The organism is Humibacter sp., from assembly GCF_051954055.1.
GTDB lineage: Bacteria > Actinomycetota > Actinomycetes > Actinomycetales > Microbacteriaceae > Humibacter.
Genome location: NZ_JBQCIE010000105.1, coordinates 1 through 57,671, shown reverse-complemented (window position 1 = coordinate 57,671; position 57,671 = coordinate 1). Strand labels below are relative to the sequence as shown.

The 57,671-nt window shown below is 65.3% G+C and carries 48 protein-coding genes (1 of these 48 running past the window's edge); 16 read left to right on the top strand and 32 right to left on the bottom strand.

Annotated elements, in window-relative coordinates; genetic code table 11:
• Together ACTHNC_RS13290 and ACTHNC_RS13285 are read right to left on the bottom strand one after the other, a co-directional pair.
• Positions 1 to 1,095, bottom strand: the 5' portion of a protein-coding gene (locus tag ACTHNC_RS13290; RefSeq protein ID WP_440295085.1) for a glycosyltransferase family 4 protein. 102 nt of this gene lie to the left of the window's left edge; only the first 1,095 of its 1,197 coding nucleotides appear in the window; it begins with the start codon at positions 1,093 to 1,095; its stop codon lies off the left edge, out of view.
• Positions 1,096 to 1,112: 17 nt separating this feature from the next.
• Positions 1,113 to 2,165 carry a glycosyltransferase family 4 protein gene (locus ACTHNC_RS13285; RefSeq protein WP_440295084.1) on the bottom strand — a complete coding sequence of 351 codons (1,053 nt, stop codon included), beginning with the start codon at positions 2,163 to 2,165 and terminating at the stop codon, positions 1,113 to 1,115.
• 98 nt (positions 2,166 to 2,263) lie between these two features.
• Here ACTHNC_RS13285 and ACTHNC_RS13280 point away from each other — a divergent pair, with 98 nt between their 5' ends.
• The 6 genes from ACTHNC_RS13280 to ACTHNC_RS13255 all read left to right on the top strand — a co-directional run bounded on the left by ACTHNC_RS13280 (position 2,264) and on the right by ACTHNC_RS13255 (position 12,483).
• Complete coding sequence (locus ACTHNC_RS13280; protein ID WP_440295083.1) at positions 2,264 to 3,487, top strand: ABC transporter ATP-binding protein; 1,224 nt, start codon at positions 2,264 to 2,266, stop codon at positions 3,485 to 3,487.
• Positions 3,488 to 3,491: 4 nt separating this feature from the next.
• A complete protein-coding gene (locus ACTHNC_RS13275; RefSeq protein ID WP_440295082.1) occupies positions 3,492 to 4,310 on the top strand; it encodes an ABC transporter permease in 819 nt (272 codons plus the stop codon).
• Positions 4,311 to 4,444: 134 nt separating this feature from the next.
• A complete protein-coding gene (locus ACTHNC_RS13270; protein WP_440295081.1) occupies positions 4,445 to 7,006 on the top strand; it encodes an AMP-binding protein in 2,562 nt (853 codons plus the stop codon).
• Positions 6,889 to 8,109, top strand: a complete 1,221-nt coding sequence (locus ACTHNC_RS13265) for a glycosyltransferase family 4 protein (RefSeq protein WP_440295080.1) — start codon at positions 6,889 to 6,891, stop codon at positions 8,107 to 8,109. Before ACTHNC_RS13270 ends, ACTHNC_RS13265 begins: the two co-directional genes overlap by 118 nt.
• A gap of 1 nt (position 8,110) precedes the next feature.
• Positions 8,111 to 9,088 carry a glycosyltransferase family 2 protein gene (locus tag ACTHNC_RS13260; protein WP_440295079.1) on the top strand — a complete coding sequence of 326 codons (978 nt, stop codon included), beginning with the start codon at positions 8,111 to 8,113 and terminating at the stop codon, positions 9,086 to 9,088.
• A gap of 116 nt (positions 9,089 to 9,204) precedes the next feature.
• Entirely contained in the window at positions 9,205 to 12,483 is a 3,279-nt protein-coding gene (locus ACTHNC_RS13255) for a galactose-binding domain-containing protein (RefSeq protein ID WP_440295078.1), read from the top strand.
• Here the strand turns inward: ACTHNC_RS13255 and ACTHNC_RS13250 are convergent.
• The gene (locus tag ACTHNC_RS13250) at positions 12,429 to 13,595 is read right to left on the bottom strand and encodes a glycosyltransferase family 4 protein (RefSeq protein ID WP_440295077.1); all 1,167 of its coding nucleotides are present in this window, start codon (positions 13,593 to 13,595) and stop codon (positions 12,429 to 12,431) included. The genes ACTHNC_RS13255 and ACTHNC_RS13250 overlap by 55 nt on opposite strands.
• An 88-nt stretch (positions 13,596 to 13,683) precedes the next feature.
• Here ACTHNC_RS13250 and ACTHNC_RS13245 point away from each other — a divergent pair, with 88 nt between their 5' ends.
• Both ACTHNC_RS13245 and rfbC read left to right on the top strand, forming a co-directional pair.
• A complete protein-coding gene (locus ACTHNC_RS13245) occupies positions 13,684 to 14,880 on the top strand; it encodes a glycosyltransferase (protein ID WP_440295076.1) in 1,197 nt (398 codons plus the stop codon).
• 43 nt (positions 14,881 to 14,923) lie between these two features.
• On the top strand, positions 14,924 to 15,475 hold the full coding sequence (gene rfbC / locus ACTHNC_RS13240) for a dTDP-4-dehydrorhamnose 3,5-epimerase (RefSeq protein ID WP_440295075.1): 552 nt from the start codon (positions 14,924 to 14,926) through the stop codon (positions 15,473 to 15,475).
• Positions 15,476 to 15,503: 28 nt separating this feature from the next.
• Here rfbC and ACTHNC_RS13235 read toward each other — a convergent pair whose 3' ends face one another.
• Complete coding sequence (locus ACTHNC_RS13235) at positions 15,504 to 16,661, bottom strand: hypothetical protein (RefSeq protein ID WP_440295074.1); 1,158 nt, start codon at positions 16,659 to 16,661, stop codon at positions 15,504 to 15,506.
• Complete coding sequence (rfbG, locus tag ACTHNC_RS13230) at positions 16,658 to 17,722, bottom strand: CDP-glucose 4,6-dehydratase (protein ID WP_440295073.1); 1,065 nt, start codon at positions 17,720 to 17,722, stop codon at positions 16,658 to 16,660. Before rfbG ends, ACTHNC_RS13235 begins: the two co-directional genes overlap by 4 nt.
• Before the next feature lie 53 nt (positions 17,723 to 17,775).
• Between rfbG and ACTHNC_RS13225 the strand changes: the two genes are divergently transcribed.
• The 6 genes from ACTHNC_RS13225 to ACTHNC_RS13200 all read left to right on the top strand — a co-directional run bounded on the left by ACTHNC_RS13225 (position 17,776) and on the right by ACTHNC_RS13200 (position 24,294).
• Positions 17,776 to 19,137, top strand: a complete 1,362-nt coding sequence (locus tag ACTHNC_RS13225) for a glutamate-1-semialdehyde 2,1-aminomutase (RefSeq protein ID WP_440295072.1) — start codon at positions 17,776 to 17,778, stop codon at positions 19,135 to 19,137.
• 1 nt (position 19,138) lies between these two features.
• Entirely contained in the window at positions 19,139 to 19,924 is a 786-nt protein-coding gene (locus tag ACTHNC_RS13220) for a glucose-1-phosphate cytidylyltransferase (protein ID WP_440295071.1), read from the top strand.
• A gap of 49 nt (positions 19,925 to 19,973) precedes the next feature.
• Complete coding sequence (locus ACTHNC_RS13215; RefSeq protein ID WP_440295098.1) at positions 19,974 to 21,155, top strand: polysaccharide pyruvyl transferase family protein; 1,182 nt, start codon at positions 19,974 to 19,976, stop codon at positions 21,153 to 21,155.
• The gene (locus ACTHNC_RS13210) at positions 21,152 to 21,826 is read left to right on the top strand and encodes a PIG-L deacetylase family protein (RefSeq protein ID WP_440295070.1); all 675 of its coding nucleotides are present in this window, start codon (positions 21,152 to 21,154) and stop codon (positions 21,824 to 21,826) included. The genes ACTHNC_RS13215 and ACTHNC_RS13210 overlap by 4 nt, the downstream gene beginning before the upstream one ends.
• A gap of 2 nt (positions 21,827 to 21,828) precedes the next feature.
• On the top strand, positions 21,829 to 22,794 hold the full coding sequence (locus tag ACTHNC_RS13205) for a glycosyltransferase family 2 protein (protein WP_440295069.1): 966 nt from the start codon (positions 21,829 to 21,831) through the stop codon (positions 22,792 to 22,794).
• Between the two features lie 159 nt (positions 22,795 to 22,953).
• Positions 22,954 to 24,294 carry a hypothetical protein gene (locus ACTHNC_RS13200; protein WP_440295068.1) on the top strand — a complete coding sequence of 447 codons (1,341 nt, stop codon included), beginning with the start codon at positions 22,954 to 22,956 and terminating at the stop codon, positions 24,292 to 24,294.
• 7 nt (positions 24,295 to 24,301) lie between these two features.
• On the opposite strand, the gene ACTHNC_RS13195 is transcribed toward ACTHNC_RS13200, so the two are convergent.
• The 13 genes from ACTHNC_RS13195 to ACTHNC_RS13135 form a co-directional block, all read right to left on the bottom strand.
• Positions 24,302 to 25,249 (bottom strand): alpha/beta hydrolase family esterase, encoded by a 948-nt coding sequence (locus ACTHNC_RS13195; RefSeq protein ID WP_440295067.1) that lies wholly within the window; start codon positions 25,247 to 25,249, stop codon positions 24,302 to 24,304.
• Positions 25,239 to 26,510, bottom strand: coding sequence for an ATP-grasp domain-containing protein (locus tag ACTHNC_RS13190; RefSeq protein WP_440295066.1), 1,272 nt, complete (start codon positions 26,508 to 26,510; stop codon positions 25,239 to 25,241). The genes ACTHNC_RS13195 and ACTHNC_RS13190 overlap by 11 nt, the downstream gene beginning before the upstream one ends.
• Position 26,511: 1 nt before the next feature.
• On the bottom strand, positions 26,512 to 27,729 hold the full coding sequence (locus ACTHNC_RS13185) for an acyl-CoA dehydrogenase family protein (RefSeq protein ID WP_440295065.1): 1,218 nt from the start codon (positions 27,727 to 27,729) through the stop codon (positions 26,512 to 26,514).
• 100 nt (positions 27,730 to 27,829) lie between these two features.
• Entirely contained in the window at positions 27,830 to 29,527 is a 1,698-nt protein-coding gene (locus ACTHNC_RS13180; protein ID WP_440295064.1) for a hypothetical protein, read from the bottom strand.
• Between the two features lie 49 nt (positions 29,528 to 29,576).
• On the bottom strand, positions 29,577 to 30,503 hold the full coding sequence (locus tag ACTHNC_RS13175) for an amino acid--[acyl-carrier-protein] ligase (RefSeq protein WP_440295063.1): 927 nt from the start codon (positions 30,501 to 30,503) through the stop codon (positions 29,577 to 29,579).
• A complete protein-coding gene (locus ACTHNC_RS13170; protein WP_440295062.1) occupies positions 30,503 to 30,748 on the bottom strand; it encodes an acyl carrier protein in 246 nt (81 codons plus the stop codon). The genes ACTHNC_RS13175 and ACTHNC_RS13170 overlap by 1 nt, the downstream gene beginning before the upstream one ends.
• Positions 30,749 to 30,854: 106 nt before the next feature.
• Positions 30,855 to 31,214, bottom strand: coding sequence for a holo-ACP synthase (locus ACTHNC_RS13165; protein ID WP_440295061.1), 360 nt, complete (start codon positions 31,212 to 31,214; stop codon positions 30,855 to 30,857).
• 11 nt (positions 31,215 to 31,225) lie between these two features.
• Positions 31,226 to 31,972 carry a ferredoxin--NADP reductase gene (locus ACTHNC_RS13160; RefSeq protein WP_440295060.1) on the bottom strand — a complete coding sequence of 249 codons (747 nt, stop codon included), beginning with the start codon at positions 31,970 to 31,972 and terminating at the stop codon, positions 31,226 to 31,228.
• A gap of 90 nt (positions 31,973 to 32,062) precedes the next feature.
• A complete protein-coding gene (locus ACTHNC_RS13155; protein ID WP_440295059.1) occupies positions 32,063 to 32,872 on the bottom strand; it encodes a phosphatase PAP2 family protein in 810 nt (269 codons plus the stop codon).
• 126 nt (positions 32,873 to 32,998) lie between these two features.
• Positions 32,999 to 34,504 (bottom strand): sugar transferase, encoded by a 1,506-nt coding sequence (locus ACTHNC_RS13150; RefSeq protein ID WP_440295058.1) that lies wholly within the window; start codon positions 34,502 to 34,504, stop codon positions 32,999 to 33,001.
• Positions 34,505 to 35,298: 794 nt separating this feature from the next.
• Positions 35,299 to 37,113 (bottom strand): DUF4012 domain-containing protein, encoded by a 1,815-nt coding sequence (locus ACTHNC_RS13145; RefSeq protein ID WP_440295057.1) that lies wholly within the window; start codon positions 37,111 to 37,113, stop codon positions 35,299 to 35,301.
• Positions 37,114 to 37,211: 98 nt separating this feature from the next.
• Positions 37,212 to 38,810 carry an ArnT family glycosyltransferase gene (locus ACTHNC_RS13140; protein WP_440295056.1) on the bottom strand — a complete coding sequence of 533 codons (1,599 nt, stop codon included), beginning with the start codon at positions 38,808 to 38,810 and terminating at the stop codon, positions 37,212 to 37,214.
• Positions 38,807 to 39,592, bottom strand: a complete 786-nt coding sequence (locus ACTHNC_RS13135; protein WP_440295055.1) for a glycosyltransferase family 2 protein — start codon at positions 39,590 to 39,592, stop codon at positions 38,807 to 38,809. Before ACTHNC_RS13135 ends, ACTHNC_RS13140 begins: the two co-directional genes overlap by 4 nt.
• A gap of 69 nt (positions 39,593 to 39,661) precedes the next feature.
• Here ACTHNC_RS13135 and ACTHNC_RS13130 point away from each other — a divergent pair, with 69 nt between their 5' ends.
• The gene (locus ACTHNC_RS13130) at positions 39,662 to 40,123 is read left to right on the top strand and encodes a GtrA family protein (protein ID WP_440295054.1); all 462 of its coding nucleotides are present in this window, start codon (positions 39,662 to 39,664) and stop codon (positions 40,121 to 40,123) included.
• A 66-nt stretch (positions 40,124 to 40,189) separates the two neighbouring features.
• On the opposite strand, the gene ACTHNC_RS13125 is transcribed toward ACTHNC_RS13130, so the two are convergent.
• Positions 40,190 to 42,004, bottom strand: coding sequence for a DUF4012 domain-containing protein (locus ACTHNC_RS13125; RefSeq protein ID WP_440295053.1), 1,815 nt, complete (start codon positions 42,002 to 42,004; stop codon positions 40,190 to 40,192).
• Positions 42,005 to 42,164: 160 nt separating this feature from the next.
• Here ACTHNC_RS13125 and ACTHNC_RS13120 point away from each other — a divergent pair, with 160 nt between their 5' ends.
• Positions 42,165 to 43,433 carry a nucleotide sugar dehydrogenase gene (locus ACTHNC_RS13120; RefSeq protein WP_440295052.1) on the top strand — a complete coding sequence of 423 codons (1,269 nt, stop codon included), beginning with the start codon at positions 42,165 to 42,167 and terminating at the stop codon, positions 43,431 to 43,433.
• Positions 43,434 to 43,445: 12 nt separating this feature from the next.
• Here ACTHNC_RS13120 and ACTHNC_RS13115 read toward each other — a convergent pair whose 3' ends face one another.
• The 13 genes from ACTHNC_RS13115 to ACTHNC_RS13055 form a co-directional block, all read right to left on the bottom strand.
• Positions 43,446 to 43,811 (bottom strand): acyltransferase, encoded by a 366-nt coding sequence (locus ACTHNC_RS13115; protein WP_440295051.1) that lies wholly within the window; start codon positions 43,809 to 43,811, stop codon positions 43,446 to 43,448.
• A 253-nt stretch (positions 43,812 to 44,064) separates the two neighbouring features.
• Positions 44,065 to 45,312 (bottom strand): flippase, encoded by a 1,248-nt coding sequence (locus ACTHNC_RS13110; protein WP_440295050.1) that lies wholly within the window; start codon positions 45,310 to 45,312, stop codon positions 44,065 to 44,067.
• On the bottom strand, positions 45,312 to 46,583 hold the full coding sequence (gene wzy, locus ACTHNC_RS13105) for an O-antigen polysaccharide polymerase Wzy (RefSeq protein ID WP_440295049.1): 1,272 nt from the start codon (positions 46,581 to 46,583) through the stop codon (positions 45,312 to 45,314). Before wzy ends, ACTHNC_RS13110 begins: the two co-directional genes overlap by 1 nt.
• A gap of 110 nt (positions 46,584 to 46,693) precedes the next feature.
• Positions 46,694 to 47,797, bottom strand: a complete 1,104-nt coding sequence (locus tag ACTHNC_RS13100) for a glycosyltransferase (protein WP_440295048.1) — start codon at positions 47,795 to 47,797, stop codon at positions 46,694 to 46,696.
• Positions 47,798 to 47,805: 8 nt separating this feature from the next.
• Positions 47,806 to 48,768, bottom strand: a complete 963-nt coding sequence (locus ACTHNC_RS13095) for an NAD-dependent epimerase/dehydratase family protein (RefSeq protein ID WP_440295047.1) — start codon at positions 48,766 to 48,768, stop codon at positions 47,806 to 47,808.
• Between the two features lie 82 nt (positions 48,769 to 48,850).
• Positions 48,851 to 51,220 (bottom strand): glycosyltransferase, encoded by a 2,370-nt coding sequence (locus ACTHNC_RS13090; RefSeq protein WP_440295046.1) that lies wholly within the window; start codon positions 51,218 to 51,220, stop codon positions 48,851 to 48,853.
• The gene (locus ACTHNC_RS13085) at positions 51,217 to 51,864 is read right to left on the bottom strand and encodes an acetyltransferase (protein WP_440295045.1); all 648 of its coding nucleotides are present in this window, start codon (positions 51,862 to 51,864) and stop codon (positions 51,217 to 51,219) included. Before ACTHNC_RS13085 ends, ACTHNC_RS13090 begins: the two co-directional genes overlap by 4 nt.
• A complete protein-coding gene (locus ACTHNC_RS13080) occupies positions 51,861 to 52,502 on the bottom strand; it encodes a sugar transferase (protein ID WP_440295044.1) in 642 nt (213 codons plus the stop codon). The genes ACTHNC_RS13085 and ACTHNC_RS13080 overlap by 4 nt, the downstream gene beginning before the upstream one ends.
• Positions 52,499 to 53,635 (bottom strand): DegT/DnrJ/EryC1/StrS family aminotransferase, encoded by a 1,137-nt coding sequence (locus tag ACTHNC_RS13075; RefSeq protein ID WP_440295043.1) that lies wholly within the window; start codon positions 53,633 to 53,635, stop codon positions 52,499 to 52,501. Before ACTHNC_RS13075 ends, ACTHNC_RS13080 begins: the two co-directional genes overlap by 4 nt.
• The gene (locus ACTHNC_RS13070) at positions 53,632 to 55,401 is read right to left on the bottom strand and encodes a polysaccharide biosynthesis protein (protein WP_440295042.1); all 1,770 of its coding nucleotides are present in this window, start codon (positions 55,399 to 55,401) and stop codon (positions 53,632 to 53,634) included. The genes ACTHNC_RS13075 and ACTHNC_RS13070 overlap by 4 nt, the downstream gene beginning before the upstream one ends.
• 139 nt (positions 55,402 to 55,540) lie before the next feature.
• On the bottom strand, positions 55,541 to 56,110 hold the full coding sequence (locus tag ACTHNC_RS13065) for a hypothetical protein (RefSeq protein WP_440295041.1): 570 nt from the start codon (positions 56,108 to 56,110) through the stop codon (positions 55,541 to 55,543).
• A gap of 405 nt (positions 56,111 to 56,515) precedes the next feature.
• Positions 56,516 to 57,091, bottom strand: coding sequence for an arsenate reductase/protein-tyrosine-phosphatase family protein (locus ACTHNC_RS13060; RefSeq protein WP_440295097.1), 576 nt, complete (start codon positions 57,089 to 57,091; stop codon positions 56,516 to 56,518).
• A 20-nt stretch (positions 57,092 to 57,111) separates the two neighbouring features.
• The coding region (locus ACTHNC_RS13055) for a CpsD/CapB family tyrosine-protein kinase (RefSeq protein ID WP_440295040.1) at positions 57,112 to 57,671 on the bottom strand (560 nt) is incomplete at its 5' end.

The window sequence follows — 57,671 nt, the reverse complement described above, 5'->3', positions numbered from 1 at the left end:
GTACCGGTCACGCAACCCAGGGTCAGAGGCGAGCACTGCAATGGCGTCCGCCAACTCCTCGGGCCGCGCCGGATCGAAGAGCACGCCGGCGTCGCCGAGCAGTTCCGGGATCCCTCCGCTGCGCGCCGCCACGATCGGAAGCCCAGCCGCCATCCCCTCCCCTACGGTCAATGGACAGGGATCCGGCCAGCGCGACGGGATGACCAGGATGTCGGCACGCTGAACCAGCGCAGGGAGACGGCTCCGTTCGACGAAAGGCTCGAACCTGACGGTCCCACGGGCGCGATCGGCGAGCAGGCGAAGCCGTTGTTCGTACTCTGAGAGAACCGCGGCGGGGTCGAAGCCGTGGCTTCCGACGACGACGAACTCGAGATCGCTTCTGTCGATGAGAGCGGCCGCCTCGAGCAGGATGTCTGCGCCCTTCTCGGGAATGGCCCGCCCGAGGAACATGACGCGGAGCGGCCCGGGTGACCTGATCGGAGCTGGAACGAACTGCTCGGCGTCTACACCGTTGACGACGGTGCGCACTCGTTCGTGCAGCGAACGCGGAAGGTGCTCGCGCAGTTGCGCCGCGAGCGAATCGCTCACGCTCACGATGCGGCCAACATCGCCGAGAACGCGCGAAGCCTCCGCTCGGGAATAGCTGCGCAGCACGTCGTTGTGCGCGTAGAGCACCGTGTCGTGCTGCTGGTCTCGCAGAAGCCACGGCACGACGGGAGCGTTGTGCGCGAGCACGACGCCCGGCGGCCGGTCGCGCAAGCTCTCGGTCGCCGGCCGGAAGTAGGCGACAGCACTGCGACGCGGCATGCCCAGTCGCGCGAGCGCGGCATCGGCGAGGCGAGCTCGCGAGCCCGGCGCGCGCTGCCCCACGTATCCGACCGGGATCGCGGACTCGTACCGGGGGACATAGGTATCGTCCTGCACGACGACGTGCTGCGGATAGCGACCGGCGTCGCCCCCGGCTCGAGCACCGGTCGCCAGTCCGTGCACGACCGTGGGGATGGCGGAACCGGTACGGGGCGAGAAATGATCGCCCGGCGTGATCAGGTGATAAATCGGCGTCACGCGCGCATGCTCGTCGCCTTCTGCCGTCATGCCGACATCGTAGGGGTTCAGCGGGCGGCGTCGTTCCAGATCGCCGCGTGCTCGGCCGCGCATCGCTCCCACGTGAACTCGGATGCTCGGGCGCGCCCTCTCGCTAGGAACTCGCTGCGGTCGATATCGCCGTCGAGCACCGCGGCGAGGCCTTCGGCGATTCCCGCGCCAGTCGGGGCCGCCAGAACGGCCGCGCCACCCGCGACCTCGGGGAGCGAGCTCGTCTCGGCAGCGACGACCACCGTGCCTGCGGCCATAGCCTCGAGAACCGGCAGGCCGAACCCCTCGTGCAACGACGGCACGACCACGGCCTCCGCGCCAGCGATCAGCCCAGGCAGGAGTCTCCCGTCGACGCGACCGAGCAGCGCGGCGCGGGGAAGCCGACTGAAGAGCTCGGTTCGGCGAGGGTGGGCTGGACCGGACAGCGCGAGCGTTACGTCGGGATGCGCAGGGCCGAGCAGTCGCCAGGCTTCGGCGAGCGCGTCGAGGTTCTTGCGACGACTGGCACCGCCGGCATGCAGAACGTATCTCCCGGAGATCCCCATCCGCTCGAGCGTCGCACGGTCAAGCGGTTCGGGGTTGTGGAAGCGGGCATCGACGCCGAGGTGCACGACGCGGGTGTTGTCGAGGCCGAACATCTCGGCAGCGTCGACGGCAGTCGCCTCGGAGACGCACACGACGGCAGCAGCGGCGCGCAGCTCGTCGGGAGCGCTGGCGATCGGCGTGCCCTCGTCGGGGAATCGCCAGGCGACCACGTCGTGCAGCGTGACCACCTCGTGCGGGGCAGGCGGGAGCATCAGGCTCATGCGATGCACCAGGGAACGTCTGGGATAAAGCAGCCGGCCGATGGTACGACGGATGCCAAGGCCGCTGCGCTCGAGCATCCCCACCGGGACGCGGCGATCGCCGGCCAGATCCGACCGCAACGAACGGGTTACGACCCTTTCGATCGACCATTCGGCCGGACCGGCGGCCAATGCGGACGCCGCACGGGAGACGACCTCGCGTTCGTACACCTGCGCACCCATCGGCTCCGCCGTCGCCACCGTCGCAATCGCGAGCAGGTTCATGCGCCTCCTTCGCCGTCGGGCGACACGAGGCGTCAGTCTAACGCGGCCGTGCCACGCCGAGAGCGGATCGGGTCAGTCGCGTGGATAGGCTGATCCCCGTGGGGCACAGCGACTTCGCCGTCAAGGCGGAAAACATAGGCAAGACGTATCGGCTGGGGGTACGCAACGCCAGCCACTCGACGCTGGCAGAGGCCGTGCTGGCGCGTCTGCGTCCGCAGCAGACATCGAACGACTACAAACGATTCGATGCTCTCGACGATGTCAACTTCGAGATCCCCCAGGGCGAGGCCCTCGGCATCGTCGGCCGGAATGGTGCAGGCAAGTCCACCCTTCTCAAGATCCTCACGAGAGTGACAGCGCCGTCCCGAGGGCGGATCGAGTTCCGCGGCCGGATGGGCAGCCTTCTCGAGGTCGGCACGGGGTTCCACCCCGAGCTCACCGGGCGCGAGAACATCTTCCTGAATGGTGCCCTGCTCGGCATGACCCGCGCCGAGATCCTTCGCCAGTTCGACGCGATCGTCGAGTTCTCGGGCATGGAGCGCTTCCTCGACACGCCTGTGAAGCGATACTCCTCCGGCATGTACGTCCGGCTCGCCTTCTCCGTCGCGGCCCACCTCGAGACGGAGATCCTGGCGATCGACGAGGTGCTCGCCGTCGGCGACGCGGATTTCCAGCGACGGTCCCTCGACAAGATGCGCCAGGCCGCGAAAGAGGGTCGAACGGTTCTCTACGTGAGCCACATGCTCCAGACGGTCAAGACACTGTGCACCTCCGCGATCCTTCTCGAAAGAGGTCGGCTCACGCACCACGGTTCGGTCGACTCGACCCTGCAGGCTTACACGGCCAGCTTCGATCGCTATGCGCAGCACCAGGCGGACCCGGCGAATCGCCAGGGATCCGGGGGCGTCCGATTCGATCGGGTCTGGATGGATGACGATCACGTCGCCTCCGGTGGCACCATCGCGGTGCATTTCGACGTGCCCGCGACGACGTCGGCGCTGGCTGTGAGCGACTATTGGGTCTCGGCGCACATCGTCGACGACCAGGGAACCGTGATCGTGCAGTGCGACTCCCGATTGAACGGCAAGACGATGAGCGCCGATCGGCGTCACACCGGCCGACTCGAGATCAAGAACCTCTGGCTCAAGCCCGGCACATACTCTGTAGACATTTTCGCATGCCAGGCAGAGAACATGCTCGACGTCTGGGACGGGGCATGGAGGTTCGAAGTGATGCCCGATCTGGGTTACGAATCAAGCGCGACGACCGACGCGATCTCAGCCGGCGTGGTGCTGTCCGACTTCCAGTACGAGATGGATTGACGCGATGAAGACGATGGTCATCGAGCCGCCTCGACGGTTCAATCTCCCGCGCTGGTCCGACCTGTGGCAGGCGAGGGAGGTCGTGTTCCGCTTGGCGCACCGTGACATCATCGTGCGCTACCGACAGACGGTCCTCGGGGTCGCGTGGGTCATCATCCAGCCGGTGCTGTCCGCCGGGGTCTTCTCACTGGTGTTCGGAACGGTCGCGAAGCTCTCCAGCGACGGGCTCCCGTACTTCCTGTTCTCGCTGGCGGGCATGCTGCCATGGAACCTCTTCAACGGAGCCCTCACGAGATCCTCCGCGTCCCTGCTGTCCAACCAGGCGCTGGTCTCCAAGGTGTTCTTCCCTCGAATACTCGTGCCACTCTCCTCGGTCGCCAGCGTGCTGCTCGACTTCGCGATCGGCCTCGGAGTCGGCATCATCCTGCTCTTCGTCTACCACGTGAATCCCGGGCTGCCCGTTCTGCTCATCCCGGTGTGGGTGGTCCTCATCGCTCTCCTGGGAGAGGGAATCGGCATGATCGCGGCGGCCATGATGGTCAAGTACCGGGACGTCGGCTACATCCTTCCGTGGCTCCTGCAGATCCTGCTCTACGCGAGCCCCGTAGCGTACGCACTGTCCTCGGTTCCCGACCGGCTCCGCTGGATCTTCGACATCAACCCCATCACCTGGTTTCTCGAGGCGTTCCGCTGGTCTTTGGTCGGCACGACCCCTCCTGCTGCCTGGCAGGTCGTCGGATTGGTGGTCGTCTCGGTCGCCGTCTTCTTCGCCGGCGTGCTGTACTTCCAAAGCCACGAGCGGGAGTTCGCCGACATCATCTGATCATCCCGGTGCTCGTAGGCAGGTCACAGGAACCTCGAATCGGCCTATCCTAAGAATCCTCAGGTTTCGGATGGAATCGCACCGGACACAGCACGCTCATGACGAGCGCTGGGCGACACCGCAAGGGGGACGGCATGAAGCCTATGAGCGAGGACTTCGAGGTCGGAACGGATGTCGCCGCGCGCCCCGTCCACTTCATGGACTTGGTCGCAGAGACCATAAGGCTGCACGGCGGCGACATCGCGGTCGCCGACCCGGTAGCCCGACTCACGTATCGAGAGATCGACCGCTGGTCCGACGCCATCGCGGCCGAGCTCGATGCTGCCGTGGGCAGCGGCACCGATCCGGTCATGGTGCTCTCCGGCCACGACACAACCGCGGTAGCCGCATTCCTCGCCGTCGCGAAGTGTGGCAGACCTGTCGTGATGCTCGACGGCACGACTCCCGCCGGCCGGATGCAGGGCATCGCGGGGGTGGCGCAGCCTTCCGCGACGCTGTACGCGGCCGACCGCGAGGCGCAGATCGAGCTCGTCGGGGCCGACACGGGCATCCGGATTCCGATAGCTGGAAAACCGGAGGCCGACGTTCCGCCTTTCGTTTCCGCACCACTCGCCGACGAAGCTCCGTTGTCGATCGTCTTCACCTCGGGGTCGACCGGTAGACCCAAGGGGGTCATCATCGGCTCAGTCGCCTTCGCGGCGGCGATGGCTGCTGGAGGGATCGCCGGCGGCAACGACGAACGGGTGCTGTGCCCGGTGCCGCTTGGATTCGTGTTCGGGCTCGGGCTGCTCGCCCGTACCCTGACGGTCGGCAGCGAGCTCCACCTCCACGATCCGCGAGTGCTCGGCGTCGAGACCCTCGCGGCGCGCATCGATGATGACAGGATCACAGAGATCGGTGCGACTCCGTTCATCGTGCGGAGTCTCGCGCAGTCGGTAAAGCAGGGCCACGTCTTTGAGTCCGTTCGGCGCGTGCTCCTCGGGGGCGAAGCGGTGCTCACGCGCGATGTGGCCTTGGTGCGCGGCTTCACATGCGATGACTGCATCATCGCGAACTCACTCGGCTCCTCGGAGGCGTGGGGAGTTGCGAGCCTCGTCATGAACCGCGATTTCGTGCTCCCCCAGCAGACCTTCCTGCCGGTCGGGGTGCCCGCCGAGGGGCGCGAGGTCGTTCTCGTCGGAGAAGATGGCCGGGTCGTCACGGAAGCGATGCAGTCGGGCGTCATCCATCTCGCCGCTCAGCACATGTCCGGCGGGTACTGGCGGGATGCCGCCTCCACGGCCGCTCGCTTCACGACGCTCGAAGACGGCCGCCGGTCATACAACACCGGCGATCTCGGTCGCTGGAATGCCGAAGGCCAACTCGAATACCTCGGACGCGCGGACAACATGGTGAAAGTGCGCGGGTATCTCGTCGAGCCGGCCGAAGTGGAGTCGCACATCCGCGCTACAGGCGAGGTGGACGACGTAGTCGTGGTCGGACGGCCATCTGTCAGGGGGGACGGCACGACGGCCCTCGTGGCGTATGTGGTTCCGACCCTCAACGCGTGGGTCTCCGGGGCTGAGATCCGTCGACGCCTCGCCACCGAACTCCCGAGTTACATGGTGCCCGGCCAGGTGCTCGAGCTGACCGCGCTCCCACGCAATCCCAACGGCAAGATCGACCGTCTACGTCTGCCGGACCCACCTCCACCCGCGGCCCCGGCGAGCGTGCGCAAGTACGAATACGAGGAGGCGATCGCCGACGTCGCGGCCGCCACTCTCGGCCTCGAGGCGATCGGGGTCGACGACGACCTTTTCGAGCTCGGTCTCGACTCGCTCGCCGTGGAGGAGATGGTCGCCATCCTCGAAGACCAGCTGGACCTGCAGATCTCTTCGGCGACCATCATGCAGAATCCGACCGCCGCCCAGCTCGCACGTCTGCCGCACGGCAACGCAGAGCACCTGGTCGACGGTGTCATGACGATGCTCGCACCGGGCGAGGGATGCCCGATCTTCGCCATCAGCGGAGCCGGCGGACTCGCATTGCAACTTCGGGAACTCGCGCAACAGCTGCACCTCGGAAGACCTGTGTACGGCATCCAGGCCCACGGGCTGGAGGGAAGCGCGTTCCCCGACCGAACGGTCGGGCAGATGGCGCGGCGCTATCTGCGCACCATGCGGAGAGTTCAGCCGTCCGGCCCGTACTCGATCATGGGACACTCTCTCGGTTCGATCGTCGCCTTCGAGGTCGCGCGCCGACTCGTCGCCGACGGCGAGGCCGTGGCCTTCCTCGGCCTTCTCGACCCGCCGGATGCGTCCACGATCGAACGCTCGGCCATCCTCTCCTCGTTGCTGACGTCGAACGCGGCCGGCAGCGAACATCGTTCGGCGGTCGGACGGCTCCGGGGCGAGCTGTCTCAGCGCTACCCGTTCGCCACTCGCTCGTTCTGGCGCCGCGTGCAATCCGACGGCCGCTTCCACCCCTGGTTCGAGGCCGGCGCGTCGGCCGCGCGACGCTATCGTCTGCGGCATCCGCTCGCCCTGCAGAACGCCTACGTCTACTTGGCGGAGGGAACGCCGGCGACTGCGGCTGAGCGATGGTTCAGCACGCCGGCTACGATCGTCCCCGTGCCCGGCGATCACCTGTCCATGCTCAGGCGGCCGTATGTGACGGAGCTGGCGGCGAAGGTCTCCGACCACGTCGGGACGCGGTGACCCGGGTGCGGATCCTGTGGGTCAGCGCGGAGACGCCGTCACGTGACGGTCAAGGCGGGCAACGAAGGCAGTTCCATCAGATCAATTCGCTGGTGGCCCGTGGCCACGACGTCACCGTGCTGGTGCCCACCGCTGGGCAGAGCGATGCGAGCATACGCACGATCGTCCCGGTGATCCGGCCGCGGTTGGGGCTGTTCGGGCGCATGTCACGGCACCTGGTGCGACGCATGCGGAGAACGATCGGCTCAGCGGAGTGGGATGCCATCGTCGTATCTCACCACGAGTCCTTCTGGTTGCTTCCCGACCATGTGAGCGCGCCCGTGCTGCTCGACATCCACAACGTCATGAGCCACTGGCACCACGCAGCAGGCAGGGCTGCGCTCGCGGAACAGGCGCGAGGCATGGAGGTTCACGCGATCCGCGCAGCCGACGGTGTGATGACGTGCTCGGCGGTCGAGACGCGCCGCCTCATCGCCGCGCACCCGGAGGCATCGGGCAAGGCGTTCACCGCTCCGCTGGGGGTCGATCCCGCGGAATGGCCGGACGCCGGCTTCCCCAGAGACCAGGCGTTCGTCGCATTGTTCGGCAGCTGGTCCTGGCATCCGAACCGCCTAGGACTCGAGTGGTACGTGCGGGGGGTGTGGCCTCACGTCGTCGACCGGGTACCGGAAGCGGTCACCCTGGTGGCTGGCAGCGGCGTCGACGACACCTCCTGGTGGCCATCGGGCATCCGATTCGTCGGCAGGGTCCCCTACCTCTACGACTTCACCTCTGCGGCATCGGTCGTCGCCGTGCCCGTGAAGGACGGCGTCGGCGCTTCCGTCAAGTTCGCAGAGGCTCTCGCGACCGGCGCTGCCGTCGTCGCGACGGCCGACGGCGCCAGCGCGTTCGAAGCACCCCCGGCGTTCGTCTCCGACGACGAACGCGAATGGGCGGAATGGATCGTCGAGCGACTTCGGCGGAGGTCCATCGAGCCGGCACCATCGCCGGCTCGCGCAATCGCGCTGACGCAGATGACCTGGGATGCCGCAGCGGGACCCATCGACGACTGGCTGCGCTCTCATGCACGACGGCGCGCGACCGTCGGACCGATATCGTCATGATGTGGTGACGACCCCTCTCCCCGCGGGGGAGCGAGCTCCCGAACCGGCCGTTACCGTCGTGGTGTGCACGACGGGCGATCCCGGCCGGATGCCTTTGCTGTCACAACGCTTGTCGGACGTGCTCGACGACGGGGACGACGTCGAGGTGCTACTGATCGACAATTCGGCGCAAGGCGGGCTGAGCGTCCCGGACGCACGCATTCGGGTGGAACGCTGCGATGTTCCTGGGCTCTCCCGCGCCCGCGCCCTGGCCTGCGAGTTGGCCAGCGGGGAGGTACTCGTCTTCACCGACGACGATGTGGAGTTCGGTCCTGCCTGGCCGATGACGATGGCGAGGCCACTGCTGGATGGCGTATGGGATGCGGCGGCGGCTCCCGTGCGGCTCGGACCGGAGTTCGACGACCTCGAATCGACCCTCGCCAGGCAGTGGCTCGCCGAGGCGAATCTCGAGGAGCCCGTGCGCCTCGTCGGCGCAGGCATGGCCTTCCACCGCAGCGTGCTCCACCTCGGCAGGTGGGACGAGCGACTCGGCGCGGGCCGCGCTGACTTCGCCTTCGGCGAAGAGACGCTCTTCGAGCTCATGCTCAAAGAGCGCGGCGCCGCGGTAGGCCTCGTGCGCGAGGCGGGAGTGGTGCATCATCCCGACCCTTCCCGCGCCACGAACGACCACTTCTTGCGGATCGCCTGGCAGAAGGGGCTGTCGGATGCCTACATCGGATATCACTGGTGGGGCGAGTCGCTGGCACGGCCGCGATTACGCGAGTGGCGACGGCGGGCGAGGCTGCGTCTGTACCGACTGCGCCGCCGCCCACGCGATGTGCTGGACGAACACGAGCTCAGGCTCGCCGAGTCGGTTGGTGTGGCCGCGGGCTACGCGATGCTGCAACGAGAGCCGCGAACCTACCTGCCGCGCCTCGGCTTCACCCGCACGGGTTCTGCGGACACCGGTACTCGCGGCAACGCCGAAGGTGTGTACTGAGACATCAACCTTAGAACTGGGAGATCCTCAGTTCTACGCGCATACTGAGAACGTGCCGCCACGCCTGACGGCCGGTGCGAGCGATCAGCACCCGACTGGCGGCCGCGAGGATACCGATGCGCGCGCGACACTGGTGGGGCATGCTGGCCGCAGCTACAGCGGTCGCACTTGTCGTGGGCGGCGGCTGGGTGGCACTGGGATCGTTGTCGGCCGGCCGGTCGGCCGGCGATCCCGCCGGAGCATCAGACGCATCCGACGCCACGGTCTCCACCGCCAGCGCGTCGTCGACCACGCCCGTCTGCGGGTTCGCCGGAACCCTGGTCGACAAGATCACAGCCAATCGACCGGCAGGCACGAATCCGCCCGCGCTCGACTCGTGGAGGATCAGCGGCGACGGCACGCTCGGATCGTTGGCCGTCGCCGACGGGTCCGTCGTGGTGGATCGAGACTTGAAGAACGGCTCCTCGGAGTTCTTGCGGTACTCCCTCACGGGAAAGCCCGAAGGCACGATCACGGTGCCTATCAAGCACGAGGGCCGCTGGGCGCTCGCCGACGACGGCTCGCTGTTCCTCGTCGACTCGTACCACGGTTCAACTCGACGCATCGTGCATCTGGCTGCGGACGGATCGCGCCTCGGCTCGTTCGATGTGCCGAAGAGCAGGGAGACCACCGGGCATCCGCTCGATCTCCAATACCTCGTGTGGGTGCCGCAATACAAGGGATCGGGAGCGCTGCTGATCGGCGAGGGAACCCACACGGTGCATGTCATGCGTGCGTCAGGGGCGAATCTCGGGGTACTGTCCCACGTTCCCGACGTGATCGGCAACAGCCTGGGCGGAGGTCTCATCGCCGGGTACAGCACGACAACCGGTTCCGCCCCATTGACGACGCTCGAGGCGATCGATCTTACGAGCGGCGCGACGCGATTGCACGCCGTCTATCCCGCTTCCGGCGGCGACGGCAGCGACGCAGGGGACGGCGCCGTTCCCACGACTCCCTCACCGTACCGGCTGAGCTCGGTCGTGCCCGGGCCGGCGGGCACGGGATACCTGCTGAGCACCGCGTACGGCGTGCAGTGGATCGACGATTTGGGCGTGCGCAAGGGCGTCTGGCTCTCGGGACAGGACGGCTTCTCGCCCGCAGATCCCGCCGCCATGGTCGAGTCCGGCGGCAGGTACTGGATGCTCGTGAAGACGGGCGACGACGCCGTCGAGAGCGTCGCGACGCTCAGCTCGGCGCAGATGGCCTCACGCATTGCGTCTCCCCTGCTCCCCACCGCCGACGTCGAGCCGGACGTCGCCCAGCTCGGATTGGGCATAGGAGCGGTGACACGCGTCGCGTTCAACCACTTCGATGCCGGTCGGGCGCCCGCTGTCTACCTACGAACGGAGAAGGGATGGGGAGACCTCCCAGGCGCGCGGCGACCGGGAATCGAAGTGCGGTACACGGTCACCGGCGATCCGACTCTCGCCGATCCGATCTCCTCGGCGGAGAAGACCGTCGCCATCCCCTGGGGTGGCGGCCAATCGGCGTTGCAGCTGCCGACTGCACGTCCCGGCCCGTATGAGGTGAGTCTCGCCATCGTCGAAACGGCGTCGAACACCGTGCTGTCCGGTTCGTGCCTGCACTACTCGGTGGGGGCGGCGGATGCCGACCTTCGGCTGTCTCAGCTCCCGCCGGGGGACGACTGGGGCGGCCCTGCGCCGCTGCGCGGCGTTCAGCTGGCCGCGACTCTCGGCATCTACAGCGACCGGGTGCAGCTCGACTTCGGCAGCCTCATCCCTGATGCGAAGGCCACCCCGAGTCCGGCCGCCATCCAGTGGTGGGCGCTCCCCGGTGCGAACCTCTCCGACAATCCGAACACCGATCCCTTCCAGAATCTTCGCGAGGCGGGAGCGTACGCCGAACGGCATGGCGTGAGACTGATCGTGCAGGTCGGCGATGGCGGAGATGCCGAGAAGGCCGCCGTCGCCTCAGGGACGTGGGCCGGGTGGGTGCGGCTCATCGTCGAGGAGTTCAAACGCGAGGCTCCAAGTATCACCTCGTGGGAGGCCTACAACGAGCCGAACAGCTTCTACGATTCCGCCGACGAGTACTGGAAGACGGTGGAGATACCGTTCGCCGATGCCGCGCACGCTGCCGATCCGAAGGCGTACGTCATCGCCGGCAACACTCTCGGATTCGAGAACGACTGGTGGAAGAAGGCCTCAGCCGACGGGGTCTGCTCACACGTGAACGCCGTCGGGGTGCATCCGTACACGGGCTGGAACAGATCGTGGGAGGAGGAGGGATTCGCCGCTGCGGGTGCCGGATACGACGCGTTCCGCAAAGCACTCGGTCCTGCGTGCGCCTCATTGCCGATCTGGGACACCGAGTCGGGGTGGACGTCCGACAGTGCCAGCGCGTACTGGGCACAGGGTTCGAACGTGACACGCAAGCTCCTCTGGTACAAGCAGGACAAGATCGCCGGCTGGACCTACTTCTACAGCGAGGGCGGCTGGGGCGAGAACGACTCCAGCTGGTCGCTCATCCAGTACCGGTCGTACGTGAAACCGGGTGGCCTCGCTTTCGCTACGGTTTCGCGGCTGCTCCAGGGACGAGGAGTGCCGGTCACCGTGGCCACCGGCATCCCGTTTGCACAGGTCATGCGCGTGCCGGGCGACGACACCATGCTCGTGGCCTGGACCGACGAGGCCCGTCTGAGCGCGACGCTGACGACGGATGCCTCCACTGTGCGCGTCACGGACGAGTACGGCTCGACGGCGGGTGTCACGCTCTCCAGCGGCTCCGCAGACGTCACGCTCACCTCGGCGCCGCAGTTCTTCAGGGCTGCAGCGGGCAGCACGCTGGGCCTCAGGGCGACCGAGGCCTACGGTCCGGACCTGCTGAAGGGCCGAAGCGCGACAGCGTCGTCGACGTTCAAGGGCGCGAAGACCCAGACGATCACCTCGGGAACAGCCGACCCCTACCGGCCATGGCGGTCGGGAGCGATCGACGGAAAGATCGATCCTGACCCCACCGTCACGATCGGCTTGAAGTCTCCGACGACCATCGATCGCATCGCCGTCGCGACCGGCAACATCGCCTGTTGCGAGGCGGGCCTGCGTGGCTACACGGTCTCGGTGCAGAAGCCGGACGGGTCCTGGCAGATCGTGGCCAGCCCGACAGAGCAATTCTGGTACCGCACGGTGGTCTTCAAATTCGATCCGATCAAGGCCAAGGCCGTGCGCGTGCGCGCCGAGTGGACGACGATCCGCGACGTGAAGATGCTCGACATGAACTACACCGGATTCGCTGGAGGGCTGCCGCCGCCTTTCATGGGACTGCAGACGCAGACCGACTACGTCATGTCCGTCTCGGCCGTCTCCGCCTGGGCGCCGGCGAGCTCCCGGTAAACGCCCTCGTAGGCGTCCACAGTGCGGTCCCAGCTGAACGACCGGACCCGGCGAGCTCCCGCCTCACCCAGCGCCGCCGCCCGCGCAGGGTCGGCGATCAAGTCGCGAAGGGCGGCCGCCAACGAATCGGGGTCTAAGGGATCCACCAGCAGACCGTCCTCGCCGTCGGTCACGAATTCCGGCGGACCGCCGTGCGTTGTGGCGATGAGGGCGGAACCGGCCCTCCACACCTCCAGCGCCGCGATGCCGAACGACTCGAACCGGCTCGGCATGACCCCGACTGCGGACCCCTGCCGTACAGCAGCGACCGCCGCTCGATCCAGCCAGCCCGTCAGAACGACGCGATCCCCCAGGCCAAGACGCTCGGCCTGCCGACGAAGCTCGCCGAGCTCAGAACCCCCGCCGCCGATGACGAGCCGCACATCGTCCGGGAGTCGGGCGCGAGCGAAGGCCTCGATGAGAAGATCGAAGCCCTTCATGCGCTGCAGGCGCCCGACCGCGGAGATGTAGCGACCTCCGACGCCGTCGGGCAGGTCGCCGACCGGTTCGTCGAGGTCGATCCCGTTGAAGACCACGACGCCGCGCCCTTGGGCCAGACCGAACCGAGCGACCAGGTCGTCCAGAGCTGCCTCAGAGCATCCGGTCACGGCCGCCGCCGCCGTCAGACCCTTGCGCAGGCTGTCGACCGCGAAGCGGGAGTGCGTGAAGACGCCGGCGTCGTCCGCGAGCGTCTCCCCGTGTGCCGTGATCACCAAGGGCGTTCGCGTGCGTTTGGCGAGCACGCGCGCGTACGTGCCGTTCGGCCCGAAGCAGTGCACGTGGATGACGTCAGGTCGGTGTGCGCGGAACGCCCTGCGCCATCTGAGAGCGGCGAGCGGCACGCGGAGCCCGAACGCGAACATCCCGCGGAGGGATCTCGCGGGCAATGGCGCCGGCAGGTCGCGCACCTCTACGCCGTCGACCCTGCGGATCGCGTGGCCTCCGTCGCGGTCGATCGTCCAGACCACGACGTCGTGGCCGCGGTTCCGCAGGATGCGGGCAACGTTGCGCACGTGTTCCTCGACGCCCCCGACGTACGGGTCGTAGGAGCTCGTCGCCAGCGCGATCCTCACGATGCAACCCCCACGCGACCACGCTAGCGCGCGTGGTGTGATGAGCATGCGCCCTAAAGTGGAGGCGTCGCGAGCGAAGGGGGAGACGATGCGGCTGCCACGCGTCCTCGTTCTCGACCACACCGCCAGGGAAGGCGGCGCCGAGCTGGCACTGCTCCGGCTCGGCGAGGCTCTGCAGGCGTCCGGGTCGTTCGAGCTGCGCGTCCTGCTGTTCGCCGATGGGCCGCTGGTGAGCAGGCTCTCCGCGGTCGGCATCCGCACCGGCGTTCTCCCCCTTGCCGGGGATGTCGTGACGGCATCTCGGGAGCGTCTGCTGGCGGGCGGGGTACGGTCCGCGGCGAGCGCTGTCGGATTCCTGCCTCGTCTTGTGCGCGCGATCCGAGGTTCCGAGGCGGACCTCGTGATCGCGAACTCGCTCAAGTCCGCGGTGTTCGCGTTCGTCGCCGCTCCCTTGGCCGGCCGCCGCTGGGTGTGGCATCTGCACGACCGGCTGGCCCGTGACTACCTGCCGGCTCCACTGGTGCTCATCATGCGACTCATGGCTGTGATAGGACCGCGCACCATCGTCGTCAATTCCCGGGCGACCCTGCAGACACTCCCCTCGCTCGCCAGACGCAAGGCAGCGCTTGCTTACCCAGGGCTGCCCCCCGAGGCGTTCGCACAGGCATCCCGTGACCGGGCGGAGCCCGTCGTCGGCATTGTCGGTCGGATCAGCCCCACAAAGGGCCAGCGGGAGTTCCTGCGCGCGGCGACGCTCGTCGCGGCCGGTAACGAGCACGTGCGGTTCGCAGTGGTCGGTGGCGCTCTGTTCGGCGAACACGAGTACGAGGCGGAGCTGCGCTCGCTCGCCGGCCAGCTCGGCATCGCAGACCGGGTCGAGTTCACCGGCTGGGTCTCGGATGCTCATGCTCGCCTGCGCGGATTGGCCCTCCTCGTGCACGCCTCGCCCGTTCCCGAGCCGTTCGGCCAGGTGATCGCCGAGGCGATGGCGGCGGGCGTGCCCGTCGTCGCCAGCGCGGCGGGCGGCGTGCCGGAGATCCTCGACGAGCACGGCCGAGCGGAGGGCCCCTGGTGGACGACTTCGCTGGGTGTCCTCGTGCGGGCCGGAGATGTCCCGTCGCTCGCCGAAGCCATCGCCTTTGCGCTCGACGACCCGCAAGCGGCGGATGCCCGGGCCGAGGCGGCCCGCATCGCCGCATCCGAACGGTTCACCATCGCCGAGACCGCTGCCGCCGTCTCAGGCGCCTGGAATGGGGCACTGCCGCGGCGTCTCGCCGTCCGATAGCCTGTGACCCTGCCGGGACCGGCGAAGGAGACGAGGGCGCGACATGAACATCATCGAGACCGACATCCAGGGCCTGATCGTGCTCGAGCCCAACCCTCATCGCGACGAACGCGGCTACTTCACCCGTACCATGGACGTCGCGATCTTGGCCGACGCGGGAATCGACCCGGCGAGCTTCAAGCAGGAGAACCAGTCCCGCTCCTACCAAGGGGTGGTACGCGGCCTGCACGGCCGGGCGAACAAGGGCGAGGCCAAGCTCGTGCGCTGTGCGCACGGCGCTGTGCTCGATATCGCGATCGACGCGCGCCCGGGATCGCCGACATTCGGCGAGGTGCGCACGTTCGTACTCGACGATCAGGTGCACCGCCAGGTCTACATCCCGCGCGGCTTTCTGCACGGATACCAGGCGCTCACCTCGGTGACCGACTTCTGCTACCGCATCGACGACTTCTACGGGCCCGACGAGGACATCACGGTCGCCTTCGACGACCCCGACCTTGCCGTGGTCTGGCCAGCGCCGATCACGATCGTGAGCGAACGCGATCGCAACGGAATCTCCTGGCAGGAGTACAAGCGCTCGGTGGGTGCTGCCTGATCACAGCCCAGCGGAATCGACGCTGTCGCTACTGTGCGTCGACCTCGGTCGGCACCGGATCGACCACAACCCATTTGCCGCCGCTCTGCTCGATTCCCGGCATCGCTCGCCGCACCTCCGGCAGCAGGTCGGAGATGAAGAGCAGCACGCGATCGGGTCGCGCCGCCACGAGTTCGTCCGGCGAGACGATCGGGATGCGCGTTCCAGGCATCGTGCGCCCGTGCTTGCCCGTCGAAGCGTCGGCGATCATGGTCACGTCGTCCGTGGAGACCTCCGCAGAGGTGAGCAGCGCAGCTGTGCGCGATGCGGCACCGTAGCCGGCGACAGTCAGGCCTTGCTCCTTCGCACCGTCGAGGTACGCACGAATGGCCGCCACCGAGTCCACGAGCGCCGTGTGCAACGACTCAGTGATGCGTTCGGGGTCGAGCACGCCAAGTGCGCTCTCCTCCTCGATCAGCTTTGTCACCGAATCCGCCTGCACCGGTCGCCGTGCTCCGTCCTTCTTGGCGAAGGCCAGCATCGTCGTTCCATTGTTGTAGAGCGGATAGGACCAGGCGCCGATCGCCACCAGACCGATCTCGTCGGCCATACGCACCATGGCAGGTGTCGTGTAGTAGGCGAAATGCCCGTTCTTGAGTGCGTTCCACATGCCCTCGCGAACGATCGCCGACGCGTTGTGGATCATGAAGAGGATGACGCCGTCGTCGGAGAGGTGATCGCGTCGCTCGAGGAATGCCGCCTTCTGGTCTGCAGCGTGCATCATCCCGTGCACGTCGACGATCAGTTCGGCCTCGCCTTCCGACACCTCGACGAGGTCGAACGGCTCCAGCTGCTTGCGCCACGATCCGCCGTGCGGACTGGGGTAATGCAGAACGCGGGACCTCGGCACGATCAGGCCCGCGGCGTCCGCGTCGGCGACGCAGAGTTCGGCCTGCCGAACCAGCGCCGCCGGCTCAACCCCCATGACCTCCTCGGGCGTCGTCGGGTCGTCTTCGAGCTGGAGCAGGCCGCTCACCGGGCTGAAGACCATGCGCATGCGATATCGCGGGTCCGGCGTAGGGTCTGTCGGTTTCGGGAACAGGTCGGACGCCGGCTGCTCGCCGAGATCGAGCACGACCACGCCGGATGCGTCGCCGGACCAACGATCACGCCACTGTTCGACCGGTGCTGTGTGCGTGCTGCTCATGACGCCTCCTGTTTCTGATGGCGCGCCAGGTAACGATCCACCTGATCGGCAGTGATCGCGAAGGGAGACTCACCGGCGCGAACGCGTTTCTCCCACTCCACGGTGAACTCGATGGCCTCGGCGACGCGGAGCGTCGGACGCCAGCCCAACTGCGTGCGCGACTTGGCCGAGTCGACCATCAGGAGCCCTGCCTCGTGAGGGCCGCCGTCGTCTTCGTCGATCCAACGGGCATCGGCACCCCACAACCGGGCGGCCGCGTCGGCCAGGCCGCCGACCGTGAGCTCGTCTTCAGACGCAGGGCCGAAGTTCCACGCCGTGTCGTTCCGCGTCTCGTCCAGGTTCTCCGCGAGCGTGAGGTAGCCGCTGAGCGGCTCGAGGACGTGCTGCCAAGGACGGGTCGCCCGCGGCCTGCGTAGTCGGGCCGGGCGACCATCGGCGAAGCCCGAGATCAATTCGGGGATGAGGGCGTCCGGAGTCGCGTCACCGCCGCCGATGACGTTGCCGGCGCGGGCGGATGCCACCGCGAACCGGTCGCGCGGGAACGACACCGCGAACGAGTGTGTCGCAAGCTCGGCCGCCGCCTTGCTGGCGCTGTAGGGATCGTCGCCGCCGAGATGGTCGATCTCACGGTATCCCCACGCCCACTCGTTGTTGCGGTACACCTTGTCGGTCGTCACGACGACGACACGCTCGACCGAGTCGACCCGGCGCACGGCGTCGAGCACCGAGAGCGTCCCGTCAACGTTCGCGGAGAACGTCTCACGCGGCGTCAGATACGATTCGCGCACAAGCGACTGAGCCGCAAGGTGGAGCACGATGTCCGCACCCGACTGCAGTGCGGCAGCCGACACGGAGTCCGCGTCGCGGATGTCGCCGCGCACGTCGCGCTCGACGAGGTCCGCGATCCCCGCTCGCTGGTACAGAAAGGTCTCGGGCGTCTGCAACGCGTACCCGTGGATGCGAGCGCCCATCCGGTGCAGTAAAAGGCACAGCCACGCGCCCTTGAAACCGGTGTGGCCCGTGATGAAAACGGTCCGACCAGCCCAGTACGCTGTGTCCATAGTCACACCGTAGGGCATCGCCGTCTCGCCGACGCGCGCCAGGGGGTTAGGCAGTGAACACAGTCAACGACGACATCGTCGACCGATTCGCCGAGTCGGGCAGGTTGCAGCGGAGGCTGCACGAGCTCGTGCCTGGAGGTGCGCACACCAACGCGCGCGGGTCGGATCAGTACCCGGAGCAGATCACGCCCGTCATCGTGCGCGGCGAAGGCGCGAGAGTGCTCGACGCCGACGGCAACTGGCTCGTCGAGTACGGCATGGGCCTGAAGGCGGTGACGCTCGGCCACGGCTACCGTCCCGTCGTCGATGCGGTGTGCCGGGCCGCGGCCGACGGCGTGAACTTCTCGCGACCGACGGTGTGGGAGGTGGAGGCCGCAGAGCGGTTTCTGCAGATGGTACCGACCGCCGACATGGTGAAGTTCGCCAAGAACGGTTCGGACGTCACGACAGCCGCCATCAAGCTCGCAAGGGCCGCGACGGGACGCGACCTGGTAGCAGTGTGCCGCACTCAGCCGTTCTTCTCGGTCGACGACTGGTTCATGGGCGCGAGCGCCATGCCGGCCGGTGTGCCGCAAGCGGTCCGCGATCTGACGGTGGGATTCGCATACAACGACCTCGGCTCGCTTCGCGCCGTGCTCGACGAGCACCAGGGCCGGATCGCCGCCGTGATCATGGAGGCGGCGACCGGCACTGTCGAGCCGGCCCCTGGGTTCCTCGAGGGGGTGCGGGAACTCGCCGACCGGGACGGATTCGTGCTCGTCTTCGACGAGATGATTTCCGGCATGCGCTGGTCGCCGGCCGGCGCGCAGTCCGTCTACGGCGTCACTCCCGACCTGTCGACCTGGGGCAAGGCGCTCGGCAACGGCTTCAGCGTGTCTGCCCTCGCAGGAAAGCGCGAGCTCATGGAGCTTGGCGGCCTCAACACGGATGCCTCGCGCGTCTTCCTGCTCTCGAACACCCACGGGGCGGAGACCACAGGGATGGCCGCGTATCTCGCGGTGGCAGACGACTACGAGCAGCGCGACGTCGTCGGCATCATGGAATCGCAGGGTGAAAAGCTCAAGGCCGGCTTGCTCGAGGCGGTGGCAGGCGCCGGGATGGCCGACCACATCGCCATCCTCGGCAGACCGTCCGCACTCGTTTTCGGCACGAAGGATAACGAGGGCAAGCCGTCCCAGGCATTCCGCACCCTATTCATCCAGGAGCTGCTGCGGCACGGCGTGCTGGCGCAGTCGCTGGTGATCTCGGCGGCGCACACCGACGACGACATCGAGACCACGGTCGAGGCAGTACGGGCGGCATCCGCCGTCTATGCAGAGGCGATCGCAGCAGGCACGACCGACGGTCTTCTGCTCGGCAGGCCGGTCGCGCCTGCAATACGTGAGTTCGCCGCACCGCGGCGGTTGGGAGTGTGACATGAAGGTCGTGCTGTTCTGCGGGGGCATGGGAATGCGCATACGTGCCGACAACCAGTCGGCCCCCAAGCCCATGACGCCGATCGGAGACCGTCCGATCCTGTGGCACATCATGCGGTACTACGCCCACTTCGGTCACACGGAGTTCATCCTGTGCCTTGGCTACGGAGCGAGCGTCATCAAGGACTACTTCCTCAATTACCGCGAGACCGCCTCCAACAACTTCGTGCTCAGCAACGGCGGTCAGGATGTCGAGATGCTCGAGTCCGACATCTCGGAGTGGAAGATCACCTTCGTCGACACCGGGCTCACCACGGCCATCGGCGAGCGCCTGCGCAGGGTGCGCCCGTACCTGGAGGGCGATGACGTCTTCCTGGCCAACTACGGCGACGGCGTGTCCGACGTCGATATGAACGCGCTGATCGCCTCTCTTCCTGCTGGTCACGCAGGCAGCCTTCTGGCTGTTCCACCCCAGGACTCCTTCCATGTTGTCGGGCTCGACCAGGAAGGCGGCATGACCGGGATCGTCCCCGTGGCCTCGATGAACATGTGGATCAACGGCGGATTCTTCGTGCTCCGACAGAGCATCTTCGACTACATCGACGAGGGCGAAGACCTGGTGATGGACGGATGCATCCGTGCAGCAGCTGCAGGCAAGTTCACGGCGAACAGGTACGAGGGGTTCTGGGCGTGCATGGACACGCTGAAGGAGCGCGCCTACCTCGAAGAGCTTCACGCGACGGGTGCGGCCCCGTGGGAGCTGTGGCGACAGAGGGAAACGGTGTGAGCCCACGCTCCCCGCGGTGCATGATGGCGTGCGGGCGGAGCAGACCGTGATGCAGCCCAGGATCCGTGTCGGCCTCTGGGGCGTGTTCGGTCGCGGCAACTTCGGCAACGAGGCGACCCTCGCTGCGTTCCTCGAGCGTCTCAACTCCGACGAGTACGACCCGGTCCTGTTCTGCGAAGACCCGGCAGCAGCCTCGGCGCTGCACGGCATACCCGCCCTGAGCCTTGGGCGTCCCGTCGAGGGCCGGGCGAGGTCCGGTCTCCACGGGGTCGCGTCGGCTGGGGTCAACCGGCTGCGTCTGCTGCGTGGCGCACTCGCGGCCGCGCGCTCGGTCGACGTCGTCGTCGTCGCCGGAACCGGGGGCCTCGAGCGCTACGGTTCCGGAGCGTTCGGAACACCATTCGAGATCTGGGCGCTGGGGCGTGGAAGCCGTATGGCGAGACGCCCATTCGTGCTTCTCGACATCGGGGTCGAGGTGCTGCCCCGCAAGCTCGCCCGATTCTTCGTTCGGGGTGCGGGGAAGTCCGCCGACTACCGCTCGTACCGAGACTCGACGTCGCGCGCGAACATGATCGTCAACGGCCTTCACGAGGCGGCATCCGACCCTGTCGTCACCGATTTGGCCTTCGCATTGCGCCCTCCCCGTTCGGCGCCCGCTGCAGTCCCGACCGTGGCGCTCGGAGTCATGGACTACTGGGGCAGAGATAGCTCGCACGAGACGAGCGAGGCAGTGCACAAGGGGTATACGGCGCAGCTGATCACCTTGACCCGCGCATTCCAATCGCGCGGCTACGCGGTGCGACTAGTCGGCGGAGACGACGGCGATCTCGGGTTCGCCCATCTGCTGGCCGCGAGCCTGACCGACGGCACTCCCGTCGTCGAGGCGCGCAGCCCCGACGAGCTCGTGACCGAGATGTCGGCGGCGCACGTGGTGGTCGCCTCCCGATACCACACCGTGATCATGGGCCTCCTTGCCGGAACACCTGTCGTCTCCATCGGCTACGGGGACAAGCACCGCGCCATTCTCGACCAGCTCGGGCTTCGGTACGAGCACCACGACATCGAGTCGTTCGATGCTCATGAAGTGGCGGAGGCCGCGATGCGACTGGCGTCCGAACGGTCGGAACTGACGACAGGCATCGACGAGGCGGTGGATGCGGCTCGGGAGCGGCTCGATGCACAATGGCGCGACATCGAACCCGTGCTGCTGGCCACGAGGAAGGCAACATGACTGCACTCGACCTTCCCCCCGGTCCCCTGACGGTGTTCGCCATCGGTGCGCACCCGGATGACATCGAGATCGGGTGCGGCGCGACCCTCCTCTCCCTCGCCTCCCGCGGCCACGTGGACCTACGAACGCTCGTCGCCACCGGAACGCCCGAACGGCAGGAGGAGGCGCGCCGTGCCGCCGAGGCGTTCGGAGCCTCGAGAGAGCCCGTCTTCGGCGCACTCCCCGATGCACGACTGCCGGAGTATTGGGGAGCCGTCAAAGACCTGCTGCACGCCTTCCGCGACGACAACCCGCGGCCGGATGTGGTCTTCGTGCCGCGATCCGAGGACGCGCACCAGGACCATCGCCTGCTCGGTAGCCTCGTGCCGACTGTGTGGCGTGGACCGCTCGTGTTGCACTACGAAATACCCAAGTGGGACGGCGATCTGGGCCGGCCGAACGTGTACGTGCCGGTGTCGGAGGCTGACGCGTCCCGCAAAGTGGGGCTGCTCAATTCGCTGTTCCCCTCGCAGCACGGCCGGGATTGGTGGGACGATGAGTTCTTCCTGAGCATCATGCGTTTGCGTGGCGCCGAGGCCCAGCACGGGTCGGGTGCAGCCGACAGCACCGGAAGACAGAGCAGATATGCCGAGGCGTTCTCGGCGGCCAAGCTGATCATCACGACGGAGTGACGATGACACGCCTCACCTTCGGAATCCCGGTCTACAACGGCGAGCGTTATCTGGAGTCCGCTCTGAGCTCGGTGCGAGAACAGAGCGAGTCGGACATCCGCATCGTGATCTCCGACAACGGCTCGACCGACGGCACCCAGGAGATCTGCCGCGCGGCCGCGGCCGACGACGATCGAATCGACTATCACCGCTACGAGGAGAACCGCGGAGGCATCTGGAACTACCAGAATGTGATGGCGCTCTGCGACACCGAGCTCTTCAGCTGGATGGCCGCCGACGACATCAAGCTGCCCGGCTTCACCTCGGCGACCATCGCCGCCTTGGATGAGGGAGGGCCCGGCACCGCGTTCGCCTGCCCCCGCACGCGCATCATCAATGGGGAGGGCGTGGTCTACGAAGACCTCAACGACTCCAGCATGGGGCTGGACGCCGAGACGGCCCACGAACGGGTCGGGAACATGCTGCGCGCACAGGCCTCGCACCCGATGTACGGTGTGATCCGCATGTCAGCGTTGCGCAAGACGCGTGGCATCCGCTCCGTGCTCGGCGATGACATGGTGCTGCTGGTGGAGTTGCTCTGTGCCGGAAAGATGGCGACCGCCCCCGAGCAGGCTTTCCTCCAACGCCGGCACGACGCCCAGGTGTCTGTGCAGGGCTCCGAGGCATCGGCGTGGTTCGCGCCCGGTCAGCGCGGTGACCGGTCCTTCGCGGAGACACGGACCAACGTCGAGATGTACAGAGGGGTGGCGCACAGCGATCTGCCGTTCGCCGAGAAGCTGAGAACCTGGTCGACGCTCGGGTCGTCGTGGGTCTTCCCGCGATGGCGGGCGATGGCACGTGACGTCGCCAACGCGATCGGGATGAATCCCGGCGCGGGTCGCCTCCGGGCGCAGCAGGCAGCACAGGCCACAGCGCGAGCAGAACTCGGCGAGGGCGGCGAGGCCCGAGCCCGATCGACCGACATCTGAGAATCATCGAATACTCACACTCGGACACGCACTGCTGCGAGTAACATGAGCGCCGCTCATCCCTCACCGGGTGTGGGCCACGAGCACCGCCGTGCAACGACATCCTGCCCCGTGGATGACAGCACAGGTCCGGTGGGAAGACTCGAGGATCGAGGCATCATGGCAGCATCCAGCCTCGGCAAGGTGAGCGTCATCTGCGCACCGCCGAACGGGCGCAATCCAGGGATGACGTCCGTCGATCTCGCGTTCGGGCGCGTCGCGCAGGCCGCCAGAGCCAAGGACGTCACGTACTGGCGTCTCTGGGACGTCGGGGAGTGGATCCAATTCAGAGGCGATGCCCCGCTGGCGGAGTCGGCCGATTACCACGATGCGGACACCGGTATCACGTACCGGTCGCTACGCGGTCACCTCGAGGAGGCACTCAGCGCGAATCGCGTCGTGTACTGGGGCGACTTCATGCACATGGCTGTCTACCAGAGACACATGGCCGACGTGCTCTCCAGACGCATCGGGCTCTGCTCGCGCGAGGAGGCCGACCGGCTCGTCGCACGTACGCTGCTGCTTAGCGATGCCGACGAGCGCACCCTCGGCCGGGTGTTCTCCTACGGGAGCACTCTCAGCATGAACACCGCCTACGACTACGCGGCGCAATACGGCCGCGATCTCGACCGGTTCCTTCGCGGGATACGCGGGGTGTGGGTGAGGGATCCCTACTCGGCGCAGGTGGTCAGAACTGTGAGGGGACCGGAGCGCGGCCCGGCACAGGGACTGGATGCCGCGTTCTTGCTCCACGACGGCGTGCACCGTGGCGGCAACGGGCTCGGCGTCTTCATCGGTCGTTCACGGGTGCAACCGGAGGCTGTGGCGAGATTCGGACGCCGACTGTCCCAAAAGCTGCGGATGCCTGCCGCCTGGATTCCCTGGGGCGGTCCGCCCGCGTTCTGGCCCGTCGACACTCGGCGCAGGTTCCGAGCGGCATGGCCCGCGCTGGAGCTTCAGCGGGCCCACCCGAGCCGGATCGACCTGGTGGGGACCGCGATCCGCTCGCTTCGCGGCGTTCCCAAGCCCGACCCGGGAAGAGTCGACGCCCAGGAGCTCATCCACGGGCTGGGCGACTTCGACGTCGTGCTCACCGACACGTACCACCTCGCGATCAACGCCTGGGCACAAGGCACGCCGACGATCTGCCTCGTCGACCAGGGCGGCGCCGAGTGGAGCGTGAACTCCGGCGACCCGGACATGCGGCGGGACAAGCGCGTGGACCTGTACTCGCAGCTCGACGCTCTGGGATTGATCGTCGATCTCAGCCGCCTCGGCCTGCGGGTTCCCCGCGAGGTCGACCGGGTCGCGGAACTGCTCGAGCGCACGGACGTGCTCGCCATTGCGATCGCGCGCATCGCTCAGCAGCGCCGTCAGAGCATGGAGTCGCTGCTGGCGGGGCTCACTCAGTCCGTTCCCAGACGCCGACCCTCGGAGGGCGCTCTTCGCCTCGCCGGCTGAGGAGCGGTCATTCGCCGAGGGCACCTGCGACGAGTTCGCCGATGTCGGCCGGCCAGGCGTGCCCGCCGCCTTCCACCGTCCGGAGTTGAACGGAGATCCCGGCCGGGCATCCGGTGTAGGCGGAGATCCGGATGCCGCCGGAGGCCGACTTCTGGGACGCGTGCGAATCGCACCCGTCGAGGGCCGCCCACCGCGCGACGGCATCCGGCGCGGACAGCACCGTCGTGCCGCCGCCGATGCCGGCGAAAGGCCCGCCGCCGTAGGGTATCGAGTCGTCGGCCGTGCCGTGTACCTCGAGCACCGAGACCGGTCGGCTCGGGCGGCAGGACTGAGACACCGACACCGGGAGGGGCCCAGACACCGGGACGATCAGTCGCACCATTTCGGCCATGCGGCAGCCGAGCAGGTCGGCCAGGAGGGCACCGTTGGAGAACCCGACAGCGGCGATCCGCTCGTGGTCGATCGAGCGCATTCCCTCGATGGTCTGAACGGCGGCGCGTGCGAACGCCACGTCGTCGACGCCGGCCACCTCCGCGGGCGTGTGCCCCGCCCCCTCGTTCCAGGTGTTCTGGTAGCCCTGGAGGAACGCGACGATAAGGCCCCGCTGGTCCGCGACGCGTTCGAAGTCGGTGGATGCTGCGGTGCCTTCCGCGGTGTCGCCGGCACCGTGGAAGACGAGCACAAGCGGCAGCGGCTCCTTCGGCGTCCCCAGCGGAAGGTGGACGATCATGGTGCGTGAGCGGCCGGCCGCCTGCACCGTCACCACATGGTCGCCGGACGCCGCCCCCGATGCGGACGGCGAGGGTGCGGCGGTCGAAGGCGCCGACGGTCCGGCCGTCACCGCTGGGGCATGCCACATTGCAGCCGCGACTCCAACGGCGAGAAGTACGACGACCGCAGCCAGCGCGACGCCCACGACGAGCGGGCGTCGAGAACGCCTGCGGTCAGACCCCATCGATGCGCACCAGCTCCGGCACACGTTCCAGAGCCGCCCTGAGCCCGTCATGGTCGTCGGCTGTGCCGAGCACGGAGTACACGTGCCCGTGGTTGCCGTCCCGCCAGTCGACGTCGTATCCAGGGCCGCGGTTGAGCACCACCTCCCGCACGCCAGGCGTCGACTTCAGATCGTCCAGTCCGGTGACAGCCGTGATGCGATGGATATGATCCGGCGCCTGAACGTAGAGGAGGTAGCCGAGACCTCGCGGCTCGAGCGTGCCCACGTCCACGCGCTCGCCGAGTGCAAGGCGGATCGCGATCTCGAGGAAGTCGATCCCGGTTGTGAGCTCGAGCATCTCGGGCACGCCGCCGCCGATGCGGCCGTTCACCTCGATGACGACCGGGCCCGCCGCGGTGAGCTTCACCTCGGTGTGCAGGCATCCGATGGTGATGCCGAGGGCGCGAGCGGCTCCCGTCGCGGCGTCGACGACAGCTGCCGCGTGCTTGCCGTCGATCTCCGCCGGGATGAAGAACCCGGTCTCACGGAAGGGCCACGCCGGCGGTGTTCGTCCGGTGACGGCGAGGGTCGTGATGCGCCCTTCGCACACGAAGGCCTCCACCGAGACGTAGTTGGCGAACTCCGCTCCGCAGAGTTCGACGTCGGCATCCGGAATGTACTCCTCCAGCACCCATTCACGGTCTGAGCGCTCGTCTTCGGAATCCTCCAATGCCTCGACGATGGAGCGCACCTCGGAGATAGAGCCCACTGCCATGGTGTTCTTGCTCCCCTCGCCACGGCGCGGCTTGAGCACGGCAGGGAACGACGCCTCATCGCGCACGCGGCTCCAGCCGTCTTCGGTTGTCCCGCGATGCACGATCCAGCTGCCAGGTGCCGGGAGTCCGGCGGCGCGGAAAGCCGCCCTCTGCGCGAACTTGTCGGTCAGCAGTCTCGTCGTCTCGACGCTGTGGAAGGGGAGGCCCAGGGATGCCGCAAGCAGGGCCGTCCACTCGAGGAGCTCGTCGGCGAGAGCAAGCACTCCGTCGAGCCGTTCCTGGCGCACCAGCTGCGCGGCCTCGGCCCCGGACATCCCGGCGACGTCGACCACGGTCCCCAGCCGCGACAGTAGCCTGGTCATCGATTCCAGACGCGGGTCGCCCGTGTCGACGATCCAGACGAGGTCGCACAAACCCCTTGCCGCCTCGACGATGGAGAGGGTCGCGAAAGACCGCGGATGGAACACGAAGCCGAGACGCCTTCGGCCCCCGTCGATCTGCGACACGTCAGAGCGCCTTGCGGGCGACGAGCAGTTGCGCGTTGTCGTTCATCAGACGGTCGTTGCTGACCATGACCAGGCCGCCGTGCGCGTCGCGCACGATGCGGTCGAGGGCGAACGGTGTGTCACGACGGAAGCCTGCCATGCCGCAGATGCTGAGAGCCGCCGTTGCGCTCTTGACAGCGAGCTCGGACGTCGACACTTTCAGAGCCCGGAGCCCGACGATGAGCCCGGCGTCCTCTCCGTCTCCGGCACGGTCCAGCGCCTCGTAGCGAAGCGCCGAGGAGATCAGAAGACTCCGAGCCGCCTGGAGCTCGCTCGCGAGCTCCGCCAGCCGCATGGCGGACGGCGGGAGCGTGCCGATGCTACGCCGCGCCGCCGCGTTCACGAAGGAGTGCGCCTTGGCCCCAGCGGCCTCGGCCAGGCCGACCCACGCGGCGCTCAACAGGATCTGCCTCGCCTGTCCGGCTCCGTTATTCGAGATCACGGAGAACGGCACCGGGAACAGCGCATCTGCTCCCACGTCCGCTGAGAGATGGAACCCAGACGAGCACGTTCCGCGCAAGCCCATGGTGTTCCACTCGCTGGTCGGCTGCAGCGTCGTGTCACGCCTGCGGCAAACCATCATGACCTGGTCCGTCTCGGCAGCATCCGTGTCGGGTCGGGCGATGGTGATGATCGCGTCGGCATACTCGCCGTACGAGATGGCGAGAGCATCCTTCTCCAGATGCCAGCCGCCCTCGCGAGGCTCGAGCGCGCATCGGCTGCGCGAGACGTCGCCGCCGATGCCGACCTCGCTGTTGGCGTTCGCGAGGAGCAAGCCGTCGCTCGCGACCTCGCGCAGCACGTCTCGCAGCGCGGGCGTGGTCCCGTGTCTCACCAGGTTGAAGACTTCGATGCTGTGCATGCCCAGTACGAGGGCGCTAGAGGTGCAGTGCACGGCGAGCGCTCTGACGGCTTGGGCCACCTCGGCGAGCGACGCGCCGCCGCCGCCGAACTCCGCCGGCACGAGCGCCGCAAGCAGTCCCGATTCGCGCAGTGCGGATACGGCCTCGTGCGGGAATCGGGCGGCGGAATCCACCTCGTCGGCGACCGGCCCTGCGACGTCGACGCCGATCCGCCACGCCTCCTTCTCGAGTTCGCCTGCGCCCGCGGCCGGCGCGGACAGCCCGTCGAGCAGCAGTTCGTCACCGCGATCGAGCGACTGCGTCGATGTGTCTTGCATCACCACGACTCCCTTCGTCGCCGCATCCGGCGGCATCCCCCATCACCCGGCGAGCGACTGGGATCGCGTCGAGCCACGCTGGTCGAAAACGGAATGATCCTCATGATCTCACGCCCGCCGAGCGCGATCGTACTCGCTCCACGATGCGCTCCACGACCTCGTCTTGTCCGGAGCTGACGCGCAGCGAGTGGTCGGCATCCGGCACGAGTACGGTGCGGAATCGACGACCGTCGGTGAGCGGTCGCCCCCAGAGCGTGCGCCAAAGCGCGTTCAGCCTCAGCCTGGCCAGATCCTCCGGGCCGGCCACCACGGTGAGATCAACGCCACGCGCGACGGCTCGGCACGTGGTCCAGACGGGAACCCTTCTGGGATCCACGAATCCCCAGGCACCCCACAGGTACGCAGCCATCCGCTTGTGTCGGACTGCGAACTTCTTCAGCCAGGCAGGCTTGCGGGGGAACAACGTCCATCCAGGAGCCAGGCGTGCGTTCAGGTCGGTGTCGAACACGACGTTCACCACGATGGCCTCGTGGAGCCGGCCGGAGATCGCCGCCTGCAACACGCTGGTGCCGGAGGAGCACAGCCCGACGCCGATCACCTCGTGCCGGCCGTTCTCGGAGAGCTCGTCCACCACGTCGGCGACGTCGCCGATCCAGTTCTCGGCATACACAGCGTCGTCCGCGTGCTCGGCTCTCGTGCCGCTGTCGCCGACACCGCCGTGGTCGACGCGCACGGACGTGACGCCGTCTTCGGCGAGAGCCCGTGCGACCCTGACCCAGGTTCGTCCCTCGCCGAGGTGTCGTTCAGCCGCCACATTGAACATGGCGATCCGCGGCGTTCCTTCGTGGGATCCCGGCCGGCTCGTGCGGATGCCGAAGAGCAATCGGTCGTGACCGAGCAGGCAGGCGCTCTCCTGGATCTCGTGGCCCCGCTCTCGCCACGTGGCACACGGCTGGAGGCGTGGACGGATCTCCACTCCCGGCTTCTGGGCCGACGTCGAGAGCCCGGTGACGATGCCCTCGATCGCTTCATGGGGCACGGCTGCATGCAGCGTGGGAACGTTCAGCAGCTCGGCTTGTCCGGTCGATTCGCGCCAGTTGCACTCCGCGGCCGGGACGGCATCCGCCAGTTGCGGCGACGGGGCTCGGTCCGCTCGTACGACGACCGTCGTCCGCCGCGCGAGCCGTGACACCGGTGCGCGTCCATCGATCGCAAGGCGACGGATCCCGGATGCTGCTTCCGGTGTGAAGCGGTATGAGGGCGTCTCGACCCAGCCGGCCGGTGCCGACAGCCTTCCCTCGAGCCACACGCTGTGCACGAGCTGAAGCTCGCGCAGGAAGCTGCGTCCTGTCACGCACGGATCCCAGAGCACCAGTTCGTCGAGATCGAGTCGGCCCTCAGCTGCCGCTACATAACCGAGGGTGGCCCCGAGACGCATTCCCACGAGGCTCACGTGTTCGACGCCCCACGCGCGGGCCTCCGTCACCGCAGCGGTGACCGAGGCGATCCAGGCATCCGCTCGCCCGCCATCCTCGAAGTCACCGGCGCTGTCACCTGTGCCGTCGTAGTCGAAGCGCACAGCGAGGAACCCGGCGATCGCCAGATGCCGCGCGAGGGTACGGAAGGTGCGATACGCCATGTTGCCCTCTTCGGCGAGCGGCTGGCACAGCACGACCGCGCCGCGTACCCGTCTGGAGACCGGATACGTGAACCAGCCGAGCAGCGGCCGCTCTGAAGGCCCGAACCAGCCGGGCGCCTCGACGATCCCGTCGTGCTCCAGCGACACGGCCTCGGTCACGACGGGTCCCTTCGCGTCGCCGGTGCGCCGCACATGCGCGTCAGCTCCGTCACGCCCGCAGCGCCTCGCGCACCTCGGCCGGCCAGCGCTCGACGTCGGTGCCGTGCCGCTTCACGAGGGCCAGCGCAATGCGCTCGAGCCCGAAGCCGATGCACGCGGAGTGCGCGGCGATCCCGTCGGCCGTCCTGATGCCGAAAGTCTCTCCGAAGTGGGATTCGTGGCAGTTGGCCGACGCGATGGCGGTACGAGCGACATCCGAGCTCACCGGTGCCGTGATCTCGAACTTCAGGGCTGTCGCCCGCTGGTTCGCGGCGAGCATGCGCCCGGCGCGACCGAAGAACGGGTCGTTGGCCTCTTCGACGCGCACGTCGAGTCCCAGCGATTCCAGGAGCTCCGCTCCGCGCTCGAGCCATGCATCCCGATGCGATCGGGCCGATTCCGGCTCGCCCACGTAGACGAACTCGTGCTGCCGAAAGCTCTGCATGCGCACGGGGTCGATGCTCGGCTCGTGGCGAAAGCAGTAGCCCTGCACCTCGTAGTGCGAGCCGCCCGCAGGCAGGGTGCCCGCGAGGGTTGCGTACAGCGGATGGCAGGCTGCCGAGCTCAGCGCGACCTCGGAGGGAACGAGCAAGTCGGTCCAGTTCCTTCCCTGCTCCAGCGCTAGTAGGAGCTCGGCGTGTTCTGCGTCACCGCCGTTGAAGACCTCGACGGCACCGGCCAGATCGGGGAAGGAGCGCAGGTAGTCGGTCCGCTCGAAAGCGTCTTTGGCCATGATTGGAGGAAAGAAGAGTTGCGGCCCTCCACGCCCGTGTCCGGCACGGGATGCCAACGCCTCCACTCCCCGCACAACGCGCTCAAACGCGCCGGAGCGCTGATACAGGCCGTCCACCCCGCCGTGCACGAGCAGGCCGGAGGCGAGCAGCTCGGCCCGGAACGCGGCCCGCTCCTCGTCGGGCCCCTGAGCCGGCCGGCCCATCAGGCCTTCGCCACGCCGAGGCCGCTGACCGCGTCGGCGATGCTCGCGATGGAGCGGAACGTGTCCTTGCGCAGGAGCTGGTCGGGGAACTCGACGCCGAAGGCGTCCTCCAGCCCGAGCATCACGTTCACGCTGGCGTGCGATGTCAGGCCAAGCGTGTAGAGGTCTGCGTCGCGCTCCACGCCCGCCATGTCCACACCGATCCTCGCGTACTCGCCGAGAACCTTCCGGATCGTTTCGTCCACGACATTCCCAATCTCTCGTGGAGCGCGCAGTGCAGCGCGTGTGCTCATTGTATGAGGCCGTGGAAGCCTGTGATCGCGTGCAGACCGTTTCCGTTCCTGACGTCATTCACGTTGCGATGACCACGGCCATGGCGAGCTGGCGGGTGTGCGTGAGCGACACCTCGAAGGCAGTGAGACCGGCAGCATCGGCCAGCGAACGAGCGGTGCCGGAGAGTCTGAGGGACGTCCAGCCGCCCGGCTCGCGCACAACCTCGATATCGGTGAATGGCGGGGCTTCGTCCGTGACTCGCAGCACTTTCAGCACCGCCTCCTTCGCGGCATACCGAGCGGCCAAGGACTCCGCCGAAGGCGACGCGTCCGCGTCGCTGCAGGTCTCGATCTCGTGCTGCGTGTAGACACGACGCAGGTAGCGCTCACCGTGCGCCCGGAGGGCATCGCGCACATCCTCGACCGGCTGCGCGTCCACACCTACGCGCACTAGGCCGCCGCTCCGATGAGAGGAACGGTCCACTCGGTGCGGATGCGCTCGAGAGGATGGCCGGAGCTCGCGAGCATCGTCGCGACCGACTGCACAAACGGGACCGGTCCGCACACGAAGCACTCGGGTTCAGCCGACGGCGGCAGGCCGAAGGCTTCGAGATCCTGCAGGCCGATCCGACCCCTGGGCGCACTCGGGGGTGCGCCTCGCGTGACGACCGACGTCACGCGAGCACCGCACTCGATCTCCAGAAGGGACAGTTCGTCGCTGTAGAGCTGCTGCCGCCGCGACCGCACGGAATGTATCAGTCGCAATGAGCTCCGACTGGGCTGAGATGCCCAGGCGCACGCGATGGCGAGCAGGGGAACGATCCCGCTCCCACCGCCGATCAGCAGAAGCGGACGCTCGCCGGTCTGCCCCGGCGCCCACGCCATCCGGTCGCCCTTGGGCCCGGCGACCTGCACAGGCCCGCCGGGGTCGAAGTGCATGAGCAGTTCGACCGGGACGGCCAGGCGCAGCCAGTTGAACGGCATGCCCCCGGTGCCGGGCGCGTTGCCGATCGAGTAGCTGTGCGGCCTCTGCCAACGGGAGGATCCGGGCACACGGATGTCCACATGCTGACCGGCGAGATGCCCCGGCCACGAGTCGACCTCTAGTGTGATCTCGCACATACCAGGAATGAGGGGGCAGGCCGCGACGAGAGTTGCATCCATCCACCTGCTGGCGACGCCAACGCTCTCGGTCATCGTTTCACCGGACATCCGACTCCGCCGTTCGCTCGAGGAGCATTGTGGTCCGGTCGCGCGATCGCGAAAGTGCGCCTATGGTCACCAGGCTCACTCCTCGGCCGGCCTCGCCGCGGGAGCGAAAAGCACCACGGCGACGACCGGCAACGCACAGAGCGCCAACCACCCGAGCGCCTCGAGTGGATCGCCCGCTCCCGGCGCGTAGATCGAGAGCCAGCGCCCGATCAGAACCGCCAGGACCGGCGCGCCCGCACAGCACGCCGCCAGGAGCGGGGAAGGCCGGCGTTCGGCCGCCAGCGGGGGCCGGCCGAAGAGCACTCCGGAGACGACCGCCCCAACGAGCAGTCCCGCACCGATCACGTCGCTTGGTCGGTGGGCGAAGGAGACGATCGAGGCCCATCCGGCGACAACCGCGAGTGCCATGGAGGTCACGACGACGTGCCTTCGCCATCGGCCGAGCGGGAAAGTCAGCGCGACGGCTGTCGCAGCAGAGAGCGCCACGGCCATGTGACCGCTCGGGAATGTGTTGTCGTCGTAGCCGCTGACGCCCAGTGCCGGGCGATGCAGAACAGCCTTCAGCGCCTCGCAGCCTAAGGTGCAGACAAGCACGACGAGCGCTGCACGCACCGCGTCGTTCCATCTGCGACGGATCAGCGCAAATGCGCCGGCGGCCAGCGCGGCCGCGACCAGCAAGAATGTGGCTCCCCATCGGACGACCTCACCCGCCGCACCGGCTGGCACGCCGAACACACCGAGGGCGCCGAAGGATCCGCTGTCGAGTTCCTGGCCGGCTCGAGTGAGGATGAGCAGCAGGTAGATGCTGACGAACGCAACCGGGAAGCCGACGACAGCCGCGACCGAGCGAAGGCCGATGCTCCTGGCCTGCGTTCCGTCCGTCACGCCTCACCCCGCCTCCCGCGGTCGTCCAGGCCCGCAGCAGCATCATCCCATTCCCGGTGATGAGGACGCCTCGTTGCCCGCCCTCGGCGCTGAGGGCGGGCAACGAAGCGACGATCTGGACAGGCATCAGTACGCACCGACCGGACTGATGAGCACTTTCGCGGTGCGCCACAGAATGATGAGGTCACCGGTCAGCGACCAGTTCTCCACGTAGTACAGATCCAGGCGCACGCTCTCGTCCCAGCTCAGGTCGCTGCGACCGCTGATCTGCCACATGCCGGTGAGCCCGGGCTTGATGAAGAGCCGACGGTGCACGTGGTTCTCGTAGGCGGCGACCTCGCGAGGCAACGGTGGGCGCGGGCCGACCAGGCTCATGTCGCCCGTGAAGACGTTCCACAACTGCGGCAGCTCGTCCAGGGAGTACTTTCGGATCACACGGCCGACACGTGTGACACGCGGGTCGTTCTTCATCTTGAAAAGCACGCCGGCGCCCTCGTTCCGCGCCGCCAGCTCAGCTTCATCGTGGGAAGGCGCGGCCGACATGCTGCGGAACTTGTACATCGTGAACGACTCGCCGTTGCGGCCTACCCGCTGCTGACTGAAGAACGCTCCGCCCGGGCTGTCCAACCGCACGAGGACGGCGAGCACCAGGAAGATCGGCGCGAGCACGAGCAGTGCAAGCCCCGAGAGCGCGAAGTCCAGCGCACGCTTGAGCACGTGCTTCGCTCCCTCGAACTGCGGGATCTCGACGTGGATGAGCGGCAGCCCCTCGACCGGGCGGAAGTGGATGCGCGGCCCGGCCACATCGGTCAGGCCGGCCGCCAGCACCAGATCGGTGGCCGCTCCCTCGAGCTGCCAGCTGAGGTCGCGCACGAATCCGCGGTCGTCACTGGGCTGGCCGGCCAAGATCACCGTGTCGACCTGCAGATTGGCGGCCGCCATCGCGAGGTTGGCGAGGTCGGCCACGACCGGAACGCCGGGGTCCGGGTACTGTCCCCGTCCGGCTGTACCGTCGATCGCTGCACCCACGATGTGGTAGGTGGCGCCGGCCTTGCGCTCGATCTGGTCAACGACGTAGGCGACATCGGCCGGTGAGCCTCCCACCAGCGCTCTGGAGAGATAGCGCCCGTTGTTGCGTTGCTTGGTCAGCCACTGGCGCCAAAGCCACCTGCTGACGGTCAGTGCTGCGAGCCCGATAGGGAGCGTGAGCACGAAGAAGCCACGAGCAACCTCCACCTTGCCGACCAGGAAGATGATGGCCAGCGACCCGAAAGTGAAGGCGCTCGCGCTCGCGACCCTGCGGTACTCGGCGAACCCAACACCGATGATTCGCGGGTCGCGGGTATGGAAGGCAGCGAGCAGCGCCATCCAGGTGGTGACAACCAAGAGCGCGATGAGCCAGTACAGCTCGTCCAGTCCGCCGAGATCGTCGCTGGTGAGGCCGAATCGAGCAAGGAATGCTCCGGCGACCGAGGAAGTGACGATCAGGCCGTCGCTCACGATCAGCCGCAGGCGGTAGTTACGACTCCAGCGCTGCTCTGCCGAGAGGTGGCCGGCACGGCTGGCTCCGCCGAGACGGGCAAGGGCGGGCCGTGCGACGGCGATCGACCGCCGGTCGTCCAGCCCGGTCATGCTGCACGCTCGCAGCGGTGAAAAGTTGCGCACTCACGGCAGGCAGAAGCCTGGTGGTGCGGCGCATTGGGGCGACACGCGGTTCGGGTCTCGCGTGCCGCCCCGGTCCATGCGACCACTTGGGGCACCTCGGGTTCGGGTAAGCGGGGTGTGTAGCCTGCGGGTTCTCCGCTTGTTCCTCTCGATTTCGGGTTCGAGAAGGTGAGAGAACCTCGACAGAAAGAGTGTATCCATTACTGAGGAATCCTCATGTCCCTAGTTGTGGGCATCCTCGTTCGGGGCATGAGGGCTCAGACGAACACGTCAGCCTGACGTTGGCGCCGACGGCGACAACGGTGCTGTGGAAAGGGCGTGGAACGTCAGCCGGATCGGCGAGAGCTGCGCCTGGCGACGACCAATGCGCCTCCTCCGACGACGACTGCCGCGCCGGCGAGGCCGATGATCGGCCACGAGATCGTGCTGCCAGTATCGGCGAGGCCGCTGCCCGGCACATTCACCGAGTTGCTGCAGCCCCCGTTCGCGCAGGGGTCTGTGGGTACGTAACTGTCGGCAGCCGCGGCAAGGGGTGCGGAAAGGGTGACTGCTGTCACTATTCCGAGTCCGCCGAGGCACGCCAAAATACGGCGTTTCATTGGGAAGCCTACCTTCGGGTTTGGTGAGGCAATTTCGGGTTACTTCGAGCGTAACGGGACCCGAGCTCGCCGGGAGTCCCCCGATCGGGTGCAATGAGGTAAAGATCGCCGCAAGACCTCAAGACGAGCGCAGCACGGCGATAAGCGCGGCTTAACGTGCGATCAGCGCAGCATCTCGGAGCAGTCGAAGGATGCTCGTCCCACCTCGGTTGGCCACACTCCCGGGGTCGTCTGCGCGGCCACATTCCCCGGCCGCGGCGCCGATGCTTCGACCGGCGCTCCGACGAACTGAAGGTCGTAGTTGGTGCTCTGTCCTGGCTTCAGCCGGATCAGCAGATGCGCGACGCTGCGTCCCTCGTCACTCGCGCGTTGAACCTCCACCTGCTGCCCGCCGCTCGTCACGCCGAGTGCTATGAAGCCACGAGGGGCGTAAACGGCCAGCGTGGTGTATGTCTCCCCTGCCGGAACGCCCGAGAGCCCCGCTCCGGTCACGTATGACGGCAAGGATTGGGCTGCATCGGCCGGCGCCCTGCTGGAGAGCGTGACGCGAACGAGGTAGTTCACACGCCCATCGGTGCGGCACTTCGCACCGCCCAGCCCGACAGCTGTGTGCAGGTAGTAGTCCATCTTTCCGCCGGTCGCGTCGTTCAGATAGACACCGAAGCGAGGGGTGGCCTGCGAGCTCGAGGGCAGGCGGCCCGACAACGATGTGCCGGAGATGATCGATTGTTCGCGCTTGTCGGCACTCCACAGCAGCACGCGGTGCTCGCTACTGGCCTGGCTCAGCGCCGAGAGCATGGTCCCGGCATCGAATTGACCGCTTGCCACCTTCGTGAAGACGGAGGCGGCAGCAGCAGCGAAGAAGGCATCCTGCTGCTTCGGATCATCGAACATGGCGTATGTCTCGCTCAACAACAGCTGCACGGCATTGTCTGTCGTCAGCTGTTGGCCGTCCGCCACCTCGATGGGGCCCGTAGCCTTGAGCAGATAGCTCAGAGCGACCGGGTCCATCGAGAGCACCCCGTCGACTTTCGTACCGAACCGCTTCTGCCACATGGCCTGCACGAGCGGCCCCGTGGTCGCGAAGTTCGGCGTCATCGTGACGTCCTGAATGAACTCGCCGGGCAACTCCCCGTACAGCTTCTTCGTGCTCGCCGAAAGCGGCAGTACCGGGCTGTCGAGCGACGGAATGTCGGAAGCGGATGCCTGGCTCACCAGCGAGATGGCCCCGTCATCGGCGCGAAGCAGCGCGAGCGCGCCCACGATCCCGCCGGTCGACCGTGCTTCTGCGTTGTTCTGTATGACCAGCACGTACTCGCGGGGACCGTCGGCTCCGAGCATCCCTGGGAGCAGCCGAGCGGCCCGGCTCGCAGCATCCGTAATGCCGCCCGCCTTCTCGAGTGCACCGGTCAGCTTCTGAACCGCGTCGCGCACTGGGCCGACGGTCGCGGACGGATCGATCGACCGCACCACGGTGAGGTCGGATTGCAGCGCGGTGTTCGCTCGCGTGATGGTCGGCGCCGCCTGGGTCAGCGGTTTCAGCGGGACCTTGCCGTTCACCGGACTGAAGCTCGAGAAGTTCAACGTGCCCGCCAGCTGCGCCAGCGGAATGATCGCCTGATCGGTCACATCGGATGCCGACGACGACACCTTGCGAACGGCCGACAGGTTCGGTCCGAGACCGGGGATGATCTCCGCGGCACGCCAGATCGGATCATTCGTGTCGTCGCGTGCGGTGTGCAGATGATCGGCCAGTACGCGGCTCGTCGCGGCCGCTCCCTTCGCGTCGCCTGAGGAGATCTGCGCCTGCACCTTGTCGACAAGCGGCAGGGATGCCTCCAGCGCGTCTTTCGCCTGCAGCCCGCGAAGCACGATCCAGATGGCGCACGCGATGAGCAGCACGATCACGCCGACGATCGACCAGGCAATGATGCGTCGGCGTCTGCGCCGGTCGGGCGCAACGGCGGACTCAGGCATGCCGGTCATTCAACCAGACAGTTCTTGAGCACTCCTCGGCTGCGAGGAAAGTGGCACGAGAACGGGGGGGGTCGGCGGCCGAGCACCGATTCGTGGAGTCACCCCAGTCGGCACACGGCGTACTGCGCCGCAACGCGCACGACGTCGCGCTTGCACATTGCGTTGACCAGCTTGTCGAACCCCGCCTCTCCAGCGTCGGTGAGTTCCGGATTCCACAGCACGTTGGGCAGGGTCCACGTCTCCGGGCCGGCCTGGTTGGTGAAGGGCACTCCGCTGAGCAGGATGGCGCCGAGCTGCCCGCCCCACGGCGTCGCGAACTTCTTGTCGCCGAGTCCTGCCAGCTGGTGTGCCACGTCACGCTGCTGCGACAGCGTCTCGGCATAGTCCGGCACCTGCACCCACGCCGTGTGCTGTTGCACGCTTGATGTCGTCGAGACCACGAACAGCGCGCAGAGCACGGCGGCGACGCCCGCAGCCGTCCAGCGGAGCCAGGCGGCGCGAGCACGCCCGGAGGCCGGCCGCGGTGCGCGGTGCGCCGCGCGCACCCACAGCATCCGCACGCCCAGCACGGCAGCGCCGGCGAAGATCGGAATGCTCACCATCAGCCCCGTCGACGGATACCGGATCCACGTCGGTGTTCCGCGCGACAGCGACCACCAGCCGACCCAGGCGACGAGATTGACGGCGGCGGCGATGAGCAGGAACGTGACGTCGCGGGCGGATGTCTGCGCACCGGCATCCTGCACCAGTGCGTCAGCGGACTCGCCACTGCGCACCGCCATCCGGACCGCGATGACGGCCAGTACGCCGATCACCAGGGCGGCGATGACCACCACGATGACGATGCGGCTGTCGACGAACCAGCTGCCCATGAGCGCGGTCAGCTTCTGGTCGGGCGGAACGGCTGCCGTCTGTCCGCCGCTCTTCAGAAACGCGAGGAACTGGTGCGCGTTGCTCACGAAGCCGCTGGGTCCCAGCGAGACGAGCACGGCCAGCCAGTACACCGCGGTGGGAATGGCCGCCCAGACGGTGAACCAGATGCAGCGCTTCAGCCGCGCACGCCACGGTTCGTCCGCGATGACGAACCAGGCGTACACCAGCAGCGCCGGCGCGGCGAGCAGCGAGATGAACTTGGTCTGGATCGCCAGTCCGAGGAAGAGGCCGGCCAGCCAGGGGCGTCGCCGCACGAACACGATGGACCACGCGATCAGGCCCGCCGCCGGGAACTCGCCGAGGATGTCGACCGGCCCCTGCACCGGAGACGGCAGTTGGTTGGTATTGAGGGCGAGCGGCACGACGATGGCGATCAGCGCGCCCCATCGTCCGGCGATGCGGCGGCCGAGCAGCCACAAAGCGACCAGCAGGCCGGCGTAGAAGATCAGCGAGACGAGGCGCCCACCCACGACCGGGTCGATGCCCGTGGACAACACGGCGGCGACCGGCAGCAGCACCACAGGGCCGGTGGAGATGCGCACGTCGAACGGCGTGAGCGTGCCCGACCCGAGCAGGCCGGCGCTGGAATACCCGTGCCCGGCGAGAAGGTTGAGCGGCACCGTGAGATTGAACGCTTCGTCTTCCCAGAGCCGCGTCAGCCAGAACTCGGGTGCGACGATCGCGACCTGCGCAAGCATGACGAGCGCGAACAGCACCCAGAACAGGATGCCCGCGACGCGGCGCTCCCAGACGCCGCCGCTCACGCGGGCTGATCCGCTGTCTGGGCCGGCACCGAGCGGCTGAGCACGTCGTAGCGCCACACCTCTCCCGCCGCGCGGGCACTGAACTGGATGAGACGCTTCGGCGGCAGCTTCGGCTTGGCGGGCGCCGCTCCCCACATCGTTCCGGTACTCGAGGCGCCTCGCCGCGGGATGCTCCGCACCTGCACGAATGCACGAGGCACCCGGTGGCGCTGCTCGGCGATGGAGAAGTGCACGTGAGGGACGAGGGCGTCGGGCGGGCAGACATCCAGAAGCCGGCGGAGTATCGAGGTGCGGTAGAGCCGCAGCGGCGTGTTCACGTCGGGCACGCGCCCGTGGGCGAGCAGCGCGACGCCCGCTCCGACCGTTCCTGTGAGTGCCCGGCGGAACCACGGCTCCTCGCGCCCCGTGCGCACGCCGTGCACGACCTGCACGCCCTCAAGCGCCTCCAGCACGCGTGGAAAGTCCTCCCCCACGAACTGGCCGTCGCCGTCGACGTGGAGCACGGCATCCGGCGCGGTCTCGACTCCGGCGCGGTATGCCGCTAGCGCTGTCGGCCCGTGACCTTGGTTCTTCGGCGAGCGCACGACGATCAGCTCGGGAAGCTCCTGGGCGAGGGCCTCGAGCACGGTGCCGGTGTCATCCGTCGATTTGTCGTCGACGACCACGATGCGCAGTGTGTCGGTGTACGGACGCACCGCATCGGCCACTTCCCGAACGAAGCCGGGCAGGCCCTGCGCCTCGTTGTACGCGGGCATCACCACGGTGAGGGCGGGCAGGTGCATCGGTGCTCTTTCGGGATGGATGCCTCGATGGGCTCGTGAGGGCGCGTCACGTTGTAGCGTAATGCAGTCATGATCACGTCAGAACGTCTCCGCCGGGCGGCGGGGCTCAGCGCGCGCTTCTTGATCATCGGCGCGCTGAGCACGGTGATCGAGATCGGCCTCTTCAACCTCTTCTTTCTGGTCTTGGGTTGGAGCCCCGTGTGGGCGAAGATCGCTTCGTCGTTGATCGCGCTGATCAACGCGTACTTCGGAAACCGGGAATGGGCGTTCCGCAACCGCGGCCGGCACGGACGACTGCGCGAGGCCGTGCTCTTCCTGCTCGTCAACGGCGTCTGCACGGTGCTGGGCGCCGTGATCGTGTGGGCGGGCGACTCGATATTCGGCCGGGGCGGTCTCGTCGTCAACGCGGTGAACATTGTGAGCATCGGCATTGTCGTGATCGTGCGCTTCGCGCTCTACCACTGGATCGTGTTCCCGGGGCGCAAAGAGGCCCGACCTACCTCTTCGCTGCGGGGCACGCCTGCATCGTAAGCGCGACTGTCGGTGAGCCGTGACTGTCGGTGAGTACTGAGGAAGCGGTCACAGAGAACGAGGAGGCTACTTCTTGGTCGTCGAGCAGCCAGGCATTCTCACCGTTGCCGGGGTGTCCCACACCATCGGAGTGGTCTGTTCCTCCAGGGGTCCGTAGGTGCCGGAAGCTCCCTTGAACGTATAGCTGAGGGTGACGCTCTGCTGCGGCGAGAGCCCGACCCACAGCCGCAAGACGGGCCTGCCGCCGATCTCCCCCTGCGCTCGCGCTTCAGCCGGCACGCCGTCGGCCTTCCACGAGGAAAGCGTCGAACCGACTGGCCCGTACACCACCACGTCGGTGCCGATGTCGCCGGGCGTGTAATAGGGACCGGTCACGTAGGCGGGCAAGGACGGTACTTGGGCCGGGGTGACGATGTTCGAGAGCGTCACTGTCTGGTTGAAGGTCGGAGCCTTGGACGTGCACTGATTTGAGGTGCCCGCAACCTTCGCCTTGACGAAATAATCCATCTTCGAACCGGTCACGTCGTTGAAGTAGCTGCCGATCACCGTTTGCTTCGCGTTGGACGTCGGAAGTACACCGCCGATACGCGATGCGGCGAAGATCTTCTCTTCGTTCGGGTCGCTGCTCCACAGGAGCAGACGACCTTCCTTGGTGGCGCGTTCCAGCGCAGCGAACATCGCCGCGGGGCTCCCTTTGCCGGAAGTGAGTACGGAGAAGACGGATGCCGCGGCCTCGGCGAAGAAGATGTTCTGGTCGTCGGGCTTCGGATAGATCGAATACACCTGGTTCAGGAGCAGCGGGACGGCATTCTGCGCCGTCAGTGTCTGCCCCGTTTCCAAGGACACGGGGCCTGTGGCGGCCAGAAGATAGCTCAACGCGACGGGGTCGAACGAGATCACACCGTCGAGGTGAGTGCCGTCGAACTCCGCCCAATAAGCGGTCGCGAGTTGAACGGTGAGTGGGAAGTCCGGAGTGGAGGTGATGTTCGGAATCCACTCCCCGACGATGGGCGAGTAGATCTTCGCGACCTCGGCAGGCAGAGGAGCGACGGATGTCGAGCGAGCGTTCTGAAAATTGCTGCTGCTTGCTTGCTTCGTGATCTCAATGTGCCCGTCGCTCACCGAGAGCAAGGCCATTGCTGCGGGGTTGCCGCCCAGCGCTCGCACTTCAGAGTTGCCCTGAAAAAGCATGAGGTAGTGGCGAGGCCCGTCGGCTCCCAGCGCGCCCGGGAGGATGCGCACGATGGGGTCGAGTGTGTCGACTACGCTCTGCGCCTTGACGAGTTGCGTGTCGAGGGAGCTGACGGCTGAGTTGACTGGCCCCACCAGTCCGCTTCGATCGATCCGGGAGACGTCGGCATGGGCAGAGTCGACCGATTCCTTCGCTCTGCCGACGGTGCCCACCAGAGAGCGGATGGCCTGGGTGTTTATGCGACCATCCACGGGCTTGAATGCATCCAGGTTGATCTGTGCGGCGGGAGCGAGCGCGTTCCGCGCCAAGCTATCGGTCGTGTCGGCAAGCGTTCGGACTGCAGCCAGGTTGTGCCCGACCACGGGAATCCACTCCAAGCTATGCCACAGGGGTCCGCTGGTCTCATTGCGAGCGGCAGCAGTCTTTTCGCTCACTTGCTGCGCAGAGAGCGCCGCGCCGGCATTGTCGCCCGCGAGCATCTGGCGTTCGGCTTGACTCGCAAGCGGGAACGCCGCTTGCAGGTCACTCTTCGCGGCAAGCGCATGCGAGCCGACTCGCAATGCGAGTACGCCAAGCCCCAGAAGGACGACGACGCACCCTACGGGAACCCACAGTCGCGCGCTGCGCAAGAGCGGTCTGCGCCTCTTACGGTGGATCGAACGGCGGGTCAAAGGCTCGTCGTCGGACATGCGGTTATTCAAGCAGAGGGACGTTCGCGAACTCTGACAGCTTCGTCGCTGCCGTTGCGCACGGGGAGCGAACGGCCGCTCTGCTACGGTCTAGTCGGTTGGTGCGCAGCGATCCACCGGGCACACGCACCTTTAGTCGGTGACAGATAGCGAGATATGCATGCCCACTGCAACTCAGAAGGTCGTGGTCGTCGGCCAGGGGTATGTCGGCCTACCAGTCGCGATGCGCGCGGTCGAGGTTGGCTCGCACGTGGTGGGAATCGACCTCGACGCAACCAGAATTGCAAAACTTGCCGCTGCGGAGTCCTACGTGGACGACATTTCAAACGAGGTACTCCGCTCGGCGCTCGAGAGTCAGCGATATCTGCCGACAACGTCCTATCTGGACACCGCTCACTTCGATGTCGCGGTCATCACAGTTCCCACCCCTCTCCGTGAGAGCCTTCCGGATCTCAGCTTCATCGAGAGTTCGGCGGCATCCCTCGCTCCGCGAATCACGCCCGGAGCGACCGTAGTTCTCGAGTCCACGACGTATCCCGGGACCACGGAGGAACTCCTGGTACCGATCTTGGAGCAAGGGTCAGGGCTGCACGCCGGTGAGGACTTTTTCGTCGGGTACAGTCCGGAACGAATCGATCCCGGAAACAAGAAGTGGGGCTTCGTCCAGACTCCGAAGGTCGTATCCGGTGTCAACCCGGTCTCTCTTGGCCACGTGCAAGCGTTCTACGACTCCTTGGTCGAGCGAACGGTACCGGTCAGCACGCCCAAGGAAGCGGAGCTCACAAAGCTCCTCGAAAACACCTTCCGGCATGTCAACATTGCGCTCGTCAACGAGCTTGCCATCTTTGCGCATCAACTCGGCGTCAACGTGTGGGAGGCCATCGATGCCGCGAGCACGAAGCCGTTCGGCTACATGCGGTTCACGCCGGGTCCTGGTGTGGGCGGCCACTGCCTACCCGTCGATCCAAGCTACTTGTCGTGGCAGGTCCGTCGCAGGCTCGGCCAGAGCTTCCGTTTTGTCGAACTAGCGAACGACATAAACGATCACATGCCCGACTACGTGGCCCAGCAGTTAATGGCCATTCTCAATCGGACTGGGCGGGCGCTGAACGGATCGACAGTGTACATTGCGGGTCTCGCGTACAAGAAGAACACAGGCGACATACGAGAGGCGCCTTCCCTTCGTCTGATCGAGCTACTCCTTGACTACGGGGCGACGCTTATGGCCACTGATGCGCATGTGGAGGCAACCAGGTGGCCGGCTGGTGTCGAGAAGGTGGATCTGACCGCCCAAACGCTGCACCGTGCCGATGTGGGAGTGCTCCTCACGGATCACGACGATCTACCCCTGAGCGTATTGGGGAAGTCGAAGATCCCCGTGCTAGATACCAAGAACGCGATTAGCGGAGCGAACGTCTACAAGCTCTAAACAGAGACGACGTCACCGAAGTAGTTCGCGCGCGGGCACTCCAGCTACCGTGCAGCCGGTCGGTACCGGCTTGGTTACAACCGCTCCAGCCGCAATGGTCGCGCCGTCACCCACGCTGACGCCACTGAGCACTACTGACGAGGCACCGATCCATACATCGCGGCCGATGACAATAGGAGCTTGCGTAAACTTCATCGCCTGCAGGGGCACGGAATGGTCGTGATTTCCATCGCGAACAACCACGTTCTCTGCCAACTTCGACCCTTCCCCTATCGCGATCGATTCGCGCGCGACAATCGTACAGTTCTTACCAATGAAATCGGCATCAACTTGGAGGCAGGCGTTTGCCCCAGCTACAAGCGTCACGCCGCGAGACACGTAGCAATTGCTTATAAGCAGGCGAGAATTGCGTCCGACCTGTATATCGCAATTGCTTCCCAAAAACACTCGACCAGATAGGGTCAGCCCTGGGTACCGAACGAGGAGCGACGCTTTTCGACATTCCGACGCGACCTGGCGCCCGAAAAAGAAGACGCCGCGAGTGATGCGAGCGACACTATTACGCATGTCGACTAGGTTAGCATCACAATTCTTGCACGCGAAAGTGGCCAGCGGCCCTTTGCACCGGGTACTAATCCGCCCCAACGTTAGGAACCACCACACGTGTCGCGACGGTAGGAGACCTGAAGAATAGAATCACGGCCAGCGCGGACATCGCTCCATAAGCAACTGCGCTCGCCACTGCCGCACCAATAGCACCAAAAGTAGGAACGAACACGAAGCAGGCAGCGAACAGGAGCACGACTCCCGTTAGCCCACAAGTGCTCGCACCCCACGTTTTTCCGACACCAGCAAGTGTCCGCCCAACCACGATAAATGGACTTAATAGGATTTCAGCAATTAGAAGGATGCGGAATGGCTCGACGGCAGACGCATACTCGGGGCCATAAACGAGTGCGATGAGCCATCCCGCCAGCACCCAGATGACAAGGGCGGTTGGCACGAGCACCGCGAATAGGACGCTAAGCCTCTTCGCTACTGTCCGCCTCGTCGCAACCCCCGACGCCACGTCATGAAACAACACTTGACCGAGCGCGGTCGCCGGTATCCGCAACACGGCCGCTGGTGTTACAGCCACTGCATAAACCCCGACTTCGAAACGAGTCGACAGCGCACCGAGCATGACGGTGTCGCCTTGATAGACAATGCTTTGTCCAACGTTGAATCCCAGAAGCCGGCTTCCATCTCGAATGAGGATCCGCACACCGCGGGGCCTGGAACGTTCCCTATCAGTCACCCGTCGCACGATCAGGGCCGAAATGACGACTTGACCCACTACAGACAACGTGTACGCCCATACCATCAAAGCCAAGCTCGGTTTAAAAAGCGCCACGGCCACAACCATTCCGAAGCACAGTAGCGTACCGATCGCGTTCACCATGGCCGACGTGCGGACTTGGCCAAGAGCATTGAGAAGATCAAGCGCCTGGTTTGAAAAGTAGTACGCGATACCGTATCCAGCGAACGCTATTCCGACGGCCGGTTTGCCAAAATCTGGGTCGATATACGCCGCGACTGCATACACGACGGCCAATAACACGATTCCGAGGGGCCCTACTAGAAGAATCGTCGCTCGGTAGTATCCGGCCCGGTTCACTGACTGACGCTGCGGAAGATGACGACGTACAGCGACATTAGTTCCTAACGCCCCGACCAAGGCACAGATGCCGGCGATCGACACGACAAGTGCAAGAGACCCGCGTTCGGCGGGCCCCAGGGACCGCGCCGTGAATATCCCGGTCACGGCAGACACAGCGACGGACAGGATCGTCCATCCTGCGGTGCCGAACACGCGCCCGCGCATGATGCGGCGGAACATTAGAGCCGCCTTCGCTTGGTGAAAATATCTCCGGCAACCCTTGTGATGAGCAGAACCAGGAAACCGAAAAGCATGGTTGGGATAACCGGGACGAAGGAGTTCCTAATGTGCCCGAACAGCGGGTAGGCGACGCACACATACACGGCGACCCGAGTAGGAGTAAGTGTCATATTTGAAAAGGACGCGAAGATTACTCCGATAAGTAGCAACACTACGATCACACCCGGCACAGCAAAATTGTGAAATGCTTCGGCGATCACGGAGCCGCCGATCGCGCCGCTTCTCGCCATGATCTCCGAATTCATCAGGCGGAAGTCAGTCGCTGCAGGGGGCCGATTTTGAGGATCAAACAGCTGCTCGAAAAATCTTGCGAAGCTTACGGTGTATGTCGCGCCATGCTCAAACGCCTCGCCCTGAACATGCCATTGCATCACGACAGCCACCACACGAATCGTTTGGCCCATTTCGCCCACCGCAGAGAGAGGATCCGCCGCATTCCAATCGAACGAGCCTGAACTCACGCCGATCTGTCGGATGACACGAACAGCACTGATCAGGATTAGAACGACCACGACCGCACTCAAGGCTACCAGCGCACGGGGCATTCGACGACGGAAAGCAAGTACAGAGGCCCCGACCGCAATTGGAAAGAGCACTTCGCCCCGAAGCCCAAGCAGAAACGCAACAACAGCGAATATACCAAAGCAAATCAGCGCCAATCGCGCAAGTCGACGAGCTGGCGCTACAAGCGTGAGTCCGATTCCCAGTCCAATTGCGGCATACGCCAACGGAATTGTGCTGCTCGCACTCGTAGCCGCGAGCCAGTTGGCATATGAGTCAAAGAAGATCGCTACGCCACCAACCTGCAACCCGGCTATCGCCCATGTCACGACGCCCACGATGGTCAGAACAGCTCCGGCCGATGAATAGTGGGCCGCGCGACCCTCCGGCACGAATCTGCTTTCCTCGATGGCAGAGGACGGCCGTATCGAAACCAGCAGTACGCATCCTGCTACGAATGAAGCCATCCCTATGAGAACCAGGACGAGTGCCTGTGTGCCCGAGTCGCCGAGGTACCAAATATAGTCGTCAGGACGCGCGAAGCCCGGGTCCAGACCGAACATCCAAAACAAAACCAACCCGGCATGAAACAGTGAAAGCACGATGAAAAAGAGTGAGCCCGGGGACCAGAACCCGTTGCGAAGGATCCGAGTAATGCTGTACTCGCCGGCGACCACCAGGATGATGCTCTCGGTGAGCACCAGCGGCATTTGCGCTCTTCCGAATCCGAGTTGTACAGCAAGAACGAAGATCACTATTGGCCAGATTAATAGTTGGACCTGCGCCCGACTCCTTACTAGAGTTCCATAGCGGACGGGATTCATTTGGTAAGGCCCCAAAGGCGCGTGAACGCGTCGACGGCGTGCTGCATCGTGAATTCGCTTCGATCGAACCGGGCCATTATGTCCCTGCGGTCGAAAGTCGCTGCACGTACTAACGCTGCGATCCACTGGTCGTCGGGCTCTTCCAGCGAGCACAGCTCTATTCCTTCGAGCTGCGAGCGAATCCATTCAGTTCCGGGCAAGGTCGTTGCAACTACCGGGAGCCCCACGGCAAGCGCCTCGAGAACAACACCTGGCAATCCCTCGCGTGTCGACGTCATCAAGAGGACGTCAGCAGCACCAAGGTAGAACGCAACTCGATCCGTATCGCCCGTCATCTCGATCCGGGCGCCCGCCCTCGTCGACTTATCCTGCGCCGCCGCGAGGTCCGCTGCGTTCAACGCTCCAACCAGCAGTAGGCTTGAAGAGGTCCTTTCCTGCAGCGCAGTCCAGATGCGAAGAGCACGTCCTCGATTCTTGACTGGGTCTGGTCGTCCGACATTCACGACGACGAATTCTGCCGTTTCAGCGCGCTCGGATTTTCCAATTTCCGCCAGTTTGCGAAGAACCGAAGTATCGAATCCGTTCGGGACGACCTGGCAGCGACGATCACGGTGCCAGGCTCGTCTCCAGCCTAAGGTCAGGCTACCCGGTGAAACTCCTATGATATCTGTCGCGAAGAGGATGATCAAAAGTCGCGATGCCAATAAGAAGCACGACTTCTTTAACGACTTCCCACCACCCACCGCGTCGCTCTGAAAATGCGCGATGCGCTTTGGGCACCCCGCAAGCCAAGCCAACAGAACGATGGGCCCCGAGGCTAGCCCAATATTGGAATGTACTACCCGATACCGCCCGGCGCGCATTAATTGGATATACTGAAAAATGGTACGCATTGAAAGGCGAAGGACATGTACATTGTGCCCTTCACTTCGCAGCTTTTCGTCCAACCTGCCGCGCTGTCCCGACACAGAAGCGAAGTCGAACCGTAGACCAACCTTCGACACGACCTCGACGGATCGGAGCTCGGCGCCACCAATTTCCATGCGGTTGAACACGTGCAGAACACCGCTATGCTCTGTCGGCGTCACCGATGCGTCCATATAGTCGCTCAATGTTTCGTCGCTTGCTCAACTTTGTTGCTCGACTGCGACTTGAACCAATCGACGGTAGCAACGAGGCCTTGTCGAAGCGGAGTCGGCCGCAATGTTGGGAATAGTTCCCGGATGCGGACGCCGTCGGATTGCGACGCTCGGACATCACCAGTGCGCGAGCTAACGTGCTGCGCATGCAGCTTGAATCCGAGAATATTCTCGAGTTCAGACACGAGCTCGAGAAGGGTTGTGTTCGTGCCAAATGCCAGGTTCACCGGGTGATTGGACCCAATTTTCTCCACCAACGCCAGGTGAATAGCACCGCACACGGTTTCGACGTACGTAAAGTCCCGAGACTGCAACCCGTCGCCGTGGATCGTCAGAACGTCCCCGCTTAGAGCGGCGTCCACGAATCGCGGAATGACAGCGGCGTAGTCGTGGTCTGCAGCCTGTCGTGGTCCGAAAACATTGAAAAAGCGTAGTGCGAGATTGTTCATGCCGTATGAGAAGTTGTACGCGATCGTGTATCCCTCTGTCGCGTGCTTGCTGACGCCATATGGGCTCATCGGGCGCGTCCAGTCCAATTCTGACTTCGGCAGCGACGGGTTGCTGCCGTATACGGAGCTAGACGACGCCACTATCACTTGCGACACTCCTGCGACGCGGGCCGCCTCCAGGACATTCAGGGTGCCAGTTGCATTTGCCTCGTGTGTGGGTCGTGGTGCTGCAACTGACCTGGGAACACTGCCAATGGCGGCAAGGTGAACGACCGAATCAACCCCGTCAGTCAAGCTGTCAACTACGGCTGGGTCGAGAATCGAGCCCTCAACGAAGGCGCATTTGGTTCCATCCAGATTGGATAGCCGCCCGGTCGACAAATCATCAAGAACCAGAATCTCCCAGTCCGGCTCGCTTCGGTTCAGTTGCCGAACGAGGTTCGAGCCGATGAAGCCAGCTCCTCCGGTAATTAGGATCCGCATGGCGGCTGTCCTTTCGTTTCGTGAGGGTTTCTCTGCTCCGGGAGGTCTGAACTTCTCTCGCGTAAAGACCTGACGCCAACGCCTAAACCCGGTCAATGTCCAAGAGGGCCACTACCGCTTCCCTCCACGTTTTGCGAGCTTGTTCCATGTTGCTTCTCGAATACCGGCTGGCCACTGCCGCATTCCGATCCGCCTGTTTTTTACAGTACCCAGCGTCACCCAGGAGTCGACTAGTGGTCGCTACGAGCGATTCAACGTCACCGGCCGGGAACGTAACTGAATTGTCAAGGAGCTCCGGAACCCCACCGACTCTTGATGCAACACAAGGAAGACCTCGCGACATTGCCTCTATCAGAGCACGGGGCAGCCCTTCAGTCTTGGAAGGCAAGGCGAAAACATGGGCGCGGTCTAAGCGACTGTTCAATTCCATTCGATCGGATACGTAACCGGTAAATGCCACTCTTTCTCCAACACCCAACTCGGCTGCCATTGATTTCAAATGGGCCTGGTATCTTCCGTCACCGATTAGTTCAAGGTGGACCTCGTCGTGCGCCCGAGCAAGTATTGGGAGAGCCCTAATAAGATCGTCGTGTCCCTTATACAATTGTTCTTGCGACCCAACGGCGACAATCAGTCCCCGCTCGATCTGATTAGGGGAACGCTGCACAATTTCGTTATCGATGACGACATCCGTGTATGAGATGGCGTGGGCATCGGCCCTTGCAGGATATCTTTGCTGAAGCACTTGCCGTGTGACGTAGCGGACTACACTGGCCCGACGGACAGCTATTTGCGTCATCAAACGAGCCACAGGTGCGAAGTGCCGCGCCAACCGACCTGCGGCTCCAGTTGACAACACTTCAGAGATGTCACCAACCACTTCGGCCACGACTACAACACCGCGACGGTTCGCGCAGAAGATTGCGATCATCCCGATCACTCCAGGCAACTTCGCACACACGACGCGAGATGTTTCCACGGAGCGACCAATTGTCCGAATCAACCGCGGAAGGGCAAGAATCATTCGAGCGAACCCGACGTAATATGGCAACGGGACTATATCCCCGTGGATTCTGCTGCCCGATGCATCGCCTCTATCTTCAACCCGCGCAGCTAGGCGCATTCCCGGGAGACCGACGAGAGCTCGCTCCCACTTGTCCTCAGCCATCATGCTGTCGTGCGTCACATAGTGCCCGAGCGAGTTTCGAGCGATACGCGCCTCCGAGAACATGGTGACCGTCTCTGGTCGGATCTGCTTCGGGTCCCGTGCGTCCCCGGGCTCCTGCCGTTCTGTGTCTGTAACGATGTCGATGACGCGTATGGCGCCCTGCGCCTGCGAGTATTTGGCCGTCATGTACTTTCGCGCTTGACGCCCTAGGTCTTCGAGTTGTCGATTACTTCCGGCTTCATAGGCACTCTCAAGCGCCGCGAGCAGCGACGAGACGGAGCCAGCACGATGCACCCAGCCCGCGTTCCGATCGATCGCCTCAGGGAGTGCACCTGCGCCACTCACCACGCAGGGAACACCCATCGCCGAGGCTTCGAGGGCTGCGCCGTGGTTATCAGAGAGGGATGGGCTCACGCTGATGTCTGCTGCCGCATACGCAATACGAACATCGTCAACCGAATCCAACCATCGGATGTGGTGAGCATGAAGCCCGCCGGGCACCGCGTCAATCAGCGTCTGCCGATATCGCTCCCCCTCCGGGCCGAACCCCCCGCCCACGAGAAGAAGCCGAGCATCTGGGTGCTGTGCACTAAACATGCGCCACGCGGCGAGAACGTCCTCATGCCCCTTAATGCCGCGACCCGCAAACACCAAGTTTTTGGGAGCGTAGACATACGCCACCATTACCGCGACAAACTCATTCGCTTTGTAGTCAAGTGCCGCACGTGCACTCAACTTCTCCTCCGGCGTCGGAGGGCAAAATTCATCGATGTCGACTCCGTACGGCACAATACGGAGCCGCCGCTCGGGAATGCCGATTGACCGATACAGGTTGTACGTGTACCTGCTCCCGCAAATGACGATCGTGTCCAGCCGGGCTAGAATGCGTTCGACAATACGAATCTTCTTCGATTCAAGATAGAGCGGGCCCGCAACCATGTGGACACGTCTGAGGCGCGTACCGAGAGTTGCGAATCGGAACATTAGCGCCGTGGCGTACAAGTGATAGAGGACCGCATCAAGCTTAAGATCGAGGATCCTTTTACGGAGCGCGAGGATCTCGCGAATCGCCCGCCAGCCGGGAACGGTGAACTCTACCTGAGCCCGCTCGAGCGTCACGCCAGGATCGCTAGCCGCGAGTTCGGTGACCATTCGTGCGAGTCGCCCATCGCCCTTCGGCAACAGGACGATCACGTCGAGGCCGCGATTGCGCGCCTCGCGTATCTGAGGAAGGATCCAACGACCCCCCTCGGTCGTCTTTACTGCAATTCCGATTCTTTTCACCGCGCCGGAACTCCCTTTACGATCGCACCAGCTGGGACGTTTCGCGTGACACAAGCGGCGGCGCCAACGACAGCTCGAGATTGAACAGTCAAACCTTGCAGAATTACAGCGCCCGCCCCGATTAGGCACTCCCTATCGACGACCACCTCACCGGAGACGACAGCGCCTGGATTGATCGATACGTGATCGCCCAGCACTGTGTCGTGCCCTATCGTCGCGTTGGGGTTCACATGTACATGCCGTCCAGTCGTGACATTCGTCGAGATTTGCGACCCCGCACAGACCACGGTGCCGGGGCCGAGAATAGAACGAGATCCCACTACGGCAGCAGGATGCACAAGGCTAGCAACAGAGATTCGCGATGCGTCCTCAAGGCGTTGATCAATCTGCGCACGAACAACTGGATTTCCGATTGCTATCACGTGTTCCTCATCCGCGGCCATCGCTAACCATTGATCGATTGTTCCAAGCCATCGGATTCCCCGGGTCTCGAGCCTCTCCATTCCCGCCGCTGTTGGTGCATCGTCTACCACTCCGAGCAGTCGAAAGTTCGATGAGCCGTCCGCATCATTTATGGCTTCGATCACATCGATTGTTTCGCGACCGAATCCGCCCCCTCCGACGACAACGATCTTCTTGGTCACGCGCAATCCTCGCCATCCGACTTGCCTCGGAATTCCGGGGCAGTGACGTGGTCAGGCGCGGAGATACCGTCACGTCGCAGCACCTGCAGAATGGTTCGCCAAAGAATGAAAGCGTCCAGTCGAAAACTACGGTTATCTACATATTGAACATCCAAGGCGAGCTTGTAATCCCACTCGATCGCGTTCCGTCCATTTACCTGTGCGAGCCCCGTAATTCCAGGGCGGACCTCATGGCGTCGCGCCTGCTCCGATGTGTACCTCGCCAGGTAGGCCAACAGCAACGGCCTTGGTCCAACCATGCTCATGTCGCCCTTTAGCACGTTGAGCAGAGTAGGCAATTCGTCGAGGCTGGTCGAACGCAACAGAGCACCGAGCCTTGTGAGCCGCTCAGCATCGGTTACAAGGCCCCGCGCCGAGTCTGGCTGCTTCATTGTGCGGAACTTGAACAAGGTGAAGGGCCGGCCGCCCTTGCCGGGACGCGTCTGCCGAAACAGCACGGGCCTTCCCAACTCTGCGGCAACAAGTACGGCAACAGCCGCCTGCACAGGAAGAGAAACCACAAACGCCAAGCTGGCGCCGAGCACGTCGAGCAGGCGCTTCAAAATGTCGTAGGGACGCGAAGCTGGGGCCGCGATCATGCTCGCGCGGACACAAACGCGTCAAGGATGTTGACGACTCGCTCGATGTCGTCACTGCTCAGAGCAGATCCGCTGGGAAGCGTGAGGCCCCGGTGGAACAGGTCTTCCGCATTGCCGGTGATTATTGCTGGCGCCGAAGCGAACACCCGCTGGAGATGCATCGGCTTCCACAGCGGTCTGCTCTCGATGTTCGCCGTCGAAAGTGCGTCGCTGAGTTCCAAGGTGCTCCAGCCAGCGCTGCCCGGATCCACAATCAGCGCGGTTAGCCAGCAGTTGTCTTCTTCGTCGTGCGCGCCACCGAAGATCTCCACACCGGGCACTTCATTGAAAAGAGCACGATACGCGTCCCGTACGGCACGCCGTCTCGCCATCATCGCGTCAAGGCGAGTGAGCTGTGCCCGCCCTAGTGCTGCGAGCAAATTGCTCATTCGGTAGTTGTAGCCGATCTCCGTATGCTCATAATGCACCGCCGGCTGCCGCGCCTGGGTGGCGAGATAACGCACCCGCGTTGCAAGCGCTTCGTCGTTCGTCAGCAGCATCCCGCCGCCGGAAGTCGTCATGATCTTGTTGCCGTTGAAGGAAATCGCCGATGCCGCCCCGAATGACCCTGCGGGCCTGCCATGGTGCGTTGCACCCAGCGATTCCGCAGCGTCAGCCAGCACGGGAACACCAAACTGCGCCGCGATGTCGCAGATGCGTTCGTAATCGACCGTCTTTCCCAGTAGGTCCACCGGCACGATGGCGCCCACGCGCCGACCTGCTGAATCAAGCTCGCGGAGAGCTTGCTCAAGCAGTGCAGGCTCCATGTTGCCGGTCTCGATCTCGCAGTCGACAAAATACGGAGTACACCCCGCGTAAACGATAGCGTTCGCGGTCGCCGCGAACGTCATCGTGGAAGTGACAACGACGTCTCCGGGTTGCACGCCCAAGCACAGTAGGCCGAGGTGCAGCGCCGCAGTTCCCGAGCTCAGAGCAGCGGCATGGCCCACGCCGACGCGTTCGGCCAGCTCGGCTTCGAACGCGTCAACGTCGGGGCCCAATGGCGCGATCCAGCCGGAGCGGAATGCCTTGATGATGTAGCTCTCCTCGAGCTCACCGACGTCAGGCGACGACATCAGAATGCGGCCGCTCACCTGCTCGCTCCACCCGTGCTCTGAGAAACCTCAAGACGAGACAGTATTGCGGTGTCAGCGCCATTCGTTCGAAGTCTGCGCTCCCAACCCGTGTAGTCCAGAACGTCTGGCGACATCGGGTTGATCCTGGTGTGCGAGATCTTGGGATGCTTGGGCCGGGAGTCGCTCTCACCCAGGCCGATCAGTTCCTCGTGCAGCTTCTCTCCTTCGCGGAGTCCGGTAAACACGATCTGAATGTCCTTGCCGCTCGCCGCGATCATCCGTCGAGCAATGTCGAGGATGCGCACGGGCTCGCCCATATCGAGGATGAGCACTTCGCCCGGCTCACCTATGCCTCCCGCTTGTACGACCAATTGGCAAGCTTCCGGAATCGTCATGAAGAAGCGGGTGACGTCTGGATGGGTGATCGTGAGCGGACCGCCGGCCTCGATGAGTCGTTGAAAGGTAGGGAGCATGGACCCCCGGCTGCCGATCACGTTGCCGAATCTCACCGAGAGATATCTCATTCCCGATGCCTCCGCAGCCCATGCGGTCAACTTCTCCCCGACCCGCTTTGAATGCCCCAGCACGCTGGAGGGATTGGCCGCCTTGTCGGTCGAGATATTGACGAACACCTCCGTGCCAGCATCCATGGCTGCCTGCAGCACATTGAGAGTGCCACGTACGTTGGTCTTCCATGCCTCATCCGGATACTGGGCCAGCATCGGAAGATGCTTGAGCGCGGCAGCGTGGAAAACCACCTGTGGGCTACGTTGTTCGAAGATGTCTGCAAGGGCTTCCGGGTCACGGATGTCGGCCAGAACGACGTCTCGCGTGTTCAGCAATCCGTGCCCGGAGATGCTCAGTTGAGTCGTCTGGAGTCCCGTCTCGTCCCTGTCGAGCATGATCAGCTCGCGCGGCCCGAATCGGGAAATCTGACGACACAGCTCAGAGCCGATCGAGCCGCCGGCTCCCGTGACGAGTACTCGTTTGTTGCTGATGTAACCGGCGATCGACGCGATGTCGGTATCAACCGGATGACGGCCTATGAGGTCTTCAATGGCGAGATCGCGAACCTCTGCCGGTGAGCGTTCTCCCATCAAGACCTCGTCGAGGGTGGGAAGAACCTTGACTTCGAGTCCGGCAACGGCTGCCTTGTCTGCGACAGATCGCAAGAATTGGGCATCGGCTCGAGCGATCGCGACGATGAGGGTTTCGGCGCCGCTTCGGCGCGCGATGGCCTCCAGCTCGTCCCCTGTGCCAAGTACACGTATGCCGCGCAACTGGCGCGCCCTTACTGCGGCATTGTCGTCGATCAGACCAACCGGAACGAATGGTGAGTACTTGTCGGCGAGCATCCTGCGGACGAGGCTCGCGCCCATCTCACCGGCGCCGTAGATGAGCGCGGGCTTGGCGTCGCCACCAGGACGCCCGAGTCGCTCCACGTAGAGACGCTTGATGTAGCGCACTGCACCCATGATCACGAAGGCGAACGGGAGCGCACCGAAGACGATACTGCGGGCGAGTCCTACTTCCCTACCGACGATCGCGAGGGGAACTCCGCAGATCACGGCGACGGCGATCACGGTGTAGAGAAGTGCTCGCACTTCTTCGAAGCTGCCGTAGGTATAGCGCCCCCGATAAAGCCAGAAGGCTGCACCGGCGACGAGCTGCACGACGGCGAGAGCGATACAGAGCGCGAGCACCGTGAGCCATGAAACGCCGGTGACTGTGCCTTCGTAGCGGAGTCCGATGGCGACAAGTACGGCGACAACCCAGGCGAGCATGTCGAATCCGGCTTGCGAGCCGAAACGCCTCAGCAACGACGTCCCGCGTCGGGCGGTTTCAGCCCGTACGCGGTCACTGAACAATATGTGTTTCATACAGTTCCCTCTACTGTGCGGGTTCCGGAAGATCGGCTCTGATCTAATGCCACGTCGAGCCCCCGTCGCTCGAACGCACCAGCGCGTCTCCCGCCCAGAGCCACATCGTGCTCCCACCGGACGCTATGGCAACGGTGCCTGGCTGCGGCGTCGCTGTGGCGAAGCATCCTGTCGATGTCGCTCCGCCGGTTGCTCCGTCGAAGTTCGACACGGTCACCCCGGCACAGCCTGAGATGTCGGTGGCAGCCGTCGCGTATCCGTTCGTCGTGGCCGTGAGCGCCACGGCGCCTGTCACAGCCAACGGCTTGCCCCACGACGTCCCGGCGTTGGTAGTGCGGTAGACCGTGTGATCCGCGCACAGCACTGCAGCGTTCGAGGCATCCTTCGCGGCGAGTCCCACCATCGCACCGCACGGAGCCGTTACGTCGCCGTTCGGGGCGTGCACGGCGGTCGGAGTCGCGGGCTCGAGGTACCAGGACCCACCGAGCTGATCCGAGTACGTCGCCCAGTTGTCACCGGAGACGTACGTGCGGATGTACTGCGGCGCACAGTTGGTCTTGTCGAGGGTGATGGCCGCTGCCTCCGTGCTCGACGCCACTGTGATGCGGAGCACGGACGACGCCCCTGTGGGGCCGGCGGCATCCGATGGCTTCCACGTTGCACCACCATCACTGGTGTGCTCCAACGTCGCAGGAGTGGCCGGGCACGCTCCCGTCGTGGCACGCCAGGCCACCGTGTCATCCAGGGCTGCCAGAACGCGAGTGGGTGCCACTGCGTTGGGGACGGCGGCCTGCGGGGTGGTTGTTGCTCTGGGAGTGGGGCGAGGAGTCGTGGTGTGCGCGGCGGATGGGGAGGGCAGAGTTTTCTCGCCCGATTGCGTTGCGTGCACCGAACTCATGGCCCACCCGACGAGAACAAGGTCGACGATGACGAACGCTATGATTCCGGCGATCGCCCAGCGCCGTCCAGCACCGGACGGAAACCCGGGAACACGACTCCGTCCCTGCCTCGCCACGGGTTACTCCTTGGCGAACGCCGCCACAGCACGACGAACTCCGGATGCGATCGAACGTGCGGTATCAGCGGTGACGTGAGCGGACTCTGCATAGACGTCGTCGTTCTGACGGTAGGGGTCGACGATGTCATCGTCGTCGGGGTTCTCCAAAGGCTCAGCGACCCCGCGGTTCGAAGCCAAGATGCCGATGAGTGTGGTCGCCCGCTCGGCCGCATCGCTCGTTGCCGCGATCTCGGCCAGGTCGTCGACGTTGAGCGTATCGAGCAGCCGTGCAAACTCGCGCATCGTGAAGGTGAACTGCGAGGCGCGCGGCAACGTCTCCACGACCTTGCGGCGATGCTCGCGAGCAGCCGTCAGTACTAGGTCGGCGTCACGAAGGTGCTCCACAGTCAGTTGTCGTGCCCGGTGCGTGGAAGTGATAGCACCGAACTGCTCCGAGTAACGCGCGGCACGCTCATCCATCGGACGTCCAACCAACGCCTCCGTGCCGGCGCTGGTCACCTCCACTTCCAGATCCGCGAGTTCGGCGCGAAGCAACTGCTCGGCCAGCGGAGAACGGCAGACGTTGCCGGTGCACACCGTCAAAATGCGGAATGTACTCATGCCCGGGCGGCTCTTCGGGACGGTCGGGGCGCTTCGGCGCTTTCCTCGGCCAGCTCGTGGTCCACTCCGTAGCCATATTGGCCGTAGCCGTACGAGTCCGGTCCCTTCGTGGGAAGCATGGTGATGACCATGCCCACGAGCCGACTTCCAATGTGCTCTAGCGCGCGCACCGCGCCGGCGAGCTCGTTCTTCTTGGTCCTACCGGATGCCACGGCCAGAATCGCTCCGCCGGTCATCTTGCTGACAACCGCGGCGTCGGTGACCAGGAGCAGCGGCGGGGTGTCGAGCAAGACGTAGTCGAATGTCTCGGTGAGCGCTTCGAGCAGCTTTGCCATAGAGCGCGAGCCCAGAAGCTCGCTCGGATTCGGGGGAACGCGCCCCGACGGCAGGACATACAGCTGACCGCGGCCCCACTTCTGCATAACGTCGGCGAGCTCTGCGCGGGAGATGAGCACATCCGTGAGACCGACCGCACCCTCGATGCCCATGTATTCGGCGATCTTGGGCAAGCGCAGATCTGCGTCGACGAGTGCGACTTTCGCGCCCGTCTCGGCCA

Excerpts from the sequence above, each read along its gene's own strand:
- ACTHNC_RS13285 (WP_440295084.1), bottom strand. The coding sequence starts at position 2,165 with ATGAACCTGCTCGCGATTGCGACGGTGGCGACGGCGGAGCCGATGGGT.
- ACTHNC_RS13275 (WP_440295082.1), top strand. The coding sequence starts at position 3,492 with ATGAAGACGATGGTCATCGAGCCGCCTCGACGGTTCAATCTCCCGCGC.
- ACTHNC_RS13270 (WP_440295081.1), top strand. The coding sequence starts at position 4,445 with ATGAAGCCTATGAGCGAGGACTTCGAGGTCGGAACGGATGTCGCCGCG.
- ACTHNC_RS13265 (WP_440295080.1), top strand. The coding sequence starts at position 6,889 with ATGGTTCAGCACGCCGGCTACGATCGTCCCCGTGCCCGGCGATCACCT.
- ACTHNC_RS13255 (WP_440295078.1), top strand. The coding sequence starts at position 9,205 with ATGCGCGCGCGACACTGGTGGGGCATGCTGGCCGCAGCTACAGCGGTC.
- ACTHNC_RS13245 (WP_440295076.1), top strand. The coding sequence starts at position 13,684 with ATGCGGCTGCCACGCGTCCTCGTTCTCGACCACACCGCCAGGGAAGGC.
- rfbC (WP_440295075.1), top strand. The coding sequence starts at position 14,924 with ATGAACATCATCGAGACCGACATCCAGGGCCTGATCGTGCTCGAGCCC.
- ACTHNC_RS13235 (WP_440295074.1), bottom strand. The coding sequence starts at position 16,661 with ATGAGCAGCACGCACACAGCACCGGTCGAACAGTGGCGTGATCGTTGG.
- rfbG (WP_440295073.1), bottom strand. The coding sequence starts at position 17,722 with ATGGACACAGCGTACTGGGCTGGTCGGACCGTTTTCATCACGGGCCAC.
- ACTHNC_RS13220 (WP_440295071.1), top strand. The coding sequence starts at position 19,139 with ATGAAGGTCGTGCTGTTCTGCGGGGGCATGGGAATGCGCATACGTGCC.
- ACTHNC_RS13215 (WP_440295098.1), top strand. The coding sequence starts at position 19,974 with ATGCAGCCCAGGATCCGTGTCGGCCTCTGGGGCGTGTTCGGTCGCGGC.
- ACTHNC_RS13210 (WP_440295070.1), top strand. The coding sequence starts at position 21,152 with ATGACTGCACTCGACCTTCCCCCCGGTCCCCTGACGGTGTTCGCCATC.
- ACTHNC_RS13205 (WP_440295069.1), top strand. The coding sequence starts at position 21,829 with ATGACACGCCTCACCTTCGGAATCCCGGTCTACAACGGCGAGCGTTAT.
- ACTHNC_RS13200 (WP_440295068.1), top strand. The coding sequence starts at position 22,954 with ATGGCAGCATCCAGCCTCGGCAAGGTGAGCGTCATCTGCGCACCGCCG.
- ACTHNC_RS13195 (WP_440295067.1), bottom strand. The coding sequence starts at position 25,249 with ATGGGGTCTGACCGCAGGCGTTCTCGACGCCCGCTCGTCGTGGGCGTC.
- ACTHNC_RS13185 (WP_440295065.1), bottom strand. The coding sequence starts at position 27,729 with ATGCAAGACACATCGACGCAGTCGCTCGATCGCGGTGACGAACTGCTG.
- ACTHNC_RS13175 (WP_440295063.1), bottom strand. The coding sequence starts at position 30,503 with ATGGGCCGGCCGGCTCAGGGGCCCGACGAGGAGCGGGCCGCGTTCCGG.
- ACTHNC_RS13160 (WP_440295060.1), bottom strand. The coding sequence starts at position 31,972 with ATGACCGAGAGCGTTGGCGTCGCCAGCAGGTGGATGGATGCAACTCTC.
- ACTHNC_RS13150 (WP_440295058.1), bottom strand. The coding sequence starts at position 34,504 with ATGACCGGGCTGGACGACCGGCGGTCGATCGCCGTCGCACGGCCCGCC.
- ACTHNC_RS13145 (WP_440295057.1), bottom strand. The coding sequence starts at position 37,113 with ATGCCTGAGTCCGCCGTTGCGCCCGACCGGCGCAGACGCCGACGCATC.
- ACTHNC_RS13135 (WP_440295055.1), bottom strand. The coding sequence starts at position 39,592 with ATGCACCTGCCCGCCCTCACCGTGGTGATGCCCGCGTACAACGAGGCG.
- ACTHNC_RS13130 (WP_440295054.1), top strand. The coding sequence starts at position 39,662 with ATGATCACGTCAGAACGTCTCCGCCGGGCGGCGGGGCTCAGCGCGCGC.
- ACTHNC_RS13125 (WP_440295053.1), bottom strand. The coding sequence starts at position 42,004 with ATGTCCGACGACGAGCCTTTGACCCGCCGTTCGATCCACCGTAAGAGG.
- ACTHNC_RS13120 (WP_440295052.1), top strand. The coding sequence starts at position 42,165 with ATGCCCACTGCAACTCAGAAGGTCGTGGTCGTCGGCCAGGGGTATGTC.
- ACTHNC_RS13110 (WP_440295050.1), bottom strand. The coding sequence starts at position 45,312 with ATGTTCCGCCGCATCATGCGCGGGCGCGTGTTCGGCACCGCAGGATGG.
- wzy (WP_440295049.1), bottom strand. The coding sequence starts at position 46,583 with ATGCCGCTGGTGCTCACCGAGAGCATCATCCTGGTGGTCGCCGGCGAG.
- ACTHNC_RS13100 (WP_440295048.1), bottom strand. The coding sequence starts at position 47,797 with ATGGACGCATCGGTGACGCCGACAGAGCATAGCGGTGTTCTGCACGTG.
- ACTHNC_RS13095 (WP_440295047.1), bottom strand. The coding sequence starts at position 48,768 with ATGCGGATCCTAATTACCGGAGGAGCTGGCTTCATCGGCTCGAACCTC.
- ACTHNC_RS13080 (WP_440295044.1), bottom strand. The coding sequence starts at position 52,502 with ATGATCGCGGCCCCAGCTTCGCGTCCCTACGACATTTTGAAGCGCCTG.
- ACTHNC_RS13070 (WP_440295042.1), bottom strand. The coding sequence starts at position 55,401 with ATGCTCGCCTGGGTTGTCGCCGTACTTGTCGCCATCGGACTCCGCTAC.